Consider the following 57671-nt stretch of genomic DNA (forward strand, 5'->3'; position numbering starts at 1 on the left):
TTGGTACAGTTGTTTCAAAAAGATGATCATGGACTTGATGGATGATGCAAATCGTATTCATATGGCTTTACCGATTAAAAAAAATGAAGCTATGTCTATGATAGACAAGTATAAAGAGGTGTTAGATATGATAAAGACACCGACCTTGGTTCATAAAGACTTATGGGAAGGAAATATATTTCTTGATGAAAACAGCTATGAAATTACAGGAGTGATTGACTGCGAAAGAGCAATTTATGCGGAACCCTTGATGGAAGCTGTCTGTGGATTTTTAGATGATAATGAAAAGTTTATGATTTCCTTCTATGGGAGAAGTAATCTTGATAAAAATGAAAGGATTCGGGTTAAATTATATAAACTTTATTTGTTTTTGTTATTGGTGGTTGAGTGTCCGTATCGCCAATATGAGGATAAAGGTATCGAAAAATGGGCACGTGATATGCTACAAAATGTTGTGTTGGAATTGATTTATAAAGATCAAAACAAATTATGAGTAGCCAGAGAAGTAAAGTAAATATCGAATTGGATTCAGAACCGATTCGTAAACTAATAGTTAAACTTTCTTTACCATCTATGATTGGCATTATCAGTTATAACCTGTATAATATAATTGATACTATTTATGTGTCGAAGCTGATAGGAGTTGACGCCGCAGGAGGCTTAGCAGTATCATTTCCATTATTTGTTTTATTGTCTGCTGTTAGTACAACATTGGGCTCAGGAGCATCATCATTAATATCCAGAGCTATCGGGAATAAAGATTATCAAAAGGCAAATATCATTGCGGCCAACACATTTGTTGTATTTTGGTTGTTTGCATTACTTATGACAGTTACTGGCCTGTTATTCTTAAAGCCAATGCTTTTTTTGATGGGTGTAACAGAGCATACATTATCCTATGCTATGGACTACTGCAGGATTATATTAATCGGAGCTGTGACAAGTACAGGATTTTCCAGTCTAATGAGGGCTGAAGGAGCAAGTAGATATGCGATGTACCAGTGGGTTATACCGATTTTGGTTAATATCATTTTAGATCCGATCTTTATATTCGGGTTTAAGCTAGGTATAACAGGAGCCGCACTTGCCACCATAATATCGCAATGTGCTTCAGTCATGATGTTTGTATATTTTTATTTTATTAGTAAGAAATCGTTGTTATCCATTCGAATGAAACATTTTCATCCTAATTTTGTTAAAATTAAAGAAATTCTTATCATTGGTTTTCCTTCATTAATACAGATGTCGAGTTATGCGATCTCAGTGATTATCATTAATCATATTCTGGGTAATAACGGAGATACAATCAGCATTGGTACTTATGGTATATCTAATAAAATTTTTGGCTTTTTTTTGATTCCAATACACGGCTTGGTTCAAGGTATACAACCAATAATCGGATATAATTATGGGGCAGGTAAGTATGAAAGGGCAAAAACAACTCTTATGACATCGATTTATTATGTTGGTGTTTATGGAATTATTATTGCTGTTTTATTTATGCTCTTATCAAACCAATTGATGAAGCTGTTTTCCGATCAGAATGAAGTAATAGAATTAGGAAGCTTTATTCTTAAAATTATAGGAGTTGGTATAGCGTTTTTCGGAATGTATACCATTCAATCGATCTACTTTACTGCAATAGGAAAAGCTAAGATAGCCCTGTTTTTTGCTGTGTGTCACAATTTACTGTGTTTTGTGCCGATGGTAATAATTCTAAATCAATATATGGGTTCATTCGGTGTGTGGATATCATTTCCGGCATCAAATATACTGACATGGATAATTACAACGGTTATAATGTTGCATAGTCGATATAGAGCATAATTATCAAGAATATTTTGAAGAAGGTGAGCCAGTGAAATCAACCAGTTTGATGGATTTAGTCAACAAGCAGGAAGAAATTAATCAGAAGAGAGCCATTAATAATTTTATAGAGATGCTTGATGAGGAGTTTGTTCTTGGTAAAGTGTTTTTAAAGTACCTGGAATTTTTAGAACGTGAAAAAGGGGAAGATTATCAAGATTGGGTGTTTTACGAGCTACTGCAAAACGATGGTCCGCCAACCAAAAAGCTTAAGGAATTTGATATTAGTAGACAAATGAAAGGTCAAGGGATGTATCTGCATAAGCATACATATATTGAAGTTGATTATGTGCTGAAGGGATATTGTGAATATCATATTGCAAATGACAATCAATTGATTGTTCGTTTGGAAGAAAAACAATTGTGTATTGTGAATCAATCAATTGTCCATGGTATCGATATACCGGATGAAGACAGTATTGTAATTAAATGCATGATTCCTTTTCGATATTTGGATATCCGCGAATTTTCTGATTTTGATGATGAAAATCCTGTTATTCTATTGTTGAAACAGTCACTGGATGAGGCAATGGTGAAACCTGGATACATCATTTATAGTATTAAGGAATTTCAGCTTTTTGAAGATATCATCTATGATTTATTTTTTGAATTTATTGAACGAGAGGGTGGTTGGAGACAGAAAATTAAGAATCGTATATCGGATCTTTTTCTTATGTTGTTACGAGATCAACCGTTAAAATCCTACGATTTCGAAAGTATTCATAAGGATGAATTAAATATTACTAAGGTACTGGAATATATTCGCTGTCATTATCAGGACGTCACATTGCAGTCGTTATCGCGAGACTTACACTTTCATCAGAATTATATTAGTCGTAAGATTAAAGATACGATATCGATGAGTTTTCAGGAATTTTTATTGGATGTACGTATGAAAGAAGCTGAACGTTTGCTAAGCGAAACAGAAATGACTGTAAAGGATATATCGAACCAATTAGGCTATAAGAAACCTAGTTTTTTATATAAGTATTTTAAAGCAAAACATGGGATAACACCTAAAAAGTTCCGTGAATATAAAAAGTGTTTCTGAAATCCGTTCCTGGGAGATATGGGCGTTAGCCTTTAATTAAATAGCGAGACTTGCTAAACAAAAACTACATATATCGTGTTTTTTTTACAGGTTTTAATATTGTGTTTGGCTATATTTGACTTGACAGGTCGAATATGAATAATGTATCATTATTCCGATAATTCATATAGAAATACTATGATTGGAGGGAATATGATATGACGTTAGAAGAAAAGTATCAGCAACTAAAAAGCTATATAAAGAATCTTGAGAGTTTAGCTATTGCATATTCTGGAGGCGTAGACAGTACTTTTTTATTAAAAGTAGCCTACGATGTGTTGGGGGAAAAAGTAATTGCTGTAACGGCTACTTCCTCCACCTATCCTAAAAGAGAATTTGAGGAAGCAAAAAGATGGATTGAAGATATAGGTGCAAAGCATATCATAATCGAATCTGAAGAGTTGGATATAGATGGCTTCTCGGAAAATCCAACGAACCGTTGCTATTACTGTAAAAAAGAGTTGTTCGAAAAGGTGAAAGAAGTTGCTGAAAATAATGGTATTGTATTTGTGGCAGATGGTTCCAATTATGATGATTTAGGTGATTTTCGCCCAGGAATGCAAGCTGCAGCTGAACTTAAGGTCGTTTCGCCATTAAAGGAAGTTAAGATGACCAAAGAAGATATTCGTATCATTTCCAAGGATTTGCAATTACCCACTTGGAGCAAACCGGCGTTTGCTTGTTTGTCATCTCGTTTTCCTTATGGACATAAAATTACGAAAGAAAAACTATCCATGGTTGAACAAGCAGAAGATTATCTATATCAATTGGGATTTAGACAGTTACGGGTAAGACACCATGAAGACACCGCTAGAATTGAGCTGGGCAATGATGAATTTGATCGTTTTATCAATAAGAATTTAATGAGGCAAGTAGGAAGTGAACTAAAGAGACTTGGCTTTACCTATGTGACTTTAGATTTAAATGGTTATAGAACAGGAAGTATGAATGAAGTTTTAAAGAATGGTGATCTTTAATTTACGAGAAGGGTATACTTATTGCATTATATTAGATGTAATCAAGGTGAGTAAGAAAAAGAAGGGGATGTATCTAAAATAGTTAAACTGGGAATGTTTTTTCCAAATTTAACTATTTTGATACATCCCCCGTTCTTTGGCTTAGGGAATATTAAAAATTCTATTTTTAACTGGATTTTTATGATTAAAGACAATGGGAACGCCTTCACCTTTAAGCCAATCTCCTTTTGATGCATATATATGTAGATGGGGTGTTGAACTATGTCCTGAATTACCTATTTTAGCAATCGGCTGACCTGCTTTAACGTAATCTCCAATACTAACCAGATGACTATCTTTTTTAGTATGCCATAATACAATAAAAACATCTTCTTGTTTGATAACAATACCATTGCCGAAATTATTGAATCGCTTTTTATCATCCGGAAGTTCGTCATTATATCGATCAATAGCGTATGTAACAATTCCATCGCAAGGGCTATATAAAATTTCATCAAATATATGATAGGCAGACAGTTCCTCTGGCATAATGATGCCTTTTCGTATTTCTAATTTATTAGAATCAAAACCCAAGTTGTTGATTTTTCTTATATCAACCGCATATTGCATTGAACCAGAAAAGTTAAATTTATTGTTAGCGGAATCATTATAATGAGAATTTACAAGAAAACTTCTCTTACCATCGCCGCCTTCATTGACGATATATTTACCATTCTTGAATGGAAAGGCTAGATTTATAGGTTCTGTTTCATAAGAATAAGCTCTAATAATTGAGATAGATAAGAAAATTAGGAAAGATAGTAGTAAGCTTGAAAAGGAATATAAAATGATGTTTTTTATGTCCTTTTTTATAAATGTAAGTTGCTTTGTCCGTTTGAGTGATAGGAATACGCCTATGAAATAGAAGGCTAATATAATAAAAAATGTATAGTATCCAATGGATATATGAAAGCTTGCACTATATCTAACGATTAATAAATAGAAACCGGTAATAGCGACTTTTAATAGCCAACTCATTTTCGACGATGAGTTTCTTATAATCCATATAATTAGAACAATAGGAATTATTAAGTATTGAATAAATAAAGGAATATGCCCGATTAATTTTAGCAACCATGAAATCATGTTGTACCTCCCTGACTAATTAGGAAACAATTTTGTAACGCTTATTATAGCATATTATGGGAGGTTGACAACCTGAATAATAATGTATAAAACTTATATAAATATATGAATCGCGTATTACAAGATATGTTTTTCCTTTCAAACTTATAAAAAATTCATAGGTTTCAGAGGATAGATTAGTTCCTTTATCCATAAAACTATAATTTGTAATATTTTTCTCATAGGTTTTTAGTAGATGCACAATAGCATAACTGATATAATAAATTAGACGTGTGAATAAGGAAGATGAAACAAATTAAATAATCTAAAAGAATTTAGAAGACTAGTTAAAAATATATGTTATAATAAAAGCAACCGAGGACATGAAGTCCTTGAAATAAATTGTAACATTAATTAAAATAAGAGAAATTAATATAGTATTGAAGAACAAACCACGAAGGTTGAATTATTCTAAGAAGGGAATGATTTGATTTTTTGTGGTTTTTATTTGCACGTAAGCAAAGTCAGCATTTATAAGCTTGTTTATTAAAATGCGAACGCGAACCGGAGAAACTCTTGTAGTGTGTTTCTTCCGGGTTATAGTCAGAAAGCTTGGAATGATATTTCTTGGGTTTCTATAATCAAGTTGGGAGCGAGATACATATGTTAAGAAAAAGAGTTTCGATCATTATAATATTCGTTATATCAATGGTTCTATTATACGGATGTACTAAACCGAATGATGATAAAGAACTTGCGGACAAAGAGCTGAAAAAGGATGAATTGATTTTAGCAGTAGGAAGTGAACCGGAGGATGGTTTTGATCCTACTACGGGCTGGGGAAGATATGGTTCGCCATTATTTCAAAGCACATTACTAGCTAGAGATGAAGAATTAAAAATAGTATATGACCTAGCAACAAATTATGAAATAAGCGAAGATGGTCTCGTATGGACTGTATACCTTCGGAAAGATGCGAGATTTTCTGATGGAGAACCTGTTACATCAGAGGACGTGAAATATACATATGAGATGGCAGCAAACAGTGGATCAGTGATTGATTTAAATATATTGGATAAAGTGGAAGCATTGGATGAATATACCGTAGAATTCACATTGAAGAATCCACAATCAACCTTTATACATTCACTTTTAACCCTTGGTATTGTACCTAAGCATTTCCACAGTAAGAATTACGCTGAGAATCCGATTGGTTCCGGGCCCTTTAAATTGGTACAATGGGATAAGGGGCAACAGATCATAGTGGAATATAATAACGAATATTATGGAGAAGAATCCTTCTTCAAGAAAATAACATTTTTATTTTTAAGTGAAGATGCCGCATTTGCCGCGGCGAAAGCCGGTTCTGTGGATTTAGCCTATGTTCCACCTACATTTGCTAAGCAAGAGATTGAAGGTATGAAAGTAGTTAAAATCAATAGTATTGATAACAGAGGGATCGCATTTCCCTATGTAGAGGCCGGTGGTAAAAATGAAAAAGGATATCCGGTTGGCAATGATGTGACGTCAGATTTAGCAATTCGTAAAGCGATTAATATAGCGATTGATCGTCAAGCATTGGTAGATGGTGTTTTGGAAGGGTTCGGATCACCGGCCTATACGATATGCGATGGTATGCCCTGGTGGAATCCGAATTCTGTGATTGACGATGCTGATATGGAAGGGGCAAAAAGACTGTTATCGGAAAGTGGGTGGAAGGATTCGGATGACGATGGAATTCTGGAAAAGGGAGATGTAGAAGCAGAATTTACTTTGCTTTATCCAGCGAGTGATCAAACCCGTCAGTATCTGGCAATCTCAGTAGCTGAGATGATAAAGCCCCTAGGAATTAATATTATAGTGGAAGGAGCGAGTTGGGATAACATCGAGATGATGATGCATTCCAATGCAGTTCTTCTTGGTTGGGGAAGTCATGATGCAATGGAAATGTATAATGTTTATAGTGGTAAAGCGGCTGGAAACGGTTGGTATAATACAGGGTTTTATCAAAATGCCAGAGTAGATGAGTATTTGGAGCAAGCACTGGCTGCTACCAGTGAAGAAGAAGCAATAGGGTATTGGAAAAAGTCACAGTGGGATGGAGAGACAGGAATGAGTGCTCATGGTGATGCGCCCTGGGCTTGGCTTGTAAATCTGGATCATATTTATATGGCGAAGGAAAACCTTGACATGGGAACAATAAAGATGCAACCTCATGGTCATGGTTGGCCTATCACAGATAATATCCTTAAGTGGCACTGGAGTGATTAGTAAATATAGGAGGGTGGCTGATTATGCGAATAAAAAGAATAAGTACATTTATTATGAATAAGAGTATCAGAATGGCTACACTCCTAATCGCAGTATGTTTTATATCCTTTGTATTGATTAGCGCTTCTCCAATCGATCCGGTTCAATCGTATGTTGGTGCAGATATGACCAGAGTAGGAAGTGAACAACGGGAAAAGATTGCTGAGCACTGGGGTTTGGATAAATCACCTGCTGAACAATTTATAAACTGGGGTTCGTCACTAATCAGAGGAGATTTAGGTACATCTATGATTTTTCGGCGTCCAGTCATCGAAGTGATAAAAACTCGATTTATAAGTTCTTTGGCACTTATGGGAACCGCCTGGCTGCTTTCGGGAGTTATAGGATTTCTATTAGGCAATGTTGCGGCGATGAAACAAGGAACTTGGATTGATAAGCTTATAAAAGGCTATTGTCTAACCTTAGCTTCTACACCTACCTTTTGGATAGGACTTTTTCTTCTAATCGTTTTTGCTGTATGGTTAGGATGGTTTCCAATCGGACTAGGTGTTCCGGCCGGAGTCTTATCTCAAGATGTAACATTGATTGAACATATAAAACATCTGATTTTACCGGCAATTACATTAAGCTTAGTTGGTGTATCCAATGTTGCCTTACATACAAGACAAAAACTTTTGGAAGTGTTATCCAGTGATTATATATTATTTGCACGGGCAAGAGGAGAAAAAGGGTTTCAGTTATTTTGGAGACATGGTCTGCGAAATGTAGCCTTACCGGCAATTACTCTTCAATTCACATCTTTTAGTGAATTGTTTGGGGGAGCAGTACTTGCGGAACAGGTATTTTCCTATCCTGGCTTGGGGCAGATAACAGTACAAGCAGGCCTAAGGGGAGATGTTCCGTTATTATTGGGTATCGTTATCTTCAGTGCTATCTTTGTTTTTATCGGAAACCTTATTGCTGATGCAATATATTATTTTGTGGATCCCCGTACCAGGGGAGGTAGAGCTATATGAACTTAGGCAGGAAGAATATAAGTATGATAAAAATTAATAATATAAAACTATCAATACAAAAAAAACTCAACCGCAGACAGCGAACCTTAGTTATAACAATAGTTGCTGCTATTGTTTTAACAAGTATTCTAGTGGGTGGATTGCTGATTAGTGATCAAAGAATTGCCACTAATTTTGAACAGAAAAATTTGTCTCCATCGATAGAACATCCCTTTGGAACTGACTGGCTTGGAAGAGATATGTTTGTACGTACAATCAAAGGATTAACATTAAGCATAGGAGTTGGAACTCTCTCAGCTGTTATTAGTGCAGGGATTGCCTTAACCCTAGGTTTATTATCTGCAACTATGGGAAAATGGATGGATCGTTTTATCACATGGCTTGTAGACTTATTCCTTAGTGTCCCTCATTTGATAACCCTAATTCTGATCTCCTTTGTTCTTGGAGGAGGTATGAAAGGAGTTATAGTAGGAGTATCTCTTACTCATTGGCCTAGTCTTACTCGGATCATACGTGCTGAGGTAATGCAAATTCGCTCAGCCGAATACGTACAGATATCCAGGAAATTAGGAAGAACTCGAAAGTGGGTTGCTATACATCATATATTACCCCATCTAATACCACAGTTTTTTGTAGGACTTATGTTGCTATTTCCCCATGCTATTTTACATGAAGCAGCGATCACATTCTTAGGGTTTGGTTTGTCGCCTCATAAACCGGCGATTGGTATTATACTCTCAGAATCAATGAGATACTTATCTACCGGGATGTGGTGGCTAGCATTTTTTCCGGGAATATTCTTAATTATGATAATTAGAGGCTTTGACATTTTGGGGGAGAATTTACGACTGCTTGTTGACCCTCACAATGCCCATAATTAAGACTTTAGCTAACCATGATACATGGAAGGGGAATGAAAAGTGTTATCTATACAAAAATGTAATGAAAAAACAATAAGGATGAATAACCGAGCAGTTAATAATGATGCTAAATCCTCAAATACCGATAGGAAAACAGTTGATAATTCTACAACTCCGTTACTCAATGTTCATGATTTATCCGTATCCTTTACACAGTATACAAGAGGTTTAAATCAAAAGGAGCTTAAAGTAATCACTAATCTGAATGTTTCAATCAATCACGGAGAAATACTTGCGATAGTTGGTTCGAGTGGTTCAGGAAAAAGTTTACTTGCCCATGCAATTCTCGGAATATTACCCGCTAATGTGATCATCAGCGGAAATATGGACTATAAAGGAGTAAGTCTTATACCGAAAATTCAAGCCGAGTTAAGGGGAAAGGAGATAGCCTTAATTCCCCAATCAGTTAACTTTTTAGATCCTTTGATGAAGGTTGGAAAACAGGTACGTTCATCAGTTAATAATGGAAATGCAACTAAAATACAAAGAAATATATTTCAAAGATATAACTTAGAAGATAAAGTAGATCATATGTATCCGTTCCAATTATCGGGAGGAATGACTCGAAGGATACTAGTTTCTACTGCAATTGCAAATGAGGCACAATTAATTATCGCGGATGAGCCCACTCCCGGTTTAGATACAGGGATTGTCAATGAAACAATAAGAACGTTTCGTGAATTGGCAGACAAAGGATGCGGGATTATGCTGATTACTCATGATATAGAAACCGCATTAAAGATTGCTGATAGGATAGCAGTATTTTATGCGGGAACAACAGTGGAGATCGCACCGGTTGAAGACTTTTCAGGAAATGGAAATAATCTGCGACATCCCTATAGCAAAGCACTTTGGAAGGCATTACCGCATAATGATTTTAGACCAATTATGGGACATCAACCTCCTCCAAATCGATTACCGAAAGGGTGCTTATTTGCTCCTAGATGCGATAAAGCGACTGTAGAGTGTCACGATATACTTCCTAAGGCGAGTAGCTTAAGGGGAGGGATGGTGAGGTGTATTCATGCATCTTGAAGGACGTAATATAGGGTTTCGCTATAACAAAAGCGATTGGATATTAAGAAATTTTAATATCTCATTAAAGGAAGGTGAAGTCATTGGACTTATCGGACCAAGTGGTTGTGGTAAAACAACTCTTGGGCGTATCTTGGCTGGCTATGAAATTCCTCAGGAAGGAAAAGTTACACTTGATAATATACCCCTTCCAACAACAGGAATTCATCCGGTACAGCTTATCAATCAACATCCAGAAAAAGCAGTGAATCCCAGATGGAAAATGAAAAAAGTATTAGATGAGGTTAAGGAACTGGATGAGGATATACTTATTGCTTTAGGAATTGAAAAGGAATGGCTTAACCGATGGCCAAATGAGCTCTCAGGGGGAGAACTACAACGGTTCTGTGTTGCTAGAGCTCTTAGTGTACATACGAAGTTTATAATAGCAGATGAGATGACTACAATGTTGGATGCGATTACCCAAGCACAAATCTGGAATTCAGTACAAGAAATTGCAAAGAAGCGTAATATGGGGATTTTAGTGATAAGTCATGAACATAATCTTTTAAAGCGCCTTTGCTGTAGAGTAATTGATTTATCGATATAGAGAACAACATATTAGGTCTTAATTTTGCCGGTTATAGTCATAGTTATAAATGGCTTGTTTCATGTAAATACAAAATAATAAAATCTTATAAATATGTAGAATGTTTTAGGGTGATTTTGTTATAATGTAAGAAATCTTTTGAAGAAGCGAGGGATAATTATGCGAATAGCAGTTATAGATGGACAAGGCGGCGGAATGGGAAAATTAATTGTAGAAAAACTTAGAGATGAATTCAATGATACGATTGAAATTATTGCACTTGGAACCAATGCTCTAGCAACAACTTTAATGTTAAAGGCCGGAGCGGATGAAGGAGCATCGGGAGAGAATGCGATTATCTTTAACTCATCGAAAGTAGATGCTATTATGGGTCCTATTGGAATTGTTGCAGCAAATTCAATGTTGGGAGAGCTTACACCGTTAATGGCGAAGGCCATTGCTGAAAGTCCGGCTAAAAAAGTATTAATACCATTGAATCGATGCAATATACAGGTTGCAGGTGTAAGAAGTGAGCCGCTACCAAGTCAGGTTGATAATGCAATAGAGTTGTTGAAGGAACGATAGTTATTTATTATGTGGTTCAAAGATAAGATTGACGAACTGGTACACGTAAAATTCAAAATTATATTTAAAAGAAGTTAAAGAAAGGAAATTATTATGAAGGCACTTTATTATGATTGCTTTGCCGGCATTAGCGGGGATATGAATTTAGGAGCATTGTTGGATCTGGGTGTAGATAGAGAATATCTGATACAGGAATTAAATAAGCTTTTGATTGTAGATGAGTTTTCTTTGACAATAAAAACAGATAAGAAGATGGGCATCACCGGTACTAAAGTGGATGTCCTCTTAAAAGAGCATTTTTATGAGCATATTGAGGGACATACCCATGAGCATTCTCATGAACACACCCATGGACATAATCATGAGCATAGCCATGAGCATATTCAAGGACATACCCATGAACATTCTCATGAACACACCCATGGACATAATCACGAGCATAGCAATGAACATTCTCATGAGCATACTCAAAATTATTCCCATGAACATGCTCATAAACATATCTATGATCATAGCCAAGAAGATACTCATTCGAGAAACTCTGAACAGGAACATGCCCATGTTGGGAATGCCCATACCCATAAGCATTCTCATGAACATAGAAATTTAAGAATGATAAATGAGTTGATCGATAAAAGTCAATTAAACAGTAATGTAAAAAAAATAAGTAAGGATATCTTCCTATGTATAGCTAAAGCAGAAGCGAAAGTACATGGTATGCCGGTAGAAGAGGTTCATTTTCATGAGGTAGGAGCGGTTGATTCTATTGTAGATATAGTTGGAGCTGCGATCTGTTTGGATTTTTTAAATGTGGATAGAATATTATCCTCAACAGTTGAATTAGGCAGCGGATTTGTTCGTTGTGCCCATGGTATGATTCCGGTTCCTGCTCCTGCAACAGTTGAAATATTACATGAGGTACCCACCCATATAGGTAGAGTAACTTCGGAAGCAACAACTCCAACCGGAGCAGCCATCTTAAAAACCATGGTAGATGCTTTTGTGGATAATATTGAATTTAAAATAGTAAAAACCGGTTATGGTCTGGGAACAAAAGACTTTAGTATTCCAAATGTATTAAGAGTATTTCTCCTTGAAATCGACGAAGAGGAGAAAGATTATATCAATGAAGATAATTTTATCCTGGAAACGAATATTGATGACATGAATCCCGAAATTATTAGTTACATTGAAGATAAGTTATTTCAACAAGGAGCGTTGGATGTCTATAAGACCCCTATTACCATGAAAAAAGGGCGCATGGCAACTAAAATCAGTGTATTGACGGACAGTTCAAATGTAGCGAAAGTGGAAAGAATTCTATTACATGAAACCTCAACCTTTGGGATTAGAAAATATCGTGTACAGAAAAAAATGTTTCAACGAAGCATTCAAAATATCAATACCAAATATGGGGATATACCTGTAAAATTGGCCTTATATAAGGGAGAAACTATTAAATATAAGATTGAGTATGAGGCAGCTAAGAAATTGTCGATAGAACATAATGTTCCGATACAGGAGGTTTATTGTGAGGCACAAAAGATCTGCAATAGGGAGGGAATTATAAATCTTGATTCAAACCAATAAGAATACAGATAATAAGTATGAGGAATTAACGAAATATCTAAAGGAATTAGGGAATGCGGTCATAGCTTTCTCAGGTGGAGTAGACAGTACCTTCCTTTTAAAGGTATTAAAAGATTGTCTTGGAGATCGCGTGTTGGCTATTACGGTAATATCACCCTATATACCCAAATGGGAATTAGAGGAAGCAGTTAATTATGCAAAAGAGCTTGGAGTCAGACATGAATTCGTAGAAGTGGGTATTCCAAAAGATATTCTAACGAATCCCATTGATAGGTGTTATTTGTGCAAAAGCTTTATCTTTAATAAGATTATTCAAAAGGCTTCGATGGAAGGCTTCGATTATGTATTGGATGGAACTAACTTTGATGATTTGGATGATTATCGTCCCGGTTTAAAGGCTTTAAAAGAGCTCGAGATAAAAAGTCCGCTACTGGAATGTGGTCTCGGTAAGAAAGAGATAAGAGAACTCTCTAATAGAATGCAGTTAAGTACATGGAACAAACCTCCTTATGCATGTTTGTTGACTCGAATACCTCATGACACTGTAATCGAGGAGAAGGTGCTTGAAAAAATAGAAAAAGCCGAGAGAATACTAATGAAACGGGGAATACCTGAGATAAGAGTACGAGCCCATGGTAATTTAGCACGGATTGAAGTTGCTCCGGAAAAAAGATTGAAGTTTTTTGACATGGATTTTATGGATGAAATATCCAGAGAATTAAAAAAGATAGGATTTCAATACGTTACTTTAGACTTAGAAGGTTATCGGACAGGAAGTTTAACAGGAAAAACATATCTGGAGGAAGATAGCAATGAATAAACAAGAATTAACAAATATACTGGAAGAGGTAAAAAAAGGAACCGTTAGCATTGATTATGCATTAAAGACGTTAGAAGAGCTTCCGTTTAAAGATTTAGGTTTTGCTGTTATCGATAATCATCGTGAGATGAGAGTTGGATATCCGGAAGTTATCTATTGTGAAGGTAAAACGTTAGAACAGGTAACAGAGATAATTAGATACATGCTTTCCAAGAATAATAATATCTTGGCTACTAGGGCGACCCGTCAAATGTACGAGGCTGTTAAGGAATTGCAACCTAACATGCAATATAATGAATTAGCCAGAACCATAACCTATAGAATAAAAGATATAGAACAAACCGATGATTACATAGCAATAGTATCTGCCGGAACCTCTGATTTATCTGTTGTGGAGGAGGCAAAAGAAACTGCTGAAATATTGGGCAATAAAGTTAAGGTTATCACAGATGTTGGGGTCGCAGGAATTCATAGATTATTTAATCGATTAGATGATATTCGAGGTGCTAATGTCGTGATTGTTGTAGCCGGTATGGAAGGTGCTCTTTCAAGTGTGGTAGGAGGATTAGTCTCTGCACCTGTAATTGCAGTTCCAACCAGTGTTGGGTATGGTGCTAACTTTAATGGATTGTCAGCATTGCTGACGATGTTAAACAGCTGTGCCAGTGGTGTATCCGTTGTCAACATTGATAATGGCTTTGGAGCTGCCTATAATGCCAGCATTATAAATCATATGATAATAGGCAAGAAATAATAAGTACGCAAGGTATAATATCGAGATATCAATAAGAATGTTATTGATACCAAAGACTCATATAAATGACAGTCTTTTTATTGAATTTAGGGAGTACACATTGAAAAAAAAGAGGATAAAGGGAATTATATTTATAGTGATTTTTCTAGTATTAACAGCCTGTGTTAAAAAAGATATAGTGCATCAAGAATTATTTGAGACAGATGCAACGGATGATCTGATAAACGAGTTAGATGATGTAAAACATTCAAATAACTCTTATGAAAAGCAAGAGCATGATACTAATTCAGAAACAGTATTTGCGAAAAACAAAACAGCTAACTCTGAGATAATCGAGCAAATAATACAGGAATTAATAAAAAATGGAAGTAGGAAATGGAATACAGAGAGTGAGCGCCTTGCAGCAGACTATATAATGAAACTAATGGAGGGTTATGGTTATCATTGTATCATTCAAGAATTTCCGGCATATGAATATGATTTAAAAGCATCTGTTAAGAATGATTATTTTGACTTGAATCCTTACAATAGTGAAGTTGTTGGCACAGGACATAACGTCATAGCAGAGAAAGATGTTGGTACACACAAGGATAAAGTACTTGTAATCAGTGCTCATTATGATACGGTAGCGAATGAACTGGGTATTATAGATAATACATCGGGAGTGGTAACTTTGTTGGAGGTTGCCCGCTTAACTGCTAATCTTGATCTTCCATACACCTTAAGATTTATATTTTTCAGTTCGGAAGAAAGATATTTAATGGGATCAAGATATTATGTTTCATCCTTGAATTCAGAGGAGTTAAGTAAGATAGTAGGCTGTATTAATATTGATATGGTAGGATATAGAGATGGAGAAGAGATTGTAGTTGCAACACCATATTTTGCAGAGGATATCAATATAAATCCATCATCAAAGAAAGGAGTAAATAATTCCCTGACAAAAGAATGGCATAAAATTTTTCCTGAGCTTAATACCTTTGTAAAGGTGGAGGGCTCAAGCGACCATTATCCATTTGATAAAGTGAAAATACCTAATATGATGATTACACAAGAACATTTTGATCTGGAAACAAGCAGAAAGCAGGATTCTGATATAGAAAATCTATCTATTGATGAATTAGAAAATACCATACATCTTGTAATGGAATATTTGAAGAGAATTGATATAACAAACGTAAAATATGAAAATATACCGTATCATCCAAAGGATTCCGGTAATTAGAAGAATTAAAAAATTTACTACACTTATTAAGTATTCATCAAAGTAATGAAACAGATGGAGATAAAAAGCATCTAATAGTCAAAATATAAGGCTGTTGCCATAGAAAACTCTTAAAGGTCCCTATGGCAACAGCCCTGTTTACTGCGATAAATACTTATTAATTTATGTATTATTCTTTAACAAGTTTTTTCTTAGATACAACGATACCTACAGCTGCAAGTCCCATGAGTGCCATATATAAAACAGCATTAGAGGTTTCGCCTGTTTTAGGTAATTCAGTTGCTTCAGCTTCAACTACATCTGCTTCAACAGCATCAGCTTCTTCAGCTTCATCGTCAGCAACTACTTCTTCACCTTCTTTACTAGTAACTGTAAGCTCAGAAATTGTTAAATTATTAATTTTTGCATCCCAAGATGGTGCTTTAAAGAAGATTTCGGTTGCTTCTGCTGTAGCAGTAAGATCGAAGGTCTTATCAAAGTCGCCTGATGTAAAATCATTTTGTGACATTTGATAAATGTTTGAGTTTGTAACTTCATTTACATCGATAAGCCATACTCTGAAGTCTCCATCACTGGAACCCTTCATAGTAACAGTAACGGTTTCGCCGGCTTTTACTGCTTCCGGAAGATAGAAAGAGATGTTAGAAGTTGCTGTTGTAATGGAACCATCATCGTTTGCTACTACTGTAGAGTCCCCGGCACCACGACCAAGGTTATCTGTAGCAAGTGAGATTTCAGCTGCGGATGCAGCTAAACTACTGCCAAATACAACGATAGAAAGAGCTAAAGCCAACGATAATACTTTCTTCATAAATAATACCTCCCATAAATTGTTATTAATGTTAATATTATACAAAATTTATAAAATAATTGTCAATAAATATTTATCAGGATAAGCGTTCAACCGTTGATCATTTATTATTTGATCTATCTATATCCCGTATTAAAATGATACAGTTCTGATTCTACGCAATATTATTCTGATTTAAAGCAAGACAATTTTATGAAATGATGCTATAATATAGGTATTACACACGTAGGTAAATAGGCGTGAATATCGAATTCTAAGGAGGAAGACATGGGTTTTACTATTAATCAGAGAATATTAACTGAAAACGCATTTTTTCTTAAGGAAAAGGAAGGTTATAGTGGAGTTCACAAAATCGCTGAGAAGGTACTGCACGATATAGACTTGGTTTTTGGTGTAACTCCTAAACAAGCAGAAGGAATCGAACAATTGGCCTCCTGTCCGGTTATCTATGGAACAATAGATCGGAGTCCTATTTTGGATCGTATGTCAGAACAGAGATTGATTGATCTGGAGGAAATCAGAGGAAAGAACGAAGTATTTTTATTTCAAAGTATAGATGCTCCTTGGGAAGGAGTAGATAAAGCGCTTATTATTGCAGGAAGTGATAAACGAGGAACCATTTACGGTCTGTTCCATTTATCAGAGCTTTTGGGGGTTTCACCTTATGTAGACTGGAATGATGTGAAACCAATGCATCAAGATGAATTTGTTTTAGAGGACGGTTACAGGTATGTATCAAAAGAGCCCTCGGTCCGTTATAGAGGATTTTTCATTAATGATGAGTGGCCTGCTTTTGGAAACTGGTGTCATAAAAATTTCGGTGGCTTTAATGCGAAAGCATATGAGCATGTATTTGAGCTGTTACTTCGTTTAAAAGGAAATTATCTATGGCCGGCCATGTGGTCCGCCAGATTTTATGATGATGGCCCGGGACTTCTAAATGCTGAACTGGCAGATGAACTGGGTGTAGTAATCGGTAAGTCCCATCACGAACCCTGTCTTCGTCAGGGAGAGGAGTACAAGTACTTAAGAGGAAAAGACTCTATTTATGGTGATGCATGGAATTTCAGAACCAATGAAGAAGGCATTACTCGCTTTTGGGCAGATGGTCTGAAACGAAGCGGAAAGTTTGAGAATGTAATTACAGTCGGGATGCGTGGAGAGGCTGATACGGCTATTATGGGTAAAGAATTTACATTTGCAGACAATATTGAACTGCTTCGTGATGTATTGCGAACACAAAATCGTTTAATTAAAGAACATGTTAACCCTGATCTTGAAAAAGTACCCAGAATGTTAGCTCTGTATAAAGAGGTAGAACCATTTTTCTATGGGGATGAAACGACACAGGGATTGATTGGTTGTGAAGAATTAGAAGATGTAATATTAATGCTTTGTGATGATAACTTTGGTAATTTACGTACTTTACCAACAGAAGAAATGCGTTCTCATAAGGGCGGCTATGGTATGTACTATCATTTTGATTATCATGGCGGGCCGATATCTTGGGAATGGATTAACAGTTCCTATTTGCCCAAGGTATGGGAACAGATGAGTATGGCCTATGATTTTGGAATTCGTGATCTTTGGGTGGTAAATGTTGGTGACCTTTGTACGCAGGAATTTCCTTTAGCATATTTTCTTGATTTAGCTTATGATTTTGATCAATGGGGAACAAATGCCATTAATAAGACAGAGGAATATACCAGAGCTTGGATTAAGAAGCAATTCGGAGGTATCTTAGAAGAGGCTGATCTAGAAAAAATATATGATATTATAAACGGTTATACAAAAATTGCTCATAATCGTAAACCGGAGGCAATGAATGCAGATGTTTACCATCCGGTGAATTATCAGGAAACCGATAAACTTCTGGCACAGATTGAACAGTTAATGAAGAAAGCAGATGAATTATATAAGAAGATGAGTGATGAGGCGATGCCCGGCTTCTTCTCCTTAGTATATTATCCGGCAATGGGTAACTTAAATCTACAGAAGATGCAGCTTTTAGCCGGCAAGAATCATTACGCAGCAAAACTTAACAGTATGGAAGCGAATCAGCTGTCTGAGCAAATCAAAGCTTGTATGAAGAGAGATCAGGAGCTTGTTGATGAATACCACACCATGGATAACGGTAAATGGTATGGCATGGGGTTATCGGAGCATATTGGTTTTGTTCGTTGGAATGAGGATGAATGTAAGTACCCTATCTTAATGCAAGTAATGCCTACCAGAAAGAACAGGTTAATTGTGTCTTTGGATGGCACCGAGCAACGTACGGAGGGCAGCCCATGGCTTCCGAATAAACTTTATCTGAATGACTTTAAACAGCCGAATATTACGGAGGCTTCTTTTACTATTACCAGTGTAAGTGATTTAGATGCTTCCTATGAGATTACCTGCCAGGTTCCTTGGTTATCATGTTCCCGTGATAAGGGAGTTTTGGATGGTAAAAACAAAGCGGCAGAAAAGATCATGGTTCAAATTGATCGAGCTAAAATGAACAATGAGACCCAAGCTAATATCGTGGTAAAGATTCCAAGCGGAACCTGTACGATTATTGTGGATGCCGAGCAGCCAAAAGTTAGTGGTTTGCCGGAAAAAACATTTATAGAAACCAGCGGTTATATATCCATTGAAGCAGAACACTATGTTGCAAAGCAGGATAGCACACAAGTGCAAACAGAAAAAGCAGCCGGTTTTGAGGTAATCAAAGGCTTCGGTAAAACCTTATCTGCAATGAAGGTATTTCCGACTACTTCGTATTTTACAGCCGGTCAGGATGCACCGTACTTAGAGTATCAGCTTGTGGTAAGCGAAGCCGGAACCTATGAAGTAGAACTTTATATGCAGCCTTCTAATCCGGTAACGAAGGAAAATACAATCTATTATGGCGTTCAGGCAAATGACGGACAGATTGATTTAATCAATACCATTCCCAAGGGACAGATCGTAGGAGATCATAATCGTTATTGGGAATCCGGAGTACTGAATAATATTAGACGTAATAGCAGTGAAGTGATCTTAAGTGCAGGGCAGAATAAATTAAGAATATATGCAGTGAGTCCCGGATTTGTATTGGAAAAACTGGTGATTTATCCTGTTGGTAAGAAGCCTGCAGAGAGCTATTTAGGACCGACTGAGACCTATTATGTAGGCAAAAAGTAATATAATTTTTGAAGGAGCTGTTTCAAAATAGTTAAACGGGGAATATGATTTTACCGGAGGTAAATTATATTCCCATTGTTTATTTTGAAACAGCCCCTTTGATATCTGACAACTGTATTAGCTTGCCGGTTCGTTTTGTTTGAGATACTCCTTTGAGGTATCAAGATTGGAAGTGTAATGAATTTTCTTATATTTTCCGGGAGAGATTCCTTCTGCTTTTGAAAAGCTACGAATAAAATTGGCATAATCATTAAAGCCGGATAAATAACAAGTCTCCGTAACGTTTTTTCCTTCTGACAAAAGGGATTTAGCCCGAGAAAGCTTACGGTCAAGTAAAAAAGCGCGTAGAGTAATTCCTGTATGTTTTTTGAATTCCTGACTTAAATAGTTGCCGTTTAGGTGAAACTGCTTCTCTAAAAGAGCAAGATTAATCGGTTCATCTAGGCGTTGTTCAATAAATTGCATGGTTTCATATATGTAATCAGGCATGATGTTGGTATAAGAATTCGTTGTTTGGCAAAACAGATTGTGTATCAATAATAGAAGGAGAGAAGCATAGGCATCTCTTTTAATCGGATAACCAAATTCATGATTGTTTATGGTATTTTGTAAGCAATGCGCCAAGTGAATAAATTCCTGCGCTTGTTCTGTAGTCATAGGTATAATATTATTCTTTCCGAGAGGGCGTTGATAAAAACTAGTAGATAGATTAATACCTGCTTGTGACAGGTGCTCCATGTAGCCTTTTGTAATGTTAATTGTTATGCGTTCATAGCAGGAGTTATCGTCACAAACCAGACGGTGCATTTCATCCGGATTTAAAATAAACAAATCATTTGGAGATAGTCTAAAGCATGATTTTTCTATATAAAAACGAACATTTCCCTGTAGGAAAAGAAAAATTTCACAGGCATTATGACGGTGATAAGGATAACTGGCATTACCGGTTGTCTTTTTATGGGCAATATATGGAACAGTATCAATATAATCTACATAAGATCTTTTGTTCGTCATAGAAACCTCCTTGTGAAATATATTTCAAATATGTTATCATAATCGTAACTGAGCGTCAAGGCACGTGGCGATATAAAGATAATATACGAAATGTGAATATTAAAGGAGCCATAATCATGAAATTTTACTTTGCACCGATGGAAGGATTAACCGGATACATCTATAGAAATGCTCACAATATCTATTTTAATCATGTTGATAAATACTTTTCACCATTTATTGTAGCGAGCCAGAGAAGCTTTAAAACAAGAGAATGGAAGGATATTATGCCTGAGAATAATCAAGGTATCTCAATAATTCCGCAACTGTTAACCAATCATGCCGACGACTTTATTCATATGTCGAAGAATCTGAAGCAATTGGGATATGATGAGATTAATTTAAATCTGGGATGCCCTTCGGGAACCGTCGTAGCAAAGAAAAGGGGAGCCGGCTTTTTATCATTTAGAGATGAGCTTGATGTGTTTTTAGATGAAGTTTTTACTGCATCCGTTACGAAAATATCAATAAAAACCAGAATCGGTGTTGATCAATCGGAGGAATTCTATAAGATTATAAAGATATTTAATAAATATCCATTGAAAGAGCTTATTATTCATCCAAGAATACAAAAAGACTTTTATAAAAATAAACCCAATCTGGAGATTTTTAAAGACGCCTTAACTTTAAGTAAAAATCCGATTTGCTATAACGGTGATATTTTCACATTTAAAGATTACCGGACGTTTATCAATAATTTCCCTGAGGTAGATACTATAATGATAGGCAGAGGATTAATTATTAATCCTGGTCTCGTCAGAGATATTAAAAATAATGTAAAACTCGATAAAAATGAACTAAAAGCATTTCATAATCAGATTTATGAAGAATATAAGAATACTTTATTTGGAGATAGAAATATTTTGTTTAAAATGAAAGAAATATGGGTCTTTATGATTTCTGTATTTTCGAATAATGAAAAATATGCCAAGAAAATTAAAAAAGCAACAAAATTAACAGATTACGAGGAAGCGGTTGCAAGTTTGTTTGAAGAACAGACCTTATTAGAAGAATAAAAAATATTAGAGAAGCAGATGCTGTAGTTCATCTTGCGGCAATTCCTATGGCATACAGCCATCCAAATGAAGAGAACTTTCAAAATAATATGATAATCACCTATAATATTCTGGAAGCGGCAGCCGGCTTTATTAAAAAGGCATTTGTCGCTTCCAGTGAATTCTCCAATGGAATAGTGTTCTCCAAACAAAATCTTAATCCAAGGTATGTTCCACACTACTTAGCAATGAGAAGGTGAAAATGGTCTTGAACTGGTAGTCTGTTCATTGATGGCGTACCATCATTCATTGATCTGATCTTGGAAAGCTATCCGTGCAAAGTTATAAAATCCAAGATACCATACGTCAAAGGCATGACCTCCGCTGACTTTCTGCCATGTGAAGTTTTTATCTTCTGTTATTTTTTCAGTTAAAGAGTCAAGAGAATCAACGGCTGAAGATGCGCTGGCGATTGCTATACTGTCTTCGGTTCCACATATATTATAAAAGTAACGAATGTCATAATCCGAAAATTCTTTCAGTTTTGTTGCAATCTCTGAAGCGGGATAGGAAGTTGGAGCGGCAGAAAAAGCTCCAAAGTAACTGATAATATCCAGACTTTCGCATATACCAATATTGATGGTCTGCATTCCACCCATGGAAAGGCCTGCCATGGCTCTATGATCACGGGCTGCGGTTAAGTCATAGCCGTTTTCATCGTATTCTGCATAGGTAGCATAATTACTGTCTATATAAGGAATTAAATCATTGCGCAGTTCCTTACCAAACAAATAAAAGGAATTATAATCGGAGCCTGCGTTGGCAAATTCAGCACTGGAACGTCCATTCGGAGTAACTATGATAAAGGGATTAATTTCACCATTGTAGATCAGATTATCCATCATAATTTTTACCTGGGAAGAGTCATTATACATACCCCATTCCCTTTCAGTTCCACCAATACCATGCATTAGATAAAGCACATTATACTGCTTGCTTTCATCGTAATTATATGGCAGATATACATAAGCATTTTTCGTGATTTCAGAACCGTCACCGAAATAGTCATAAGTCTTATAGGAGATTTCTTCAATCGTTCCATATTCTGCTTTTCTCATAGTAAGATATTCGGAAGGAATCGTATCACTGATTGATACAGTAAACTCAATTGCTTCCTCCTCTAAAACGTCATCCGTAGGAGTTTCGACAGTTGTATTTTCTTGAAGAGGTGTTTCCTTAATATCTTCTTCATCATTTTTCATTTCTTGTGTGGACTCTTCTTCCAAGGTGATGTTCTCCTTATTATCATTTTGATTTGTAGTCGTAGAATCTTCTGTAGAACTATCTTTTTTCGTACATGCAGCTAATAAAATTGAGAATGCTATTAGCATAATAAAAAAAGTTTTTTTCATATGATTGATCTCCCTTTATATGTTTTCTTCCAGATTCGTTTGGATACGGTTCAATAAATCAATTAATAGCTGCTTCTCATAATCATGAAAGCCTTTAAAACTGATATTTTCCATATCGTCAACTATTTTGATAACTTTTGTAGCCATTTCTCGTCCCTCTTCGGTCAGATAAATAGCATATGCTCTTTTTCCACCGGATACCGATACTGTTTTTTTGTATATTAGTCCTTTTTCCGCCATTTTGTTAAGGATGGAAGTCATCGTAGCAGGCTCTACATGGCTTCGTAGGGCTAATTCTTTTTGTAGATATCCCTCATTCTGATACAATATGGACAGGACCTTTGGCTGTCCGGTGGTTAAGTTTAACTTTTGGAATTCATGCATACTACATTTTTTATGTGCTGCAGAACTACCGATTAAAGCAGTATGTAAGCGCTTGTTTTCTGTCATAATTAATCTCCTTGTTGACATTAATTAGAATGCTAATTAGAATATAAACTAATAACATTTTATTGTCAAGCCGATCCGGTAAATGTATACTTTTATATATATTATTTCATAAGATATGATCGGTAAATAGGTGCAATTTATCTGGGTTTATATGTAAAATGAATGAATATTACTTAGGGAGGTTGGTATGAGCATCTTTTTTGATGAGAAACAAAAGGTTTTTAAACTGGATACACCAAATACCAGTTACTGTATGGGGGTAGCAGATCATTTTGGTTATTTGATTCACATTTATTATGGAAAAAAATTAAAGGGATCGGATATTACTTTTAACTTACCTATGTTATCGGCGAAAAATAAAACATGGTTCATGGATAGTGTTTGGATGGAGTACCCCACAGGCGGCATTGGAGATTTCAGGGAGCATTGTCTGGAGATACGAACCGAGGAGGGCTACAATTCATTAGAAATAGGTTATATATCTCATGTAATATATGAAGGAAAACCAAAACTAGAAGGTCTTCCTGCCACTTATGCAGATGAGAAGAGTTGTAAAACACTTGAGATAACAATGCACGACCCTATTATAAAACTGGATATTATATTAATTTATACCGTATTTAATGATATTGATATCATAACTAGAAGCGTGAAAATAAAAAATACTTCAGAAAAACCGGTTTACCTAACGAAGGTTCTCTCGGCTTGCCTTGATATGCCTTATAAGGAGTTTGAGATGTTAACCCTTCATGGATCTTGGGCAAGAGAACGTCATATACAGACAAAGAAGATTGGTTATGGAAGACAGGGTGTGTTTTCCGAAAGGGGTGAAACAGGACAACAGGATCATCCTTTTCTGGCACTAACGACCCCGGGAACCTCACAGACCATGGGTGAAGTATATGCAATGCACTTTGTATATTCCGGTAATTTTGAGACGCAATGTGAAGTTACTCAACTTAATTCAGTACGTATGGTTATGGGAATTAATCCTTATCATTTCTGCTGGAAACTAAATGAAAATGAAGTGTTTACAGCTCCTGAGGTTGTTATGGTTTATTCCGGTGAAGGTCTTGGAGGAATGACTAGGAATCTGCATAATCTATATCGGAAACATCTAATCAGAGGTAAGTATAAGAATAAGAAGCGCCCGATATTGATTAATAATTGGGAAGCGACCTATTTTGATTTTGATACGGATAAACTTCTTAGTATAGCCAAACAGGCTTCTGAACTTGGAATTGAGATGTTGGTTGTTGATGATGGATGGTTTGGTAATCGATTTGATGATAATCGTTCCCTGGGTGATTGGTTTGTAAATGAAGAAAAAATTAAAGGGGGACTCAAATATCTGGTTGATGAAGTGAATAAACTTGGCATGAAGTTTGGTATGTGGTTTGAACCGGAGATGGTTTCACCTGATTCGGATTTATATCGGGAACATCCGGACTGGGCAATTCAGGTACCGGATAGAGCTCCGGGACTTGTAAGAAACCAGCTTGTTCTTGATCTTACCAGAAGAGAGGTACTGGAACATACCTATGAAAGCATTGCCAAGGTACTTCGAAGTGCCAATGTAGAATATGTAAAATGGGATATGAACAGACCGCTTACAGATCTGGGAAGTCTGGGACTTCCATCAGACAGGCAAGGCGAGTTATACCACAGATATATGCTTGCAGTTTATGAGTTACAGGAAAGATTAATGAATGAATTTCCAAACCTGTTACTGGAGAACTGTTCAAGCGGCGGAGCTAGATTTGATCCGGGTATGCTATATTATAGCCCACAGATTTGGTGTTCTGATGATACCGATGCTATTGAAAGACTTGCTATATTAGAAGGTACTGCTTTGATTTATCCATTGTCTACGATTGGAGCGCATGTTTCTGACTGTCCCAATCATGTAACCGGACGAACAACTCCTTTTGATACCCGCGGAATAGTTGCTCTGGCCGGTACCTTTGGTTATGAATTGGATGTAACAAAAATATCTGAAGATGATAGAAAGGCTATTCCAAAACAAGTAGAAATGTATCATAAATACAATGATTTAGTTAGAGAAGGAGATTATTATAGAATCGCTTCCTTTAAAAGTAATCATTATTATGATTGTTATGAAGTTGTTTCAAAAGATAAAAAAGAAGCCATAGTTACATTTGTACAGGTATTAACACGGGCAAGCTATCCTATGCCATCTATTTTATTACAGGGTCTGGACCCTGATACAAAATATAGAATTGATGCCAGTGATATGGCTGTTTCCGGAGATGTATTAATGTATATGGGATTTCCAATTGAAATGGAGAGAGGAGATTATCAAGCAAGAATATATCATCTTACAGCTGTAGAATGATACAAAGAGTCTCCAATATAAGACAATAGGAAGGAGGTATGGTTATTTGCTGTAAACTATACCTTCTTTCTGTATCATGTTCTGTATGCGATACAGAACATAACTGAGATATAAATGCATGTCAGAATATATTGAAAGTGGAGCTAGTAGGTTGCTAGGACGTTGAAGCAAGAAGCCAGTAAGCTTTAGCTTAGTGGCAGTTTAAAATTTTAGAGTGGGATTTATTGAAATAAAAAAGTAATATAATAGAAAATTGCTTGACAATAGTTTGATATAAAACTATAATGAGCTCATGAAAACAAGAGATGTAATATCATTAATATCGAGAATAAGACAGAAGGTGAATGGGTTTATAGTATCGGAACTCTCTCATAGTGGGATCGATGGAATCGTAGTTTCACATGGAGATATTATTTATGCTCTTTTTCAAAACCAGAAAATGACGATGGCTGAGATAGCAGACAAAATATCTAAGGATAAGTCAACAGTTACTGCGTTAATTAACAAATTAGTAAGGCTTGGATATGTTACAAAGGAGAGAGATACAGGAGATTCCAGAGTTGTATACGTAACCTTGACATCAAATGGGTATGAATTAAAGCCGATATTTGAAGCGATATCACATAAGGTTTTGGAGGTCTTTTACTTAAACATCTCACAAGAAGAGAAAGAGGAACTAATCCGAATTTTAAGTAAGATTGATCAGAACTTATAAAATTTTTACATATATAGTTTGACATCAAACTAAAATCAATAGAAAGGATGGGAATACCGTATGAAAGATTACACTAAATTATTACCGCCTCACACTGAAAAACATATTGGAGAGAATGATTTGTTTTTAGAGATATATGAGGGTAAACTTAATAAGAAGGAAACGATAAAAAGGCCTCCTCTTCTTTTTGTGCATGGTGCTTACACCGGGAGTTGGATGTGGAGTAAATACATTCCCCTTTTCATCGAAGCAGGATGGAGATGCTATGTAATGAATCTTCGAAGTCATTATAAAAGCAGAGTAATGGACATGACAAGGATATCCTTTGGAGATTATATCGAGGATATCAAAGAGATTAGTACCTTAGTAAGAGAAGAGTGTGGTAAAGCCCCGATTGTTATAGGCTTTAGCCTGGGCGGAATACTTTGCCAAAAACTAGCAGAAACGGAGAGGTTCTCAGGTATGGTTCTAATTGATTCCTGTATAAGTAGAGAAGTCAATAAGATATGTCCCTATGAAGACCTATACGATAATACACTAGGAGACATCGTACCTGCTCCGGAGCGCTCAGAATGCAGCAGTATGGACGAAACAGAGGAGGATATCATTTTTCAAAGAAAATACCTTTCTATAGAATCGTCAAAAGCATTTTTAAGTTGTGGTTGTTGGATTAAAGGAATTGATGGGATTTCTGTTGACAGTAGATTGATTGCATGTCCAGCGTTGGTTATAAAATCTGTAAACAGTACTGAAGATGACAGACGGGGATTGGTAGAAGCAAAGCACCTTAATGGTGAATATACGGGATTTTGGAATACAACACATACAGGGTTGCTAGTAGGACAAAGATATATGGAGATAGTGAATCGAATATTGGAGTGGCTTAATAGAAATTAAATTACTCACAGGTACAATGTTAGTAGTTTTATAAAGAGATGATTTTAGATTGTTATTAAGAACATATGCAATATTATTTCATACTATTTGCTTTAAGTATTTAAAACAATATATACTTAATGGAATTTTATTGTAATTTTAAAATTATGTGGAAACAAAAGTTGTGTTATGATATGATTGATATAGAGTCAATTTACACTACATAAGCAATCGTATATCGGTTTTCATGGCTATGTGTCTGGTGAGACTCTATAAATTGTATGAGCTTTTTTAATGGCTTATATTTTTATAGAGTCTCTTATTATTTGCTTAGCCTGATACATTAATACAATCATACAGTAGGAGGAATTGTTTGGTTTGGATGCATTTATTTATAATTATCTAATTTCGTTTCCAATCATAGTATTGTTACTGGTTATCGCAGTAATGTTGTTTACATTAAGTAAAGGTTCAGATGTTCTTGTAGATCAGGCGGTCAGTCTCTCTTTACACTGGGGTGTTTCTAAAATGATTATCGGAGCTACAATTGTCTCTCTAGGTACTACGCTTCCGGAGACTACAATATCAGTTATGGCTGCAATTAATGGAAACCCTGACCTTGCATTAGGTAATGCAATTGGATCGATCATTGCTAATACGGGTCTTATCATTGGACTAGCTTCCCTGATGGGACACCTTCCGGTAGATAAGCTTGTCTACAAACGACAGGGTAAAATTCAGATATGGGCGGGTCTTTTACTTGCATTTATGTGTCTGCCCTTTCTATCAGGAGGGAGAGGAGTTATAAGCCAATGGGTTGGATGCCTGTTTCTGGTACTTTTAGCTTTCTATGTGTATCTATCTGTGCAATGGTCGAAAGCTTCTTCAAAAGTAAACATAGCAATTGAGAAAAATAATGGAACAGATACTTTATTAGTCGAAGAAAAAAGTCCGTTAATTCTACAATTAATAAAATTATTATTCGGAATTATATTAGTGATCGGTTCATCGAAAATACTAATTCCAGCCGTTGAAATAACTGCGATTCGTATCGGCATCCCTCAAAGTGTAATTGCGGCTACTTTAATCGCATTAGGTACTAGTTTGCCTGAATTGGTTACTGCTATAACCGCAGTGAAAAAAGGACATGGAGAACTTGCTATCGGTAACGTTGTAGGAGCGAATATCTTAAATGCGCTATTTGTAGTAGGTAGTTCGGCGGCAGTGACTCGAGCCGGACTAGCTGTTCCTATAAATTTTTATAAGCTTCAAATTCCTACGATGGTAGTTGCATTAGTTTTTTTTCACATCTTTTTAGGGGGGAAAAAGGTAGAGATTACAAAAAAAGAGGGTAGTACATTATTAGCAATTTATTTGATATACTTGTTATTAAATTATACATGAATCTAGCTTTTATAAAAGAAAAGTCAAGGTCTTTAGAGTACTGTAATAATTAAATTGAATTTGATATATGATAACATATGCTGAAACAAATATTCGTAACCATTAATATGATAGTTCTCCCTTTCTATATCGATATATATTTATGAATATATAGAATTTACTATGAAATTTTGGAAAAGAGTATGTTTGTATTTTATAATCAATAGATGACCTATTTTGCTAAGTTTATACAACAAGGAAATATTTATATAAAAGTATGATAACATGGAGGCTTAATATGAATGATGAACAAAGAAAAGAACGTTTGACAAAACAGGAACTGGCCAAAAAATTAAAAAAGGCTGAAAAAGAAGCGAGAAAGAAAGCAATTAAGGAAAGGCCGCCGTTTAAAGGACTGCAGATACGACCGACAGTATCGCTATTTGACAAGAATGGTAAGCAAGAACCCGGAGAAAACAACTGGGCAGGATACGGATTCGATTTACACCCACAGGTTACGATTTTTTCTGTTTTGTTTCTGGTGTTGTTTATCAGTCTTACCTTAATATTTCCTAACAGAGCGGAAAGCTTTTTTGCAGGAGTTATGGAAAGCATTACACTTAATACCGGATGGTTTTTTATAGTAGCTGCTAATATTTTTGTAATTGCTGCCTTAGTTTTAGCATTTGGTAAATATGGGAATATTAAGATTGGAGGCAGTGATGCACAACCTGAATTCAGCAAATTTGGTTGGTTTGCGATGCTTTTAAGTGCCGGGATGGGTATAGGTCTTTTATTCTGGAGTGTAGCAGAACCGATTACACATCTTGGGGCTCCTTCCCCTATGTTTGGAGATATAGCTTCACAACCTGCACAAGCAGCACAAGCAGCTATGGCAACCACCTTTTTCCATTGGGGCTTACATCCATGGGCAATCTATGCCATAGTTGGATTAGCTTTGGCATTCTTTGCATATAATGAAGGATTGCCTCTGACGATCCGTTCTATATTCTACCCGATTATCGGAAACAAGATATATGGTTTGTGGGGGAACGTAATTGATGTTTTATCCGTTCTTGCAACACTTACCGGTCTTGCAACATCCTTGGGACTCGGTGTTGCCCAGGTAAATGCAGGATTGAATTATCTTTTTGGAATTAATATCAGTACGACCGTACAGGTTATTCTGGTTGTTGTCATCACAGGATTTGCAACAACTTCTGTTGTTCTGGGACTGGATGGCGGTGTGAAGCGATTAAGTGAAATCAATATGGTGTTAGCAGGCATATTCCTGATATTTATACTTATAGCCGGTCCTACGGTATATATCTTGAGTGGTTTTTCACAGAATCTAGGGTTTTATCTATCCAATCTTATCGAGATGAGCATGTGGACAGAAACCTTTAAGGGAACGAATTGGCAGGGGGGATGGACTGTTTTCTACTGGGCTTGGTGGATCTCCTGGTCACCCTTCGTAGGAATGTTTATCGCGCGTATCTCCAAGGGAAGAACCGTACGTGAATTTATCCTTAGTGTAATGCTGATACCTACATTACTTTCTTTTCTATGGATGGCTACATTCGGAGGAACAGCTATCTTTCAACAGATGAATGGAATTTCAGACCTTGTAACGGTCGTTAAAGACGATGTCTCATTGGCGCTTTTTGCTATGTTGAAAAATTTACCGTGGACCCAGATGCTTTCGAGTGTCGGAATCATTTTAGTCACTGTTTTCTTTGTGACCTCTTCCGATTCCGGTTCGTTAGTTGTGGATCATCTGACATCAGGTGGTAAACTGGATTCGCCAATACCTCAAAGAATCTTTTGGGCTGTTATGGAGGGCGTTGTAGCGGCAACACTTCTGATTGGTGGTGGTTTGAATGCATTACAAACGGCATCTATTATTACAGGGCTTCCATTTGCACTAATTGTTTTAATGATGATCTATTCTCTAGGGGCAGGTCTTAAGAAGGAATTTGAGATTGAAGAGATTGTCAGAAAGAAAGTGAAGCAGGTAAAGAACGAACATTTGATCAACGAAGTGATTGAACAGGCAGTGCATGATGATGCCTTGATTGATGAAAAAGAGAGAAACAATTAAATAGATATAAGACAAGGGTCTGTTTCAAAAGGAAGCTTGGGAAGCTTATCCATTTTGCAACAGACCCTAACTTATATCAATTCAACATTATATTTACCTTAGATTATATGTAAGAATTTCAATGGTTCTAATAAATTATTGATATTGTTCTCCATAGCTATAATGTTCTACCACATAATCTATATCTTTGTCTCCACGTCCGCTTAAGTTAACTAGAATAGATCCTTGTTTCATTTCTTTTGCTTTCTTCATTGCATAGGCAACCGCATGTGAGCTTTCCAGAGCAGGAATAATACCTTCTTGTCTTGAAAGTAGGAAGAAAGCTTCCACGGCTTCGTCATCGGTTGCAGATTGGTACTCGATTCTACCTAAGTCTCGTAAGAAGGCATGTTCCGGTCCAACGGATGGATAATCCAGACCACTGGCAATGGAATAAACCGGAGCCGGCTCACCTTTATCATCCTTTAGCATAATACTTTCAAATCCGTGCATGACTCCTTTTTCACCGTATGACATCGAAGCTGCATGATCTCCCAAGTTAGAGCCTCTACCTAAAGGCTCAACACCAATAATATCGACAGGTTCCTCAAGGAACGGAATAAACATACCTGCTGCATTACTTCCGCCCCCGACACAAGCACAGACAACATCCGGCAATAAACCGGTCATTTCCTTAAATTGATCCTTAGCTTCATAGCCTATCACGGATTGAAAGTCCCGTACCATCAAAGGGAAGGGATGAGGTCCTAGGGCAGAGCCTATACAATAGATGGATTCTTTATAATTTTTGGCATAGGATTCAAATGCAGAATCCACAGCTTCTTTGAGGGTTTTTAAACCATGAGAAACCGGAACAACTTTTGCTCCGAGAATCTTCATACGGGTAACATTCGGTGCCTGTTTAGCGATATCAACTTCTCCCATATGGATCTCACACTCCAAGCCAAAGAAGGCAGCAGCAGTTGCTAGGGCAACACCATGTTGACCGGCTCCGGTTTCTGCAATCAGCCGTTTCTTACCCATGAATTTAGCTAAAAGTCCTTCACCCATGCAATGGTTTAATTTGTGTGCTCCGGTATGATTCAGATCTTCTCGTTTTAAGTAAATTTGAGCACCGCCAACTCTAGATGATAAACGTTCGCAGTGATAGACAGGGGTAGGACGCCCTTGGAATTCTTTTCGAATTCTTCGCAGTTCACTAATAAATTGTGAAGAATGACATATAGTCTGATATGCCTCTGAGATTTCCTCAAATGCCGGTATAAGCTCATCCGGAAGATAGGAACCTCCATAGGTACCAAATCGACCATTAGTATCCGGATAGTTTCTTAAGTAGGTTCTGTAGTCCATAAATTCCTCCTTAGTGGTTTGACGATTTAATGTTTTAACAATTTAATATAGTATAGCAAGATTACGAGGAGATTACAATAGCACTTAACAGTAAAACCTGAAACCATAGAGATAATGAATAACATGGGATTAAAAGAGACAATCGCTTCATTGTCAAACGGATTTGATACCCATCTATCGAAAGAATTTGATATAAATGGAACACTTTTGTCGGGAGGAGAAGCACAAAAAGTTTGTATTGCAAGAGTCCTGAATAAAGAAACCGGTTTATATATATTTGATGAACCATCCAGTGCTCTTGACCCGGTTTCCGAATATAGAATGAATATTGTAATGAAAAGTGCTACGGACAAAACCGTTATAATTATATCCCATCGTTTATCTACAACGGTTATGGCTGATCGTATTATTATGTTCAAAGAACTAGTAGAGCAGGGGATCATAATGAATTAATGGAGTTAAACGGTGAATATGCAAAGTTATTTCATATGCAGGTGGAGGGTTACATACAAAAGACAAGCAAAAAAGTATAAATCAAAATATTATTATTTTTTTTTAAGGAACAATCAATATCATATAATTTCAATGCCAAGGCTCAGATCCCAGTAGTTCTAATATGAAATCCAGGATATCGGATAAAAATCCTATATAATCCCAAATAATGTATTGACGGCTATTACGGATAGTGATATATTATTATTACGAATAGTGTAATAAATAGGTGGTGATAAAATTCATGCGTGAATATGCAAAAGGTGGAGCTTTGACGGAAGTCTCACTCTATATCCTTATCTCGGTATGTAAACCGAATCATGGCTATGGAATTATGAAATTTATTGAGAAAGAAACAAATGGCCGTGTGACGTTAGGTGCAGGGTCATTATATGGAGCAATTAATAATCTTCTGGCTAAGGATCTGATCACTTTGCTTGAAGAAACAGACGATAATCGAAAGATTTATCTGATTAATGATGCAGGCAGACAGATTCTTACTTCAGAATATGAGCGTTTGGCAAGTTTGTTAAATTCAATTCAGAGAGTGGTAAAGGAGGATGAATTATGATAAAAGTTATGAAAGTTTTCTTTAGTGATCTTGATAATCAGGAAGTGTGGTTAAATGAAAAAGCGAGTCAAGGCTTAAGATTAGTGAAATCAACAAGATTATTTTATTATTTTGAAGAGTGTAAACCGGGTGAATATGTCTATAAAGTTGAGTATGTTTATGACAAGTCTTTTAAAAACCTGGAAAAATATATAGATTTTTTAAAGGAGCTTAACATACGAGCTATAAAGAAGAACTTTTCAATGGGAGTATTTGCTCATCATAAAGTCTCAGTTAGCATCACAGGGCAGGTAAGAACGACATCCAGAAACATAAACGCAGAGATTCTTATCCTTGAAAAGAAGAATGACGGTAAGCCCTTCGAAATCTATACCACAAAATCGGATAAAATTGATTATTATAAAAAAGTAAAAAGACTTAATTTATCAACTATGATTTTTATGTCGATCATTATGATAGCTATGCTTGTGTTAGTCATAGGAGAAGTTATAAATTCAGGATTTTCCTTAGAACAAGATACGATGTATGTTATCGGATTTTTCTCAAGAATAGGAGTTAGTATTTTATCACTAGCAATCATGATACCATGTTATTTAAGTTTGATAAAAATATCAAAAAGACTGACGGTCTTAAAGAAGCTTAATGAAAATTAAGTAAAAGTGTGATAAGAATAATATATATAAATGCCTTATTCTACCTTGATCACCCAAAAGCCTATGGAAATTGCTTGATTACGACATTTCCATAGGCTTTTTTGTCGAGATATTTATCTAATAAATAATGCATGAATTATTCTATATGTAAAATAAATTGGTATAAAATAAGATGCAAAGAATATTATTATACTGGGACAAGTTTCCAAAAATTATCAAATTAAAGGGGGTTTAATGTTATGCCCGGACCGGCAATACATCACATTGTTGCAAATGAGTATCTTGAAAAGGTTTTAAAGGCAAAAATGAATGATCCTGTAAGTTATGCATTTTGGAAGGAAATGAGTGACGGAAAATATGCTTCGGTGTATAGATTAGGAGCACAAGGTGCCGATTACCTATTGTTTAATACCAATGACTGGCCAATGGGTGGTGTAATTAAGCCAATGGCAAAATTATATTTAGAAGTTGAGGATTTTATTGAAGATTTTATCAATCAGCTAAAGGAACTCATCCCCGATAAGGTCTGGGTTCTCATTTCTGATTTAGAAAACGCAGCGTTAACTGCGGTGGAACGCTCAGCACTCTTATCGGAAATCAGTGATATATTAAATGATGTGAATAATAACATTGAATCCTTATCAAAAATTGTAGAGAATAAACTAGAAGAGTATGTTGTAAAGTCATATGATTTTTTTGGTTTGTTAAAAGATCCTCAACAGGTGGGAGAGAATTTTAAAGAATGGTGGTGGTTTGATACTCTTCATAAGCGAAGAACCGGCAGATTCTTAAAAGAGTTATTTAAAGAATCGAAAGATAATTCTATGGAAAGAGCATTTGCTTTAGGATATCTCACTCATTATACAGCAGACACGGTGGGACATCCGTTTGTGAATGCTATATCCGGAGGACCGTTTCGTACCCACTCCCAACGTCATAAGGTTGCGGAAAACCATCAGGATGTTTGGGCATTTCATAAATATTATGGAAAAGAATTCATAAAGAGTAACCTCGCCGGTGAATATGTTGTTGACAATAATAAATTTAAATTGCCGGATGATCTTAAAAAATTTATCCTCCAATGTATCCAGAATACATATTATGATAAGACAGATTCCCTCTATGGTCGTGACATCAAAGAGGATGACCTAGATATTTCATACAGTCTATGGCTAAAATGGTTTGATAAAGCTACCAATGAATTGGATATACCTGAACCGAAACCATATGTGCTTACGGATGAAATAATTGAAACATGGGAGAAATTTAAAGAGAATATCAAAGATATCTTTAACCCTGTGGGGAATGCAGGAAATGGAGGAATCACAGGACTTTTACTTGCTCTAGCCGCACTTATAGCAGGACCATTTCTTGCAGCTACGGCTGCCATAGATTTTATTTTAGGTACAATAACAACCCTTGGGGCTGCACCAATGCGTTTTTTATTATCTCTTTCCTACGAGTACTTGTATGATGCCTTTATGAATTTCAGACGTGGGGTAGCTTTGAACGGATTGAAATTCCCAGCTGTCAGGGATCTGAATTTCTATATGACCAAACATATGTTAAATACCGGAGAAAATGATAAAAACGGACACAATGCTAATTATCTTCCTAACGTAAACGCCTATCCTTCAAATAAGTTTATTCTTAGGGGGGCGGAAGCGGAAAGCCACCTTATTTATCCTATACTTCCCGCAGCCAGGCTCGAAAATGACCGCACAACAGGTTTTCCGATATCCTATAGTAGTAAAACTCCGTCATGGTATATAGATGATCCTAAGAATAGATTTGACTTAAACTCCTATCAGTATTATAGAGACTTTGAAGAGACGAAGAGTATCATAGACCCAAAAGAAATCGAATATAACTTTAAAAAACTATCAAATATGGCATTAGACGGAGGCCTAGGAAATGCACTTGTATTAGGAGATTTCTTGTATTCAGAATATATGAAGTTGGGAAATGATCATATTTTCCCGGAATTCAACCTTGATTCTGACCGTGGATATGCTTTTAAATGTTGGAGAAAGGTAAACGATATATCCTTAATCAATAGCCATATAAATGATTATAAGACAACGAATGTTACGATTGAAATCGATCAAGAGGTACCGAATATCAAAACCGATATTATATATCCTTATGGAGGTGCGTTGTAATGGATAGAGAATACTTAGATAAGTTGAAGAAGATAAGGGATGATAAACTAAGACTTTTTTACAAAGATGAGATGAATCGAAAAATGATGAAATGTGGAGATTTGAATGAAGAACCTTATAATCCAACCACTTTTCTTTATATCCGTGCTTTTCTTGGTGATAACGGTAATAGGCCGATTCCCTCGGGTAAATGTTATTGTTTAAGTCCGGATATAGAACTATATCTCAATGGATCGGTTTTTGATACAGTCAATCCATTACTACCGGAATCAAATTATACGGTACAAGTAACTGTAACGAATGATGGTGATCAAGCCTGTAACAGCTGTACGGTTGATTTATATCTTTGCAAGCCATCCTTAGGTTTCAGTACCCAGGGTGGGACAATGATTGGTATTACAAATACACGTATTGAGGCCCATTCGAGTGCTACCGTTGAGTTTCCTTTTACAACGACCAAAGATATGGAGGGACACCGTTGTATGTTTGCAAGAGCCTATAGTCTTACATCGAATGATTATCCTGAAGATATGGTTAACTTTAATTCATATACAGACAGACACATCGGGCAGCAGAACCTAAATATTGTCCATCAGGGGAAAACCCTTGAATTTGATGTGAATCGTATCATAAAAGAGAAAGGGAAAAATGTTTATATTGTCTTTAAACGTGACAATGTTCTTTTTGAAAATCAGCTAATCAGTAAGAGATTTGCATTATCGAATAAGCGTGTTTTTACGGATAAGATCAAGCTTTATGAAAAAAATAATTTGATGACAAAACCGGAGATAATAACGAAAAGGTCTAAAGTATTAAATTTATTAAAATCAAGTAATCAGAAAAACAAATTAAAGTTGAGCAATGAAAACCAATATAATATTAAATTGCCGTATATTCCTGGTACTAAGGAACTAGAGCAGGGGAAGTGGAGTTATCAGATTAGATCAGAACTTAGTAATATAAAAATGGAGATTCCGATGTTAGGACTTGAAAAGAACGAAGCGATACCCATGAGGCTTGCGGTAATTGATCCGGCCACCGGGGAATCGATGGGTGAAATCACCGTAATTGTCGTTGCATGAGAGTTGTAAGTACATATAACGAAATGTTTCATAAGGAAATTAACTTCCTTATGAAACATTTCAACCCCAATTAATTATTTTTACAATCACACTTAGTCTGTAAAGATAAATTCTCTATGAGTGATTAATTTCTAAATAAATATGGGAGCTATTTATCATTTTGATTGTTAATAATTATATTAACGAATATCAATCGAAAAACTCTAGAATAATTAATATAATAGTTAGTAATTTAATTTATTATAAGAATTATGATAAAAAAAGTCACAAGAAACACTATATTATAATATAAGACATTGCAAAATCATGAAAAATCAATTATATTAAAGTAATGAGCTATTAAAACAACTTATAATATATCTAGGAACACGTGAATGCTGTTATTAACTGCTTCTTGTGATAGGGAGTAATATGAATCCGGAACAATTTGAAAAATATCAATACTTTACTGAAAAAACGATTAATGATTTATCTCATAAGATTACATTGTTGGAGAATAAATTAAATATGTTTACGAATTTACTGGAGATCAGTAAATATATAAATCAATATATTAAAGATCCGAATTTATTAACAATCATTAATGATATGTTGATCGGTGTTTTTGGTGCAAAATATTCTACCATTTATATTAAACTAAATGATGAATATGAAGAAGCAGGTGCATCGAAGTTATCTTATACCTTCATTGAGGCAGGTAAGAAATTGATTTATGAACATAAGGAAGAAAAGTTCATTATTAATAGTGATACTCCAATCTATGGAGAAGATATGGAAGAAGAAAGCATACATTCGAGCCTTGGTATTCCAATCTATGTAGAAAATCGCTTATTGGGCTTTATTCTGATACAACATATCAATATAAATTATTTTGTTGAGGATCATGCAATATTTCTGTCTTCCATAGGTAATCATATTGGTGTCGCATTAGAAAACAATCTGTTATATAGACAAATCAAGGACAGCGCCAATCTGGATGGCCTGACGGAGCTATATAATAAACGGTATTTCTTTAAAACTCTAAATTCTATGGTGGATTTGAAGGAAGAGGATTATTCTATCGTTATGATTGACTTGGATAATTTTAAAACCATCAATGATAATTATGGGCATCCATGTGGCGATATGGCTTTGATCAATGTTGCTAATATAATGAAAGAGATGACTCGTTCCAATGATATCGTAGCAAGATATGGTGGAGATGAATTTATAATCTATTTTAATAATTTTACGGATAGAGAAAAAGTAATGCACAGATTAGAAATGATTCGTCGGGAAATTGAAAGTTATCAAATTCAGGGTGAAGAAGAATCCTTTACAGTGACTGCAAGTTTTGGAGTATACTGTAAGCAAAATGAGATATTATCTTTGGAAGAAGTGATAAAGAAAGCAGATAAAAATTTATATCTTAGTAAAGCGACTGGTAAAAATATTGTTTCCATGAATCAGAACAAAAATGATTAAATCAAATTATTAATAATTATAACCTCTGCCTATTACGCAGAGGTTTTTTATATTTCGTTGACTTATCAATAAAGGGTTGCTAAAATATAGTTAGCTAGACTAACTATATGGAGGTACAAGATGGATCATTATCTTATTACTAGCGCAGACGCAGTAGGGTTGTTCTGTCGCATGTATATGAATTTGAAAAGAGACTTGCCTATAAGGCCGAGTGAAATGGGAGTGCTTATATTCACTCAAAAACAGAACATACCGGTTACTCCTTTGATGCTTAGTAATTTTTTTAGAATTGCTAAGCCCTCGGTAACTTCTATAATTAATTCTTTAATCAGAAAGGAATACTTAATAAAAATACCTTCAACCACAGATGGTAGAAGTTATACTGTTTCCACTACAGATAAGGGAAAGAAACTGGTTAAGAATACCTTTGATGAGTACTTTAAAATTATGCAAGTACTCAAAAGTAAGATGGGACGTAAGGACTTTGCTTTATTTGTTGACTTAATACAGAAGGCTAATAATATATTAAGCGAGGAGAAAAGATCATGAAGGTACTAGTGACAGGGGCCTCAGGGAATGTAGGCAGATATGTTGTGAAAGAATTATTAAAAATGGGTGAAAACGTCGTAGTTGCAGGAACGGATATAAAAAAATTAAAAACCATGTTTGGTGATAAAGTGGATGCAGTAGAGTTTGACTTTACTAACCGACAGACATTTATGGAGGCTTTGCATGAAGTAGATCGAGTGTTTCTAATGAGGCCTCCTCATCTAGGTAAACCACAAGATTTATATCCTTTTATCGATATCATGAAATCAAGTAATATAAAACTGGTTTCTTTTTTATCATTAATGGGAGTTGAACACAACACAATTCCTCCTCATCATAAAATTGAAAAATACATCGAAAACATCGGTATTCCCTATGCGCATATAAGGCCAGGATTTTTTATGCAAAATGTATCCGGTATACATGCAAAAGAAATTAAGGAACAGGATAAAATTTTAGTACCGGCAGGCAAGAGCAAAGCCAGCTTTATAGATGCAAAAGACATTGGACTGTCCATAGCAGTCTTGCTGCATGAGCCTGAGAGATATAAAAATACAGCACATACTATTACCGGTCCACAAGCTTTAGATTATTACCAGGTTGCCGATATCTTAAGTACAGTATTAGGAAGAAAAATCACTTATGACAAGCCGGGTTATCTAAAATATAGACAATATTATATAAATAACCGTGGCTTGGATAAGAAATATGTAAATGTGACTGTAGCTCTTTATTTTATGACAAGAATGGGTACGGCTAAGGAAGTAACGGATGGGTTTTATAGATTGACGGGAAGGCAACCAAGAACTTTTAAGGATTTTGCGAAAGAAAATAAAGAAGTCTTTCTAAAGTAAACACTGCTTTTAAGTATTCCCTTGCATAAATGATATATATATTTTATGATTAATCTTGTTTATTAATAAGAAATTTGAATTGTAAAATATGTTAGATTATACGTATATTTAATAGAAATTAAATTGACATTTTGATTAAGATACAGGAGATAAGTAATGAAAAAGATGGTAATCGGAATTTTGGCCCATGTGGATGCAGGGAAGACAACTCTGGCGGAAAGCATGTTGTATCTGACCGGAAGTATCAGAAAACTAGGCAGGGTAGATCATAAAGATGCATTTTTAGATACCTATGAGTTGGAGCGTGCTAGGGGTATTACCATATTTTCGAAACAGGCGGTATTCACATACAATGATATGGAAATAACGCTATTGGATACGCCGGGTCACGTGGATTTTTCTGCTGAAATGGAACGTACATTACAGGTTTTAGATTATGCTATCTTAGTGGTTAGCGGAAGTGATGGTGTACAAGGGCATACAGAAACTTTGTGGAGACTGCTTGCAAGATATCGGATACCGACATTTCTATTTGTTAATAAAATGGATATGAACGGAACAGATCGCAATATACTTATTAATCAATTAAAAAAGCGGCTTCAGGACGGATGTATGGATTTTATGGAGGATATTAACTCGAAGGAGTTTATGGAGAATCTGGCAATGAGTGATGAAGCATTGTTAGAGAAATATATAGAAACCGGATTAATTGAAACACAAGATATTAACGCTTTAATTTCAGAGCGAAAGATATTTCCCTGTTATTTTGGTTCTGCCCTCAAACTGGAGGGTATTCATGATTTTCTTGGGGGATTGGAACAATTTACGAAGAATCCGAAATATTCTAATGATTTCGGTGCAAAGGTATATAAGATAGCGAGAGATGAACAGGGTAATCGACTGACCTACATGAAGATTACCGGTGGAAGCTTAAAAGTAAAAATGCTGTTAACAAACCTCAAAGAAAAGCAGAAAGCCCAAAATTTTCAACGAATGGATGACAACGACAATATAGATAAAAACAAGGAAATGATATTCCGGAACAGCAATGGATTAGCCACAGAGGAGACTGCTGTTTGGGAAGAAAAAGTGGATCAGATACGGATTTATTCAGGAAATAAATATGAAACGGTAGATGAAGTGAAAGCAGGAGCTGTCTGTGCGGTTACAGGACTAAGTAAGACTTATCCCGGGGAAGGGCTTGGAATAGAGTCAGTGTCAGATATGCCAATTCTTGAACCTGTTTTAAATTATCAGATTATATTACCTCCGAATAGTAATCCCCATAATATCTTGACAAAGTTGCGTCATTTAGAGGAAGAGGACCCACAGTTGCATATCGTGTGGTCTGAACAATTAAAAGAGATTCATGTACAACTGATGGGTGAGGTTCAGATTGAAGTTTTAAAAAGTGTAATCTTAGAGCGATTTGGTTATAACATAGAATTTGGTCCCGGCAATATCGTTTATAAAGAAACAATAGAGGAACCGGTGGTAGGTGTAGGACATTTTGAGCCATTACGTCATTATGCGGAAGTGCATCTATTGTTGGAGCCGGAAGAATCGGGAAGCGGGCTAACCTTTGTCAGTCACTGTAGTGAGGATATGTTGGATCGTAACTGGCAGAGGCTGATTTTGACCCATTTAGAAGAGAAAGAACATGTAGGAGTGCTCACCGGTTCACCGATTACGGATATGAGGATAACCCTGATTGCCGGACGGGCACACCTAAAGCATACAGAAGGTGGCGATTTCAGGCAGGCAACATACAGGGCGGTTCGCCAAGGCCTAAAAAGAGCTAAAAATGTTCTTTTAGAACCTTATTATAATTTTAAGCTTGAAATACCTTTTGAAACAGTAGGAAGAGCCATGTCAGATATTCAACGGATGAGTGGAAGCTTCCAACCCCCCGAAACCGATGGAGAGATATCGGTTCTAACGGGATATGCACCGGTTGCAACTATGCGTGGTTATCAATCGGAGTTGGCAGATTATACCGGTGGTAGAGGAAGACTGTTCTGTACACTGAAGGGATATCTACCCTGTCATAATACGGAGGAAGTAATAGAAGCCTTAGGTTATGACAGTGAAAGGGATATTAATAATCCAACCGGTTCTATCTTTTGCTCTCATGGTACGGGATTTGTAGTGGAATGGGATAAAGTTAAGGATTACATGCATATAGAAAATCAATGGCAGCAGTCGGAAACGAAAGTTATGAATTATGAGTCGGTTTCACCACCGGTTAATTCCAGTACCTATAGCAGAGGCTCCTTGCAGGAGGATAAAGAACTGGAAGAGATATTTATCCGAACCTTTGGACCGATCAAACAGAAATTAAGCTATTCCCAGAATAGATTCGGATATGAAAAAAAGGTTTCTTTAGAAAAAGACCAGATAAAACAACAGACTAATTCGAAGGAACAAGAGCCGAATAAAGAGCCGATGGATGAATATCTTTTGGTAGATGGCTATAATATTATATTTTCCTGGGAGGAGTTAAATAAACTGGCGAAAGTGAATATGGATGCGGCAAGAACCAAGCTTATGGATATTCTCTGCAATTATCAGGGCTTCAAAAGATGTATTGTAATCTTGGTTTTTGATGCCTATAAAGTGAAGGGCGGAGTAGGTGCGGTACTGGATTATCATAACATTCATGTGGTTTATACGAAAGAGGCAGAAACAGCTGACGAATATATTGAGAAAGTCACCCATGAAATTTCGCGAAAGCATCATGTTACGGTTGCAACCAGTGATGCCTTGGAACAGTTGATTATTATGGGAAAGGGAGCTGTCAGAATTTCAGCCAATGATTTAAAAGACGAAATCATTCGGACAAGAGATCAGATTCGAAGAGATTATCTGGATAGGCTACCAACCGGTCGTGCTTATCTGAGAGATCAATTTAGTGATAATATCTGGGATCTTTTAGAAGAAGATAGTACCATGGATGAAATATAGTACTGAGACATACCGCATATTATAGTTAAAGTAATGCAGTTGCATAACGTTAAATAAGATGAATCGGCAAGCCGCTTCACTTGTCATGAATGAAAAGAGACAGGACCAATGGGTGTATTCCTATACACCATTGGTCCTGTATTTTAATACGGCTTTAGCCTGTTGAGCATAAAGCGAGTTTCTCAAAAGAGAAATGAGCTATGCGAAGCATAAATCCACCTGCTATGCGGGTGGTTGGCCATTTGCTTATAGCAAAAAATCACCTTTCAGTTATAATAGAGTTGTTCAGGCTACTACTATAACAAAGGAAAGGTGATTTCATGGCAAACAAAACGAATGACTTAGCACATACAAAATGGATGTGCAAGTACCACATTGTGTTCTCTCCTAAGTATAGACGAAAAATAATATACAATCAATACAAAGAAAGTATTCGAGATATATTAAAGCAATTATGTTCTTACAAGGGAGTGGAAATTATAGAAGGGCATCTAATGCCCGATCACATCCATATGTTGGTGAGTATACCACCTAAATATAGTGTTTCAAGTTTTATGGGATACTTAAAAAGAAAAAGCGCACTAATGATTTTTGACAAGCATGCAAACTTGAAATATAAGTTTGGAAATAGACATTTTTGGTCAGAAGGTTACTATGTCAGCACAGTAGGACTAAATGAGGCAACCATTAAAAAGTATATACAAGACCAAGAAAAGCAAGATATATTACGTGATAAATTAAGTGTAAAAGAATATGAGGACCCCTTTAAGGGGTAGCCGGTAGTCAGTTCGTCCCTTCAGGGGCGGCAAAGGAGACAATGGCGTAGTGGCTTGAACAAAGTGAAAGCCAGCGTCTTTAGGCGCTGGCCGGTAACAGAGGCTTATAGCCTCAGAGCATACCACCCGTTTGACGGGTGGTGCTGATTCATCACTCAGTATCCGAATCAAAGCTTTCTTTCATTGCACCTCTTTCACCAATTTTATATCTATATATATTTTTACCATTAAAGGTAGTAATATAGATGCTTTCTTCATCAAATCCTTTACCGCCAAATGCTATGATGTGATTGGATATTATATTCCCAAGCTTTAAAAATTCAATACCCCCCTCATTGTCAATCTTCATAATCTGTGCCATACCATCAATGGAAACATACATATGGTCTTTATCCGAAAAAGTTATATTAAGTGGTGCGCCGAATACACCAGAATTCTTGATCGGATTTTTAATAATAACTTCCGGATTATCTTGGACATTCCCCTCAGTATCTATTGAATATTTTAATAAGCTCTTACTATTAAAGTCGGTGACATATAAATTGTTATAGTCAGGATCAAATTCCAAGGAGAAAAAAGAACTATATGATGTCTCACCCTTACTACTATCAATAAAGGTCGTTTTTGCTAAATCAGGTGTATATTTGTCAATGGTACTTCCATTGGTTATATAGAAGTTTCCTTGTTTGTCGAACTCAATTCCGCTTGCGCCTAAAAATCCTTTAAAGTCCTCTCTTATCAAAGTAGATACCGTACCTTCTGGAGTGATATGGAGAATTCTGTCTTGAGCAGCAGCAAGAATATTACCTTGTTGATCAAATGTCATATCCCATATTAATGGGCTATTAAAGTAGTAATCCTTACCCTTGGGAAGTTCCTGTAAGCTACAGAAAGTTCTAACTTCTCCACTCGGAGTGACTTTAACCAACTCTCCATCTTTAGCAACAAACATGTTCTCATCATTATCAAAGATGATTCCTGCACCTACTTTACCGTTTAAGTCTGCAAATATTTCAGCTTTGATCTCATCCTTATTCTCACCGTTTTCAGAAGGAGCCTCTGTCGCTGTAGAAAGATCATTATCTTGTTCCGGCGTAGGTGTTATTGTTACTCCTTCATCATTGTTAACTTCTTGTTTTTGCATGGTAATCACTTCTTCCTTTTTCTGTTCTTGTTTTGAACTACATCCATTAAGCATAACGAAAAAGATGCATAATAAAATTATTAAATGTTTTTTTCTTATCATTCTATACCTCCTTTTTTTGGATTATAAACCCTATAGTAGCTATAGGGTCAATATACAGATATAGTGATTTATTGCTTAAGACTGTACTTTTTCATATAAAAACTGTACTTAAGTGATATAGACGGTAATCGTTGAATAATTTATCATTTAATTTAGAAATTTCATTGATTGTGTCAAAAAAATAGGAGTTATGAAATTATGGTAGATGAGAATAATGATTATAAGAATATTTGGGATAGGGTGGAGAATGCCCTAAGCATCGGCAAAAGCAATACAGAATTCGACCTATGGAATAGTATTGATGAACATTATAATCCATACAAATATAAACCAAAGAGAAAAGAGAATGTCGAAATAGCACAAATTGATAGTAAAGGCGGGGCTATCACATATATGCTGCGCAATACGGCAAACGACAAGTATATTATACTAGGAGATAAAGAACTGTATCTATGGAAACAGATGGATGGCAGTAATACCGTGAAAAACTTATATCTTGAGTTAATCATGGAATATGGACTTACCGCTCAATCAACCTTATTTTCATTTCTACAAATATTAAAAGCCAACAATTTTCTTCATGATAGTAGTACTTCGGTTTATCTGGAAATCGATAAAACCCTTAGCAGACATAAGATTTTATACCGGGTTAAGAGCGTAATTAATTTTCTCATGAGTGCTCGCCTGACAACTAAAAAAGCGGATCAATTCTTTGCTTGGCTTTATAAGAGATTGAAAGTTGTTTACCATAAAATCTCCTTTTTTCTCATGCTGGTAATGTTAATTATTAATCTTGGTCTCACATCCTATTTTCTGTTTTATAAACATGAAACCATATTATTAACACCGCATACGGGACCCGGCTCCCATGATGTTATATACTTAATGGTGATTACATATTTTAGCGTATTTATACATGAAATTGCCCATGGGTTAACGGTAAAGCATTATGATAGAAAGGTACTTCGGGCAGGTTTTATGCTGCTGTTTGGTTCTCCGATTGCTTATGTAGATACCACGGATATTTTAATGAAAGGTCGATATCGTCGCATTGGTGTATCTTTTTCCGGTCCCTGTATCAATGGTGTGATTGGTGGAATCCTGCTATTTATAGCATTAATTCATCCGGAAAGTATACATGAGAATCTAATGCTTCATGCAGGTCTGGTCAATAGTATGTTATTCGTTCTTAACCTGATACCCTTTACAGAAACAGATGGACATTATATCATTCAGGATTGGCTGATGATGCCTCAATTACGACAAGAGTCTCTAAGATTTCTTAAGCTGGACATCTGGAAAATACTGATTGGAAAGGAAAAATGGCAGAAGAAACATTTTGGCTTTCTCTTCTATGGATCAATCTCGGTATTGGGGATTTATTATCTACTGATGAAAGGAATACACTTATGGGCCCACTCCGGGCAACATTTACTAGAAGAAGCATTATCAAATCCTCGTATGGTAATAGAAGTTATATTATTTTGGGTATTCTTAGTTTTATTGATTGTGTTCTTACGTAGAATTGCCCGTTATAGAAGTAAGAAAAACAGTATTACAAATTTATTAGAGTTTCGACTTATGACAAGGTCCTATGATAATTAATGACTTCAGGACGAATCGAATTAAATTGGCAAGCATAAAGGGTCTTATGTACAACCTAAATGCTAGGTTCATGAAAGATGCCGTCGAAAGCATCATGGAGGTTAATATGACAATACAACTTGGTCTTCTAATCACTGAACGCTGTAATATAGCCTGTAATCACTGTATTTTCAGCGCCACCGGAGAGAGTAGGGATGAGGCTAAAACGATGTTAATTGATGATATTTGCCAATATATCGATCGAATAGCGAATATTACTGTAAGAGAAAATACGCAGTTTTCGGTTGGTTTTACTGGTGGGGAACCTTTCCTTTGCTTTCAGGAACTTTTAGAAGGTATTCAGCATGCCAAACGAATGGGTGCGTATAAAATTTCTACCGTTACCAACGGATTTTGGGGATCAAATAAAGAGGATGCTTTTCGTAAGATAGCTATATTAAAGCAGGCAGGTCTTACAGATATCTCATTCAGTATGGATGATTTTCATCAGGTACATATTCCGATCAGTTCACTTATTAACGCTGTTTCAATATGCAAAGAACTGGACATAGTAATTACGATTAAGACAGTCGTTACAAAAAGGAGCCGTAGACTTGCCGAGGTTTTACATGATCTGGGAGATTTGCTTTTGGGTCAGAAGGTCATGGTGGAAGAGATACCTTGTGTACCGGAAGGAAGAGCTAAATTTTTAATTCCTCCGAAAGATCTTCTTTATTATCCGGGTATGCCGGCAAAACCCTGTTTTATGGGTATGATGTTAATCATTCTTCCGAACGGAGATACATATCCCTGCTGTGGTACAGGATGGAGTCAACAACTATTATTAGGTAATACAAAGGAAACAAATTTTGATACATTGTACGATAAGATGAAAGAACAACCATTATTCATGCTTCTTCGGGAGAAAGGACCTCATTATTTTGCTCCATATTTGGAAGCGAACGGTTATTCGATCGATCATAATCAATATATTAATAACTGTGATTTATGTCATAAGGTATTGACACATCAAGAATTTGATAAAGTACTACCAAGCGTTCTACATGATTGGAGAGTTGAACGTGTGAATAAAATGCTAGGTTCCTGCTGAAAGACGGATAGTGTAATGGAAAGGAGGTGTAAGAATGGCAACGAAAGAAGAAACCAAAAAAATCGCCCTCAAAGCTATCGAAGATGACGCATTTCGCGCTGAGTTGGAAAAGGATCCTGCTAAGGCAGCCAGCTCCATAGGCATAACCTTGAGCGCTGAAGACGTAGAAGCTATTAAAAATCAAGTTGAAAGTGCAAAAAGTGCGGGATCAAGAGAATCCAAGAGTATTTTCTTTATCTAAATGTAATATATGCAAAATAAACAAATGATACATCAGTCTTTCAGCAGACTTAATAAATTTTTTTTGAATGAGGTGATGACCTTGAAGGTATTACTGATAAGTATGCCTTTTGCCGGGGTTTCATTTGCTTCCATGGGTTTGAGCTCCTTACGCCCGGTACTGGAACAAGAAGGAATCGCTTGTGAAATTCTATATTATAATATGTATTTCCGACACTTTGTTGGTGATACGTTAGACTACGATGAACTTGCGAGACGAAGTCTGATGGGTGAGTGGGTTTTCGGATGTGAACTATACGGTGAGAACTGGGCTAATTCCCCAAGAGGAAGTATTGAGGAAATTTCGAAGGTCATAAACTCCGGAGCCGATAAGAAACAATGTGAAATTTTAAATTTGATTTTAAAGTATCGCAAAGTTGCCGGAGCCTTTTTAGAGCAGTGTATAGCAGAAGTTGATTGGGATAGATACGATATCATCGGGTTTACATCTGTCTATGACCAGCAGATAGCATCATTGGCTTTGGCCAAACGAATAAAAAGTAAATATTCCGAAAAAATAATTGTATTCGGAGGAGCCAATTGCCAAGGGGAAATGGGACTGGCTATGATGGAACATTTTCCATTTGTAGATTGGGTATTTAGCGGAGAGGCTGAACAATCTTTTCTGCAGGCCATAAAACGATGGGTGAATCAAGAGAGTTTAGAAGGTATAAAAGGATTAGCTTATCGTAGAGATAATAAAGTGATAGAGCAGGGTACCGGACTGGTAACGGACTTAGATAAATTACCTTACCCTAATTTCAAGGACTACTATCAAGCGATTGAGAAGTGGGCACCGGATATGAAAGGAAAAGTGCCTCTGTCCTTAGAATTGTCCAGAGGATGCTGGTGGTCTGCTAAATCTCAATGTATTTTTTGCGGTATCCAGAATCAGATCCACACATTTCGATACAAAAGTCCGGAAAGAGCTTTAAGTGAGATTAACGATCTAATAACAATGTATGGTATTAATAATGTATTCGTTATCGATTCTAATTTACCACTTCCATATTATAAGACTGTTTTACCGGCCCTTAGTACCGGTGCCATAAAGCTCAGCGATTTTTTTGTAGAAACAAAAGCTAATATTAAATATAAAAACCTACAGGTATTAAGACAGGCAGGTTCGAATACTTTTCAACCAGGGATTGAGAGTTTAGATACCGAAATGCTTCAGTATATGCATAAAGGAACAACTATGCTACATAATATTAGGATTTTAAAATGGGCAAGAGAGTGTGGATTATATACCGGTTGGAATTTTCTACACAGCTTTCCGGGAGAACCCCCTAAGGCCTATGATCGTATGGCGTCTATCGTTTCCTATCTAGTTCACTTACAGCCTCCATCCAATGTAGGACCCGTATTATTGCAGCGGTTCAGCCCAATGTTTGACTATTTAAATAAGTGGAACATAACCAATATCAGGGCCGGTAAACTTTATGAGTTTATCTATCCCTTTGATTTAAAAGCTTTAAATCAACTGGCCTATACTTTTGATTTTGAAACCAGCGAAGATTCTGAACGTAATTATCTTAAGGGTGTAGTTCATGAAATTATGTTATGGAAAGGCATGTGGGAAAAAAAAGAACCTCCGCTACTAGCTTATGAAGAGACTTCGCAAGGAGGCGTGGTTGTTTATGACACCCGACCTATGCGTAAATGTTACAGCATTACCTTAGAAAAGCCTTTGGCTATTATTTTACTTGCATGTGACGCCGGAGCTGCTTTTGATGAAATAAGGCGCAATGTAATTAACGAGATGGGTGAGGCAAAGTATCCCGGTGATATTTATCTTATGGAAGGAATAAAGATGTTGGAAAGCTATGGTTTTTTACTTAGGGAGGATAAACATTACCTCACACTTGCATATTCACTAAAAACGTATAGACAAAATAATGAATCGCTACTGGCTTATCTGCTGGATGTTGATGAATAAATATGATAATAGGAGGAATGTTAAATGCAATGTTTTACATGTGGAAATAGCGCAGTAGGAGTTTGCTCGTTTTGTGGACGAGGTGTTTGTAAAGAGCATATATCTGAAAAACCTAATATTATTGCTGTATATGTTGGAAAAAATCAAACTCCGAAAGCAATCGCAGTCTCAAAGGCTCTTTATTGCGGTATTTGTCAACCTCAGGCAGAGCCAATAGAAATGCCGGAAATTTACTAAAACATACAAAATAATGTTAAAATATACATTTTATAGTATGTATACTTGACATGCATATAGTTTATAAAATATAGTGTATGTAAGGCTTGTATCTGAAACAAGTTCTCCAAGATATAAGAAACGTATTGATATCATAGATAAGTTCACATTGAACGAATGAAGTGATTTTTTCAGGAGGAGATACAATGGCCTATCAGTTCATACCATACAGTATCTTGTTAGTACTATCCGCCTTAACTACTATGGCGCTTGGCATTTATGGTTGTAGACATAAAGAATGCCCGGGTACAAAAGCATTCGTAGTCAGTATGTTTATTGGAACGCTGTGGTCGGTATCAAATGCCCTGGAGATTTCGGCACTTACTCTGGAACACAAACTTATTTGGGCTAATATTCAATACATAGCCTACTCACTGGCTCCGGTTGCATGGAGTATTATGGTACATCAATTTTTGGATAAAGCTCATTATGTAAAGAAAAAGTATCTAATATTACTTCTGATAATTCCTATTATTACGATTTTCTCAGTTTGGGCGGATCAAATCTATGGAATTGTTCGATATGATATTCATCTGGACACTACCGGTTCGCTACCGGTGATTGCTAAGAAATATAGTCCTTGGTTTTGGGTTCATTTTTTGCAGGCTTATTTTCTTAATTTTTATTCTGTCTTATTATTACTGAAGAGTGTAGGCACAAAAAATACCATATACCGTAAGCAATCTTTTCCGTTACTCATTGGTACCGGGTTGATTTTTAGTTTTAATCTAGCATATATACTGGGGATACGAATCCTGCCCCATGATATTTCACCGCTTATTTTTTCGATTTCCGGAGCAATCATTGCTTGGGGGATTTTTCGTTTTCGACTATTTCGTCTGGTGCCGATTGCCAGAAATAAAGTAATTGAAGCTATGAATCATATCGTTATAGTGACAGATGCCGCAGATATCGTTGTGGATGTTAATCCAGCCGCTGCAAAATTATTAGCATTACATAAAGATCAAAACTTGATTGGAAAACCACTCAGCGCAATATCAGAAGAAATTGCTGCTTTATTGGATCATAATGACATACTGACCCGACGGGAAATGCAATTGAAACACGCATTTGAAAATAAATCCCGTAACTATGAAATACAGATATCCCCCATTATGAATAATAAAGGTACATTGATGGGCAACGTCATTGTTATGAATGATATAACAGAATTAAAGCAAGCAGAGGAAGAGTTATACCGAGAGCAAAGGGAGTTGGCTGTCATGGCCGAAAGAGATCGCTTAGCCAAAGATCTCCATGATAATTTAGGACAGATATTCAGCTTTGCCGGTATCCAAATTCAAGTTGCTCAGTTGGAACAACGACGCGGAAATCAAGAATTAGCCGATCAATATTTGGAACGTTTAGGTGAAATTATTGAAGAAGCTCATCAAGAAATGCGAAATTATGTCTATAGTACCCGTATAGATGAATATAGGAATAACAGTATTGAAAATTTAATTCTTAATCAAATTAGTATATTTATTAATAACAGCGGTTATTTTTCCAGAAATGACATAGAATTGAATCTGGCCGGTTACGAATTTCCTGTAGAAGTTAAGATGCATATAGTAAACATAATTAAAGAAGCTTTAAATAATATATTAAAACATGCTTGTGCTACTTGTGTGAAGATCAGCCTTGGAAAAGATATAGACAATTATAAGCTCGTAATTGAAGATAATGGAATCGGATTTTTAAGCAAAAGCATAATGAACTCCCAAGGAAGTGGTTCGGGACTATGCATTATGGACGAAAGAACCCGATTACTGGGAGGCACTTTAAAAATTGATTCTTCGCTAGGGAAATACACCAAAATTATTGTTGAATTTCCGGAGCGCGTAGGAGGATACCAAGATGAAAATAATGATAGCGGATGATCATCCGCTTTATGTTGAAGCATTGGTGAATTTATTGCACACAGATTTTGAGATTGTTAGCAAAGTGGATAATGGGAGTAAAGCAGTGATGGAGGCCCGTGAAAAACATCCCGATGTTATTTTAATGGATATTAATATGCCGGGAATGAATGGTATTGATGCTACGAAAAAGATTCTGTCCGAATTCCCTAATATAAAAATAATTATTCTGACCTGTTTTGAGGAAAGGGAAAGCTTATTCAGAGCTATTAAGGCCGGGGCTGACGGATACTTACTAAAAAATCTGGATGGTAAGGAAATTATTAATGGTCTTATAGAATTGGAAAAAGGAAAAAATCCATTCGCTCCTGGTTTGGAAGCCTGTATTTTGCAGGAATTTCAACATAAATTCACTGAGGAAACAAACAATGTTAAGGAACTGACGGATAAGTTAAGTGATAGGCAAATTGAAGTTCTTCAGCTGGTAGCCCAAGGGTTAACATATCGAGAGATTGGGAAAAGATTATTCATAAGTGAAAGGACCATAAAATATCACATGGAGAAAATAAAGGAGAACTTAAACTTAAAAACACAGGACCAGGTAATTGCATTAGCCTGGCAAATGGGATTACATAATACGATATAAATAAACGTCGTTTATAGTTTTAACTATAACTTGAAGGCACTCATATTGTTATGTATATGGGTGTGTTTTTTGTTGGAAATTATCATAAAACATTGAAATTTCTATCGAAATAGTATATATTAGAAACAGATACAATAATTATTAAAAAATGAAATATTTCTTATAGATTTAGGAGGCGATGGGACAGACTTAAAATGAAAGAAATATTTAATGCCAAATTTTTGTAATAATTAACTTTCCTGTTAATACATACCAGTTAGACAGAATGAAAAATGAAATGGGGGTTACATATGAAAGAACAAAAGAAAAGCAAAACAAAAAAGTCAGTAAATTTTCTAAGCAAGATTAAAAACATAAGGTTTATAAAAAAACGTTATACTGTCTCACAAGGCGCATCAGATGGAACGGTAATGAATGAGGTGGATAAGAAGAAAACAGCAAAGAAAATGATGTTTTGGAAAAAAATACAAAGTATTAAAATTCAGCTTGCGATTGGTCTTTTAGTTCCGGTTGTTATGTTGGCAGTGTATGGTGTAGTTTCTTATAAAAAATCAGAAGACGCCATAATTGATAATTATGAAGCCAGTGCATTAGACACCATAGATGCAGTGAGTAAATATATGAATTTAGGCTTTAGTATGGTGGAAAAGTCATCTTTGGAATTAACATTGGATACGAATTTTGATGATTTTTTTGAATTAACCTTGGAAGAGGCCTTAAGCAGTACGAGATCCTATGATGATATTATGGATCGTATTGCCCTTGCTGTAATGAGTAATCATCTGATTTCTGAGATTCATTTGATTGGCAAGAATGGATTAGGTATGTCGACCTTCGGTGATATTCCTAATAACCTATTTGACCAGGTAACACAATCCGAAATCGGAGAGAAATTAAAAGAAAACAAGCTTCTTCCCTATGTATGGATGGGAGAGCATTCAGAATTTGATCAAATTATTTCAGACGGTGCAAAAACTTACACCAAAGAAAGCTATGCAACATCGATTGCCAGAAGAATGACTGCTACTAAGGGTTATATTATCGTCGATGTATCAACAAAGCATATATTGGATATGTTCGCAGATTATGATATGGGAGAAGGCAGCATTCTTGGATATATAGCAGCGGATGGAAGAGAAACATTAACGAATACAGAAGAGACAAGTGTATTTAGTAATTTACCATATTTTAAAGAAGCGTTAGAAGCAGAAGAGCTTAGCGGTTATTCCTATGAAACATTTAAAGGAGAAGAGTATCTGTTCGTATATGGAAAATTTAAAGATGTAAAAGGAACTGTTTGTGCTCTGGTACCCAAAAGTACAATTTTAAATGAAGTAGGTAGTATTAAAGGGTTAAGTGTTTGGTTCGTAACCATAGCATGTATTATTGCAATCTTTGTAGTATTATTAATTGCCGGAGGTATTATTAGGACAATAAATGGTCTGAACAAATCAATCTTCCAGATAGCGAAGGGAGATTTAACGGTAAAAATCAATACAAAAAGAAAAGATGAATTCCGAGCTTTAACAACTGGAATATCTGATATGACGGGACATATGCGTAACTTAATCGGAGAAGTGAATGAGGTAGGTACAACCGTCAGCAATTCGGCAGTTAGTTTGGCCAGTACTTCAAGTGAATTATTGGATGCAACCAAAGGGATTTCAAGAACAATTGATGAAATCGGACAAGGAATTGTACAGCAGGCAGAAGATACAGAGCGTTGTCTTATACAAATGTCCGGTCTTTCCGAACAGATTAGTCAGGTATATCATAATACGAACGAAATCGAGCAGATTGCAAATAATACGCAGACGGTTGCAAATGAAGGTATAGATATCATTGGTGAATTAAGCGAGAAATCAAAGGCAACCTCAGAGATTACACAGGATGTAATCCGAAAAATACAGGAATTTGAGGTTCAGTCTAAGAAAATTGAAGGTTTTGTTAATATTATTAATGATATTGCATCTCAAACAAATCTGCTGTCGTTAAATGCTTCTATTGAAGCTGCAAGAGCAGGTGAAGCCGGCCGTGGATTTGCAGTGGTAGCGGAAGAAATCAGAAAATTAGCTGACCAAAGTTTGGACGCAGCCAAAAAGATTCAAATAACCGTACAAGATATTGACGTACAAAACAAAGAAACCGTGAGTACGGCAGAGCAAGCAGAAAGTATCGTAGCTTCTCAAACAGAAGCTTTAACGAAAACGGTAAGTGTATTTGATAATATCAGCAATCACGTTAATGATCTAGCCAACAACTTGGATGATATTCTTACACGGATTAAAGCAATTGAAACAGCAAAAGACGATACAATGAATGCTATTCAAAATATTTCTGCTGTTACAGAACAAACAGCCGCATCTTCTCAGGAAGTGAATGCAACCGTGCTTAATCAGATTGATTCAGTGGAACGATTACGGGAATCAGCGATTGTGCTTGAGAATGATGCTAAGAAGTTAGAGGATGCAATCAAGATATTTAAGATAAGTTAGAGTATTCATTTGAACTGATAAATAAGATATTTTGCATAGTCTTTGATCCATCTTAAACATGAATACAAATATATATTAACTGAAAAGGACGTATTATATAACCAACATTTTGATGGTTTACAATACGTCCCTACAGATTCAAAAAATGACCTAAAAAAGCGACTCGTTCCTATAAAAGGAACAAGTCGCTCTTGATGTTTAGTTGGAATGTTTATTGTCTAATCATTGTATATAAGGAATAAGTGGACATATTCACCATCTGATAGCCCTCAGTATCGTCGCTTTTATCAAAGGATATTAAATAATCGTTTTTATAACTGGTGGTTTCTTCGGTTACGCCATTAATAATAAGACTATTAGGAAAGAGCACAAGATATATGCCATCTCCCTCTTTAAGCCCCATGGTAGCGCTTTCTACATCACAGCCATAGGTACCATAGTGCATGTTGTTTTCGTCTTTTGTGTTATCCTTATACCATTCATAGGTACCATCATCATACATAACCAGATAACCTCTGCTATCAAGACTCCATTCACCAACTAAAAACTCTCGGGCTTTACCTTCATTTATATCATTTGTTACATCCGTTGCATTAATATCTGACATTATTTTCAAAGCTACTTCGTAACCGTCTTCATAGTTTTCTTCTGTAGAAGTAAGAGATATGGAAGCAGCATTATAATACTTTCCATAATAACGCTGATAAACCTTACGTCTTATATTTCCTTCTTTATAGGTATAACCAAATTCGTACCATGTCGTATCATTTACTATTATCTTTGTTGGTTCCAAAAAGACTTCATAATCTTCATAGGAAGATATCATGGTTTTAACAAAAGCAATCATATCTAGTGGATGCTGGTAAGTACTTTCCTGTGTAACGTATATACTGACTATATTACCGCTTTTATCTTTGAATTCAAGGGGAGCTCCCTCATCCGTATTATTCCTATGTGCCCATGTGTTAGCATCATAGTTGAATGCAAGATTTCCAATACTAACCGGACGAAGATCTTCTTTTTTGTTATTACATCCTGTTAGAACTACAATAGTAGTCAAAATTAAAAACGTTTGAATTATTTTCTTCATAATATAATTCCTTCTCTTTCTGTTCTTTTGTAAACTGAATTCATGTCATTTATAATATTTTATGTTACACCGATTATGGAAAAAATACAAGGTTTTTGATCATTTTGATAAATGTTACTATAATTGGAGAAATTGTAACTAATATGATTGATTAAAAAAAGTATATCATATAATGAAACGGGTCAAACTATAACTAGAATAAATAGTACTGGTATATTTATTAATAAATATTAGAAGATGAAGAATTTAGACATTTGATATATAATGCTTTAGTTATATGATTTATTCATATTCTATATATCAAACATTAACAATTCTGAAAAATCGGATTAAAAAGTATAATAAAATGGGTCATATTTATTGATTAGATGTATTCTCATATCAATATAATGTTAAGAAAGTTATTAATTATTACTAATATAATAGTGGTGGAATGGAAGCACTATGTGCAACACATCTATTAATCTAAGCGTATAATCCTCAAAAAATAGATAATATATACAATAAAAGCAATATATGAGCAGAAAATCGCAATATATGAGCAGCTTGTCTGGATTATAATGTGTATAATGGTAAAGTACTTTATGTATAATATACAAAATTAGAGGAGGGTATAACATGAAGCGTATTATTGCTTTAATTCTCGCTTGCATGCTCGTAATGTCATTGGCATTAACGGGATGCGGCAAAAAGGATGACAACAAGGAAGATGACAAAAAACCTGCTGGCGAAACCACTCAAGAGGAAGATAATAGTGAACCGGCAACAGACGTAACTGATGACCCTAACGTAAAGACCATCAATGTATGGGCATTTACAGATGAAGTTCCTAACATGCTTGAAAGATATAAGGAATTAAATCCTGATTTCCCTTATGATTTCAACACAACTATTATCGCTACCACAGATGGTGCGTACCAACCGGCTCTTGACCAGGCACTTGCTGGCGGCGGTTCAGATGCACCTGATCTCTACTGTGCAGAGGCAGCATTCGTATTGAAATATACACAGGGTGATGCTTCTCAGTATGCAGCAGCTTATAAAGATCTTGGTATCGACGTAGATACACTTCTTGACGAAGCTCAAAT

At 35.8% G+C, this 57671-nt stretch carries 49 protein-coding genes (2 of these 49 cut by a window edge); 41 read left to right on the forward strand and 8 right to left on the reverse strand.

Annotation, left to right across the window (positions count from 1 at the left end):
* The 4 genes from I5677_RS03235 to larE (I5677_RS03250) form a co-directional block, all read left to right on the forward strand.
* Positions 1–493, forward strand: partial view of a phosphotransferase family protein gene (locus tag I5677_RS03235; RefSeq protein ID WP_197660124.1) — the 3' portion only. Its footprint begins 491 nt before the window's first position; only the last 493 of its 984 coding nucleotides appear in the window; its start codon lies off the left edge, out of view; its stop codon occupies positions 491–493.
* Positions 490–1827: an MATE family efflux transporter gene (locus I5677_RS03240; protein WP_197660125.1), complete on the forward strand. Its 1338-nt coding sequence runs from the start codon at positions 490–492 to the stop codon at positions 1825–1827. The genes I5677_RS03235 and I5677_RS03240 overlap by 4 nt, the downstream gene beginning before the upstream one ends.
* 31 nt (positions 1828–1858) lie before the next feature.
* Positions 1859–2917, forward strand: a complete 1059-nt coding sequence (locus I5677_RS17405) for an AraC family transcriptional regulator (protein WP_197660126.1) — start codon at positions 1859–1861, stop codon at positions 2915–2917.
* Between the two features lie 197 nt (positions 2918–3114).
* On the forward strand, positions 3115–3933 hold the full coding sequence (larE, locus tag I5677_RS03250; protein WP_197660127.1) for an ATP-dependent sacrificial sulfur transferase LarE: 819 nt from the start codon (positions 3115–3117) through the stop codon (positions 3931–3933).
* A gap of 141 nt (positions 3934–4074) precedes the next feature.
* Here larE (I5677_RS03250) and I5677_RS03255 read toward each other — a convergent pair whose 3' ends face one another.
* Positions 4075–5058, reverse strand: a complete 984-nt coding sequence (locus I5677_RS03255; protein WP_197660128.1) for a M23 family metallopeptidase — start codon at positions 5056–5058, stop codon at positions 4075–4077.
* A 642-nt stretch (positions 5059–5700) separates the two neighbouring features.
* Here I5677_RS03255 and I5677_RS03260 point away from each other — a divergent pair.
* The 10 genes from I5677_RS03260 (at position 5701) to I5677_RS03305 (ending at position 15821) form a co-directional block, all read left to right on the forward strand.
* On the forward strand, positions 5701–7308 hold the full coding sequence (locus I5677_RS03260; RefSeq protein WP_197660129.1) for an ABC transporter substrate-binding protein: 1608 nt from the start codon (positions 5701–5703) through the stop codon (positions 7306–7308).
* A 23-nt stretch (positions 7309–7331) separates the two neighbouring features.
* On the forward strand, positions 7332–8324 hold the full coding sequence (locus I5677_RS03265) for an ABC transporter permease (RefSeq protein WP_197660130.1): 993 nt from the start codon (positions 7332–7334) through the stop codon (positions 8322–8324).
* The gene (locus I5677_RS03270) at positions 8321–9205 is read left to right on the forward strand and encodes an ABC transporter permease (RefSeq protein ID WP_330617798.1); all 885 of its coding nucleotides are present in this window, start codon (positions 8321–8323) and stop codon (positions 9203–9205) included. The genes I5677_RS03265 and I5677_RS03270 overlap by 4 nt, the downstream gene beginning before the upstream one ends.
* 39 nt (positions 9206–9244) lie before the next feature.
* Complete coding sequence (locus I5677_RS03275) at positions 9245–10279, forward strand: ABC transporter ATP-binding protein (RefSeq protein WP_330617799.1); 1035 nt, start codon at positions 9245–9247, stop codon at positions 10277–10279.
* The gene (locus I5677_RS03280; protein WP_197660131.1) at positions 10269–10868 is read left to right on the forward strand and encodes an ABC transporter ATP-binding protein; all 600 of its coding nucleotides are present in this window, start codon (positions 10269–10271) and stop codon (positions 10866–10868) included. The genes I5677_RS03275 and I5677_RS03280 overlap by 11 nt, the downstream gene beginning before the upstream one ends.
* A 159-nt stretch (positions 10869–11027) precedes the next feature.
* Positions 11028–11432, forward strand: a complete 405-nt coding sequence (locus I5677_RS03285; protein ID WP_197660132.1) for a DUF3842 family protein — start codon at positions 11028–11030, stop codon at positions 11430–11432.
* Between the two features lie 93 nt (positions 11433–11525).
* Positions 11526–13022, forward strand: a complete 1497-nt coding sequence (gene larC, locus I5677_RS03290; protein ID WP_197660133.1) for a nickel pincer cofactor biosynthesis protein LarC — start codon at positions 11526–11528, stop codon at positions 13020–13022.
* Positions 13006–13842 carry an ATP-dependent sacrificial sulfur transferase LarE gene (gene larE / locus I5677_RS03295; protein WP_206762666.1) on the forward strand — a complete coding sequence of 279 codons (837 nt, stop codon included), beginning with the start codon at positions 13006–13008 and terminating at the stop codon, positions 13840–13842. The genes larC and larE (I5677_RS03295) overlap by 17 nt, the downstream gene beginning before the upstream one ends.
* Positions 13835–14596 (forward strand): nickel pincer cofactor biosynthesis protein LarB, encoded by a 762-nt coding sequence (gene larB, locus I5677_RS03300; protein WP_197660134.1) that lies wholly within the window; start codon positions 13835–13837, stop codon positions 14594–14596. The genes larE (I5677_RS03295) and larB overlap by 8 nt, the downstream gene beginning before the upstream one ends.
* A gap of 100 nt (positions 14597–14696) precedes the next feature.
* Positions 14697–15821, forward strand: coding sequence for a M28 family metallopeptidase (locus I5677_RS03305; protein ID WP_243456478.1), 1125 nt, complete (start codon positions 14697–14699; stop codon positions 15819–15821).
* 169 nt (positions 15822–15990) lie between these two features.
* Here the strand turns inward: I5677_RS03305 and I5677_RS03310 are convergent, their stop codons facing one another.
* Positions 15991–16632: an LPXTG cell wall anchor domain-containing protein gene (locus I5677_RS03310; RefSeq protein ID WP_197660136.1), complete on the reverse strand. Its 642-nt coding sequence runs from the start codon at positions 16630–16632 to the stop codon at positions 15991–15993.
* A 267-nt stretch (positions 16633–16899) separates the two neighbouring features.
* Between I5677_RS03310 and I5677_RS03315 the strand changes: the two genes are divergently transcribed.
* On the forward strand, positions 16900–19800 hold the full coding sequence (locus I5677_RS03315) for a glycosyl hydrolase 115 family protein (RefSeq protein WP_197660137.1): 2901 nt from the start codon (positions 16900–16902) through the stop codon (positions 19798–19800).
* Between the two features lie 117 nt (positions 19801–19917).
* Here the strand turns inward: I5677_RS03315 and I5677_RS03320 are convergent, their stop codons facing one another.
* Positions 19918–20814, reverse strand: a complete 897-nt coding sequence (locus I5677_RS03320; RefSeq protein WP_197660138.1) for a helix-turn-helix domain-containing protein — start codon at positions 20812–20814, stop codon at positions 19918–19920.
* A gap of 116 nt (positions 20815–20930) precedes the next feature.
* Between I5677_RS03320 and I5677_RS03325 the strand changes: the two genes are divergently transcribed.
* Together I5677_RS03325 and I5677_RS03330 are read left to right on the forward strand one after the other, a co-directional pair.
* Entirely contained in the window at positions 20931–21869 is a 939-nt protein-coding gene (locus tag I5677_RS03325; protein WP_197660139.1) for a tRNA dihydrouridine synthase, read from the forward strand.
* A gap of 47 nt (positions 21870–21916) precedes the next feature.
* Positions 21917–22108, forward strand: coding sequence for a hypothetical protein (locus tag I5677_RS03330; RefSeq protein WP_243456479.1), 192 nt, complete (start codon positions 21917–21919; stop codon positions 22106–22108).
* Positions 22109–22150: 42 nt separating this feature from the next.
* On the opposite strand, the gene I5677_RS03335 is transcribed toward I5677_RS03330, so the two are convergent.
* Complete coding sequence (locus tag I5677_RS03335; protein ID WP_197660140.1) at positions 22151–23260, reverse strand: alpha/beta hydrolase; 1110 nt, start codon at positions 23258–23260, stop codon at positions 22151–22153.
* A gap of 15 nt (positions 23261–23275) precedes the next feature.
* Entirely contained in the window at positions 23276–23710 is a 435-nt protein-coding gene (locus tag I5677_RS03340) for a MarR family winged helix-turn-helix transcriptional regulator (protein WP_197660141.1), read from the reverse strand.
* A 187-nt stretch (positions 23711–23897) separates the two neighbouring features.
* Between I5677_RS03340 and I5677_RS03345 the strand changes: the two genes are divergently transcribed.
* From I5677_RS03345 to I5677_RS03365, 5 genes are all read left to right on the forward strand, one after another.
* Positions 23898–26066 (forward strand): alpha-galactosidase, encoded by a 2169-nt coding sequence (locus tag I5677_RS03345; RefSeq protein ID WP_197660142.1) that lies wholly within the window; start codon positions 23898–23900, stop codon positions 26064–26066.
* Positions 26067–26358: 292 nt separating this feature from the next.
* Positions 26359–26781: a MarR family winged helix-turn-helix transcriptional regulator gene (locus I5677_RS03350; RefSeq protein WP_197660143.1), complete on the forward strand. Its 423-nt coding sequence runs from the start codon at positions 26359–26361 to the stop codon at positions 26779–26781.
* 60 nt (positions 26782–26841) lie between these two features.
* The gene (locus I5677_RS03355) at positions 26842–27678 is read left to right on the forward strand and encodes an alpha/beta hydrolase (protein ID WP_197660144.1); all 837 of its coding nucleotides are present in this window, start codon (positions 26842–26844) and stop codon (positions 27676–27678) included.
* Positions 27679–28035: 357 nt separating this feature from the next.
* The gene (locus I5677_RS03360) at positions 28036–29061 is read left to right on the forward strand and encodes a sodium:calcium antiporter (RefSeq protein ID WP_197660145.1); all 1026 of its coding nucleotides are present in this window, start codon (positions 28036–28038) and stop codon (positions 29059–29061) included.
* 277 nt (positions 29062–29338) lie between these two features.
* Positions 29339–31141, forward strand: a complete 1803-nt coding sequence (locus tag I5677_RS03365; RefSeq protein WP_197660146.1) for a BCCT family transporter — start codon at positions 29339–29341, stop codon at positions 31139–31141.
* Between the two features lie 135 nt (positions 31142–31276).
* Here the strand turns inward: I5677_RS03365 and trpB are convergent, their stop codons facing one another.
* Entirely contained in the window at positions 31277–32491 is a 1215-nt protein-coding gene (gene trpB / locus I5677_RS03370; protein ID WP_197660147.1) for a tryptophan synthase subunit beta, read from the reverse strand.
* Positions 32492–32614: 123 nt separating this feature from the next.
* Here trpB and I5677_RS03375 point away from each other — a divergent pair, with 123 nt between their 5' ends.
* The 10 genes from I5677_RS03375 (at position 32615) to tnpA (ending at position 44058) form a co-directional block, all read left to right on the forward strand.
* Positions 32615–32944 carry an ATP-binding cassette domain-containing protein gene (locus I5677_RS03375; protein ID WP_197660148.1) on the forward strand — a complete coding sequence of 110 codons (330 nt, stop codon included), beginning with the start codon at positions 32615–32617 and terminating at the stop codon, positions 32942–32944.
* Positions 32945–33227: 283 nt separating this feature from the next.
* A complete protein-coding gene (locus tag I5677_RS03380; RefSeq protein ID WP_197660149.1) occupies positions 33228–33554 on the forward strand; it encodes a PadR family transcriptional regulator in 327 nt (108 codons plus the stop codon).
* Positions 33551–34207 (forward strand): DUF2812 domain-containing protein, encoded by a 657-nt coding sequence (locus tag I5677_RS03385; RefSeq protein WP_197660150.1) that lies wholly within the window; start codon positions 33551–33553, stop codon positions 34205–34207. The genes I5677_RS03380 and I5677_RS03385 overlap by 4 nt, the downstream gene beginning before the upstream one ends.
* A gap of 239 nt (positions 34208–34446) precedes the next feature.
* The gene (locus I5677_RS03390; protein ID WP_243456480.1) at positions 34447–36369 is read left to right on the forward strand and encodes a zinc dependent phospholipase C family protein; all 1923 of its coding nucleotides are present in this window, start codon (positions 34447–34449) and stop codon (positions 36367–36369) included.
* A complete protein-coding gene (locus I5677_RS03395) occupies positions 36369–37451 on the forward strand; it encodes a hypothetical protein (protein WP_197660151.1) in 1083 nt (360 codons plus the stop codon). The genes I5677_RS03390 and I5677_RS03395 overlap by 1 nt, the downstream gene beginning before the upstream one ends.
* 411 nt (positions 37452–37862) lie before the next feature.
* Positions 37863–38915 carry a sensor domain-containing diguanylate cyclase gene (locus tag I5677_RS03400; RefSeq protein ID WP_197660152.1) on the forward strand — a complete coding sequence of 351 codons (1053 nt, stop codon included), beginning with the start codon at positions 37863–37865 and terminating at the stop codon, positions 38913–38915.
* A 120-nt stretch (positions 38916–39035) separates the two neighbouring features.
* Complete coding sequence (locus I5677_RS03405; protein ID WP_197660153.1) at positions 39036–39464, forward strand: MarR family winged helix-turn-helix transcriptional regulator; 429 nt, start codon at positions 39036–39038, stop codon at positions 39462–39464.
* Positions 39461–40318 (forward strand): NmrA family NAD(P)-binding protein, encoded by an 858-nt coding sequence (locus I5677_RS03410; RefSeq protein WP_197660154.1) that lies wholly within the window; start codon positions 39461–39463, stop codon positions 40316–40318. The genes I5677_RS03405 and I5677_RS03410 overlap by 4 nt, the downstream gene beginning before the upstream one ends.
* A gap of 156 nt (positions 40319–40474) precedes the next feature.
* A complete protein-coding gene (locus tag I5677_RS03415; RefSeq protein WP_197660155.1) occupies positions 40475–43282 on the forward strand; it encodes a translation factor GTPase family protein in 2808 nt (935 codons plus the stop codon).
* A gap of 320 nt (positions 43283–43602) precedes the next feature.
* On the forward strand, positions 43603–44058 hold the full coding sequence (gene tnpA / locus I5677_RS03420; protein WP_197660156.1) for an IS200/IS605 family transposase: 456 nt from the start codon (positions 43603–43605) through the stop codon (positions 44056–44058).
* A 151-nt stretch (positions 44059–44209) separates the two neighbouring features.
* Here tnpA and I5677_RS03425 read toward each other — a convergent pair whose 3' ends face one another.
* Positions 44210–45304 carry an SMP-30/gluconolactonase/LRE family protein gene (locus tag I5677_RS03425; RefSeq protein WP_197660157.1) on the reverse strand — a complete coding sequence of 365 codons (1095 nt, stop codon included), beginning with the start codon at positions 45302–45304 and terminating at the stop codon, positions 44210–44212.
* 198 nt (positions 45305–45502) lie between these two features.
* Here I5677_RS03425 and I5677_RS03430 point away from each other — a divergent pair, with 198 nt between their 5' ends.
* From I5677_RS03430 to I5677_RS03465, 8 genes are all read left to right on the forward strand, one after another.
* Positions 45503–46909 (forward strand): M50 family metallopeptidase, encoded by a 1407-nt coding sequence (locus tag I5677_RS03430; protein WP_197660158.1) that lies wholly within the window; start codon positions 45503–45505, stop codon positions 46907–46909.
* Between the two features lie 106 nt (positions 46910–47015).
* Positions 47016–47999: a radical SAM/SPASM domain-containing protein gene (locus I5677_RS03435; protein ID WP_197660159.1), complete on the forward strand. Its 984-nt coding sequence runs from the start codon at positions 47016–47018 to the stop codon at positions 47997–47999.
* 34 nt (positions 48000–48033) lie between these two features.
* On the forward strand, positions 48034–48240 hold the full coding sequence (locus I5677_RS03440; RefSeq protein ID WP_197660160.1) for an Os1348 family NHLP clan protein: 207 nt from the start codon (positions 48034–48036) through the stop codon (positions 48238–48240).
* An 81-nt stretch (positions 48241–48321) separates the two neighbouring features.
* Positions 48322–50217, forward strand: a complete 1896-nt coding sequence (locus tag I5677_RS03445) for a RiPP maturation radical SAM C-methyltransferase (protein WP_197660161.1) — start codon at positions 48322–48324, stop codon at positions 50215–50217.
* A 24-nt stretch (positions 50218–50241) separates the two neighbouring features.
* Positions 50242–50454: a DUF2180 family protein gene (locus I5677_RS03450; RefSeq protein ID WP_197660162.1), complete on the forward strand. Its 213-nt coding sequence runs from the start codon at positions 50242–50244 to the stop codon at positions 50452–50454.
* A 185-nt stretch (positions 50455–50639) separates the two neighbouring features.
* On the forward strand, positions 50640–52373 hold the full coding sequence (locus I5677_RS03455; protein ID WP_197660163.1) for a sensor histidine kinase: 1734 nt from the start codon (positions 50640–50642) through the stop codon (positions 52371–52373).
* On the forward strand, positions 52351–52998 hold the full coding sequence (locus I5677_RS03460) for a response regulator transcription factor (protein WP_197660164.1): 648 nt from the start codon (positions 52351–52353) through the stop codon (positions 52996–52998). Before I5677_RS03455 ends, I5677_RS03460 begins: the two co-directional genes overlap by 23 nt.
* Before the next feature lie 290 nt (positions 52999–53288).
* Positions 53289–55493, forward strand: a complete 2205-nt coding sequence (locus I5677_RS03465) for a methyl-accepting chemotaxis protein (protein ID WP_197660165.1) — start codon at positions 53289–53291, stop codon at positions 55491–55493.
* A 211-nt stretch (positions 55494–55704) separates the two neighbouring features.
* On the opposite strand, the gene I5677_RS03470 is transcribed toward I5677_RS03465, so the two are convergent.
* Positions 55705–56583: a hypothetical protein gene (locus I5677_RS03470; RefSeq protein ID WP_197660166.1), complete on the reverse strand. Its 879-nt coding sequence runs from the start codon at positions 56581–56583 to the stop codon at positions 55705–55707.
* Positions 56584–57201: 618 nt separating this feature from the next.
* On the opposite strand from I5677_RS03470, the gene I5677_RS03475 reads away from it, so the two are divergent.
* Positions 57202–57671 carry the start of an ABC transporter substrate-binding protein gene (locus I5677_RS03475; RefSeq protein ID WP_197660167.1) on the forward strand. Its footprint extends 955 nt past the window's final position, so 470 of the gene's 1425 nt are visible here — the first part of the coding sequence; it begins with the start codon at positions 57202–57204; its stop codon lies beyond the right edge, outside the window.

Source organism: Mobilitalea sibirica (assembly GCF_015999265.1).
Classification (GTDB): domain Bacteria; phylum Bacillota; class Clostridia; order Lachnospirales; family Lachnospiraceae; genus Mobilitalea; species Mobilitalea sibirica.

Excerpts from the sequence above, each read along its gene's own strand:
- I5677_RS03345 (WP_197660142.1), top strand. The coding sequence starts at position 23,898 with ATGAGCATCTTTTTTGATGAGAAACAAAAGGTTTTTAAACTGGATACA.
- I5677_RS03415 (WP_197660155.1), top strand. The coding sequence starts at position 40,475 with ATGAAAAAGATGGTAATCGGAATTTTGGCCCATGTGGATGCAGGGAAG.
- I5677_RS03320 (WP_197660138.1), bottom strand. The coding sequence starts at position 20,814 with ATGACGAACAAAAGATCTTATGTAGATTATATTGATACTGTTCCATAT.
- I5677_RS03405 (WP_197660153.1), top strand. The coding sequence starts at position 39,036 with ATGGATCATTATCTTATTACTAGCGCAGACGCAGTAGGGTTGTTCTGT.
- trpB (WP_197660147.1), bottom strand. The coding sequence starts at position 32,491 with ATGGACTACAGAACCTACTTAAGAAACTATCCGGATACTAATGGTCGA.
- I5677_RS03435 (WP_197660159.1), top strand. The coding sequence starts at position 47,016 with ATGACAATACAACTTGGTCTTCTAATCACTGAACGCTGTAATATAGCC.
- I5677_RS03315 (WP_197660137.1), top strand. The coding sequence starts at position 16,900 with ATGGGTTTTACTATTAATCAGAGAATATTAACTGAAAACGCATTTTTT.
- I5677_RS03425 (WP_197660157.1), bottom strand. The coding sequence starts at position 45,304 with ATGATAAGAAAAAAACATTTAATAATTTTATTATGCATCTTTTTCGTT.
- I5677_RS03465 (WP_197660165.1), top strand. The coding sequence starts at position 53,289 with ATGAAAGAACAAAAGAAAAGCAAAACAAAAAAGTCAGTAAATTTTCTA.
- I5677_RS03260 (WP_197660129.1), top strand. The coding sequence starts at position 5,701 with ATGTTAAGAAAAAGAGTTTCGATCATTATAATATTCGTTATATCAATG.
- larB (WP_197660134.1), top strand. The coding sequence starts at position 13,835 with ATGAATAAACAAGAATTAACAAATATACTGGAAGAGGTAAAAAAAGGA.
- I5677_RS03375 (WP_197660148.1), top strand. The coding sequence starts at position 32,615 with ATGGGATTAAAAGAGACAATCGCTTCATTGTCAAACGGATTTGATACC.
- I5677_RS03280 (WP_197660131.1), top strand. The coding sequence starts at position 10,269 with ATGCATCTTGAAGGACGTAATATAGGGTTTCGCTATAACAAAAGCGAT.
- I5677_RS03450 (WP_197660162.1), top strand. The coding sequence starts at position 50,242 with ATGCAATGTTTTACATGTGGAAATAGCGCAGTAGGAGTTTGCTCGTTT.
- I5677_RS03330 (WP_243456479.1), top strand. The coding sequence starts at position 21,917 with ATGGCATACAGCCATCCAAATGAAGAGAACTTTCAAAATAATATGATA.
- tnpA (WP_197660156.1), top strand. The coding sequence starts at position 43,603 with ATGGCAAACAAAACGAATGACTTAGCACATACAAAATGGATGTGCAAG.
- I5677_RS03335 (WP_197660140.1), bottom strand. The coding sequence starts at position 23,260 with ATGAAAAAAACTTTTTTTATTATGCTAATAGCATTCTCAATTTTATTA.
- I5677_RS03310 (WP_197660136.1), bottom strand. The coding sequence starts at position 16,632 with ATGAAGAAAGTATTATCGTTGGCTTTAGCTCTTTCTATCGTTGTATTT.
- I5677_RS03395 (WP_197660151.1), top strand. The coding sequence starts at position 36,369 with ATGGATAGAGAATACTTAGATAAGTTGAAGAAGATAAGGGATGATAAA.
- I5677_RS03410 (WP_197660154.1), top strand. The coding sequence starts at position 39,461 with ATGAAGGTACTAGTGACAGGGGCCTCAGGGAATGTAGGCAGATATGTT.
- I5677_RS03270 (WP_330617798.1), top strand. The coding sequence starts at position 8,321 with ATGAACTTAGGCAGGAAGAATATAAGTATGATAAAAATTAATAATATA.
- I5677_RS03390 (WP_243456480.1), top strand. The coding sequence starts at position 34,447 with ATGCCCGGACCGGCAATACATCACATTGTTGCAAATGAGTATCTTGAA.
- I5677_RS03240 (WP_197660125.1), top strand. The coding sequence starts at position 490 with ATGAGTAGCCAGAGAAGTAAAGTAAATATCGAATTGGATTCAGAACCG.
- I5677_RS03325 (WP_197660139.1), top strand. The coding sequence starts at position 20,931 with ATGAAATTTTACTTTGCACCGATGGAAGGATTAACCGGATACATCTAT.
- I5677_RS03355 (WP_197660144.1), top strand. The coding sequence starts at position 26,842 with ATGAAAGATTACACTAAATTATTACCGCCTCACACTGAAAAACATATT.
- I5677_RS03440 (WP_197660160.1), top strand. The coding sequence starts at position 48,034 with ATGGCAACGAAAGAAGAAACCAAAAAAATCGCCCTCAAAGCTATCGAA.
- larE (WP_197660127.1), top strand. The coding sequence starts at position 3,115 with ATGACGTTAGAAGAAAAGTATCAGCAACTAAAAAGCTATATAAAGAAT.
- I5677_RS03350 (WP_197660143.1), top strand. The coding sequence starts at position 26,359 with ATGAAAACAAGAGATGTAATATCATTAATATCGAGAATAAGACAGAAG.
- I5677_RS03340 (WP_197660141.1), bottom strand. The coding sequence starts at position 23,710 with ATGACAGAAAACAAGCGCTTACATACTGCTTTAATCGGTAGTTCTGCA.
- I5677_RS03400 (WP_197660152.1), top strand. The coding sequence starts at position 37,863 with ATGAATCCGGAACAATTTGAAAAATATCAATACTTTACTGAAAAAACG.
- I5677_RS03385 (WP_197660150.1), top strand. The coding sequence starts at position 33,551 with ATGATAAAAGTTATGAAAGTTTTCTTTAGTGATCTTGATAATCAGGAA.
- I5677_RS03265 (WP_197660130.1), top strand. The coding sequence starts at position 7,332 with ATGCGAATAAAAAGAATAAGTACATTTATTATGAATAAGAGTATCAGA.
- I5677_RS03430 (WP_197660158.1), top strand. The coding sequence starts at position 45,503 with ATGGTAGATGAGAATAATGATTATAAGAATATTTGGGATAGGGTGGAG.
- I5677_RS03365 (WP_197660146.1), top strand. The coding sequence starts at position 29,339 with ATGAATGATGAACAAAGAAAAGAACGTTTGACAAAACAGGAACTGGCC.
- I5677_RS03470 (WP_197660166.1), bottom strand. The coding sequence starts at position 56,583 with ATGAAGAAAATAATTCAAACGTTTTTAATTTTGACTACTATTGTAGTT.
- larC (WP_197660133.1), top strand. The coding sequence starts at position 11,526 with ATGAAGGCACTTTATTATGATTGCTTTGCCGGCATTAGCGGGGATATG.
- I5677_RS03460 (WP_197660164.1), top strand. The coding sequence starts at position 52,351 with ATGAAAATAATGATAGCGGATGATCATCCGCTTTATGTTGAAGCATTG.
- I5677_RS03255 (WP_197660128.1), bottom strand. The coding sequence starts at position 5,058 with ATGATTTCATGGTTGCTAAAATTAATCGGGCATATTCCTTTATTTATT.
- I5677_RS03380 (WP_197660149.1), top strand. The coding sequence starts at position 33,228 with ATGCGTGAATATGCAAAAGGTGGAGCTTTGACGGAAGTCTCACTCTAT.
- I5677_RS03285 (WP_197660132.1), top strand. The coding sequence starts at position 11,028 with ATGCGAATAGCAGTTATAGATGGACAAGGCGGCGGAATGGGAAAATTA.
- I5677_RS03455 (WP_197660163.1), top strand. The coding sequence starts at position 50,640 with ATGGCCTATCAGTTCATACCATACAGTATCTTGTTAGTACTATCCGCC.